Origin of the sequence: Peribacillus simplex, assembly GCF_900156045.1 — a bacterium.
GTDB classification, from domain to species: Bacteria; Bacillota; Bacilli; order Bacillales; family DSM-1321; genus Peribacillus; species Peribacillus simplex_D.
Genome location: NZ_FTMX01000009.1, coordinates 57,672 through 115,342, shown reverse-complemented (window position 1 = coordinate 115,342; position 57,671 = coordinate 57,672). Strand labels below are relative to the sequence as shown.

General features: G+C 36.8%; 56 protein-coding genes and 6 pseudogenes (1 of these 62 only partly in view). 20 read left to right on the top strand and 42 right to left on the bottom strand.

Annotated features, from left to right (window positions below; all coding sequences use genetic code 11):
* The first annotated feature begins 22 nt into the window (after positions 1-22).
* Positions 23-448: an SRPBCC family protein gene (locus BW986_RS24720; RefSeq protein ID WP_076371794.1), complete on the top strand. Its 426-nt coding sequence runs from the start codon at positions 23-25 to the stop codon at positions 446-448.
* A 401-nt stretch (positions 449-849) separates the two neighbouring features.
* Here BW986_RS24720 and BW986_RS31340 read toward each other — a convergent pair whose 3' ends face one another.
* The gene (locus BW986_RS31340) at positions 850-1,005 is read right to left on the bottom strand and encodes a transposase (protein WP_260320972.1); all 156 of its coding nucleotides are present in this window, start codon (positions 1,003-1,005) and stop codon (positions 850-852) included.
* A gap of 57 nt (positions 1,006-1,062) precedes the next feature.
* On the opposite strand from BW986_RS31340, the gene BW986_RS24710 reads away from it, so the two are divergent.
* The 5 genes from BW986_RS24710 to tatC all read left to right on the top strand — a co-directional run bounded on the left by BW986_RS24710 (position 1,063) and on the right by tatC (position 4,839).
* Complete coding sequence (locus BW986_RS24710) at positions 1,063-1,827, top strand: DeoR/GlpR family DNA-binding transcription regulator (RefSeq protein WP_076371790.1); 765 nt, start codon at positions 1,063-1,065, stop codon at positions 1,825-1,827.
* A 420-nt stretch (positions 1,828-2,247) separates the two neighbouring features.
* Positions 2,248-3,627, top strand: a complete 1,380-nt coding sequence (locus BW986_RS24705) for a metallophosphoesterase (protein ID WP_076371788.1) — start codon at positions 2,248-2,250, stop codon at positions 3,625-3,627.
* A gap of 53 nt (positions 3,628-3,680) precedes the next feature.
* Positions 3,681-3,830, top strand: a complete 150-nt coding sequence (locus BW986_RS30425) for a hypothetical protein (RefSeq protein ID WP_179086162.1) — start codon at positions 3,681-3,683, stop codon at positions 3,828-3,830.
* A gap of 18 nt (positions 3,831-3,848) precedes the next feature.
* Positions 3,849-4,028, top strand: a complete 180-nt coding sequence (locus BW986_RS24700; protein WP_076371786.1) for a twin-arginine translocase TatA/TatE family subunit — start codon at positions 3,849-3,851, stop codon at positions 4,026-4,028.
* A 64-nt stretch (positions 4,029-4,092) separates the two neighbouring features.
* Positions 4,093-4,839, top strand: a complete 747-nt coding sequence (gene tatC, locus BW986_RS24695; RefSeq protein WP_076371784.1) for a twin-arginine translocase subunit TatC — start codon at positions 4,093-4,095, stop codon at positions 4,837-4,839.
* Positions 4,840-5,228: 389 nt separating this feature from the next.
* Here the strand turns inward: tatC and BW986_RS31335 are convergent, their stop codons facing one another.
* The 8 genes and pseudogenes from BW986_RS31335 to BW986_RS30975 all read right to left on the bottom strand — a co-directional run.
* Positions 5,229-5,477, bottom strand: a complete 249-nt coding sequence (locus tag BW986_RS31335; protein WP_397223047.1) for a type 2 periplasmic-binding domain-containing protein — start codon at positions 5,475-5,477, stop codon at positions 5,229-5,231.
* A 27-nt stretch (positions 5,478-5,504) separates the two neighbouring features.
* Positions 5,505-5,639 (bottom strand): annotated as a pseudogene (locus BW986_RS31330) (transporter substrate-binding domain-containing protein); the annotation flags it as partial.
* A gap of 387 nt (positions 5,640-6,026) precedes the next feature.
* The gene (locus BW986_RS24685; protein ID WP_179086161.1) at positions 6,027-7,592 is read right to left on the bottom strand and encodes an ROK family protein; all 1,566 of its coding nucleotides are present in this window, start codon (positions 7,590-7,592) and stop codon (positions 6,027-6,029) included.
* The gene (locus BW986_RS24680; RefSeq protein ID WP_076371780.1) at positions 7,592-8,680 is read right to left on the bottom strand and encodes an S-methyl thiohydantoin desulfurase family protein; all 1,089 of its coding nucleotides are present in this window, start codon (positions 8,678-8,680) and stop codon (positions 7,592-7,594) included. The genes BW986_RS24685 and BW986_RS24680 overlap by 1 nt, the downstream gene beginning before the upstream one ends.
* Positions 8,677-10,011 (bottom strand): cytosine permease, encoded by a 1,335-nt coding sequence (locus tag BW986_RS24675; protein ID WP_076371778.1) that lies wholly within the window; start codon positions 10,009-10,011, stop codon positions 8,677-8,679. Before BW986_RS24675 ends, BW986_RS24680 begins: the two co-directional genes overlap by 4 nt.
* A gap of 12 nt (positions 10,012-10,023) precedes the next feature.
* Positions 10,024-10,665 (bottom strand): TetR/AcrR family transcriptional regulator, encoded by a 642-nt coding sequence (locus tag BW986_RS24670; RefSeq protein WP_076371776.1) that lies wholly within the window; start codon positions 10,663-10,665, stop codon positions 10,024-10,026.
* 555 nt (positions 10,666-11,220) lie between these two features.
* Positions 11,221-11,421 carry a hypothetical protein gene (locus BW986_RS30980; RefSeq protein WP_076371869.1) on the bottom strand — a complete coding sequence of 67 codons (201 nt, stop codon included), beginning with the start codon at positions 11,419-11,421 and terminating at the stop codon, positions 11,221-11,223.
* A 623-nt stretch (positions 11,422-12,044) separates the two neighbouring features.
* Positions 12,045-12,155: pseudogene (locus BW986_RS30975) on the bottom strand (M24 family metallopeptidase); the annotation flags it as partial.
* Between the two features lies 1 nt (position 12,156).
* On the opposite strand from BW986_RS30975, the pseudogene BW986_RS24660 reads away from it, so the two are divergent.
* Positions 12,157-12,375: pseudogene (locus BW986_RS24660) on the top strand (DDE-type integrase/transposase/recombinase); the annotation flags it as partial.
* A 91-nt stretch (positions 12,376-12,466) separates the two neighbouring features.
* Here the strand turns inward: BW986_RS24660 and BW986_RS24655 are convergent.
* From BW986_RS24655 to BW986_RS24645, 4 genes are all read right to left on the bottom strand, one after another.
* Positions 12,467-13,240, bottom strand: coding sequence for an IclR family transcriptional regulator (locus tag BW986_RS24655; RefSeq protein ID WP_076371774.1), 774 nt, complete (start codon positions 13,238-13,240; stop codon positions 12,467-12,469).
* Positions 13,241-13,523: 283 nt separating this feature from the next.
* Positions 13,524-13,811 carry a hypothetical protein gene (locus tag BW986_RS29395; RefSeq protein WP_081395778.1) on the bottom strand — a complete coding sequence of 96 codons (288 nt, stop codon included), beginning with the start codon at positions 13,809-13,811 and terminating at the stop codon, positions 13,524-13,526.
* 44 nt (positions 13,812-13,855) lie between these two features.
* The gene (locus tag BW986_RS29390; RefSeq protein ID WP_081395777.1) at positions 13,856-14,260 is read right to left on the bottom strand and encodes a riboflavin kinase; all 405 of its coding nucleotides are present in this window, start codon (positions 14,258-14,260) and stop codon (positions 13,856-13,858) included.
* Between the two features lie 156 nt (positions 14,261-14,416).
* Positions 14,417-15,487, bottom strand: a complete 1,071-nt coding sequence (locus tag BW986_RS24645) for an LLM class flavin-dependent oxidoreductase (RefSeq protein ID WP_076371772.1) — start codon at positions 15,485-15,487, stop codon at positions 14,417-14,419.
* 521 nt (positions 15,488-16,008) lie between these two features.
* On the opposite strand from BW986_RS24645, the gene BW986_RS24640 reads away from it, so the two are divergent.
* From BW986_RS24640 to BW986_RS30965, 4 genes and pseudogenes are all read left to right on the top strand, one after another.
* The gene (locus tag BW986_RS24640; protein ID WP_076371770.1) at positions 16,009-17,361 is read left to right on the top strand and encodes an MFS transporter; all 1,353 of its coding nucleotides are present in this window, start codon (positions 16,009-16,011) and stop codon (positions 17,359-17,361) included.
* A 109-nt stretch (positions 17,362-17,470) separates the two neighbouring features.
* Complete coding sequence (locus BW986_RS24635; RefSeq protein ID WP_076371768.1) at positions 17,471-17,977, top strand: flavin reductase family protein; 507 nt, start codon at positions 17,471-17,473, stop codon at positions 17,975-17,977.
* A 499-nt stretch (positions 17,978-18,476) separates the two neighbouring features.
* A pseudogene (locus tag BW986_RS30970) lies at positions 18,477-18,622 on the top strand (NADPH-dependent oxidoreductase); the annotation flags it as partial.
* Positions 18,623-18,727: 105 nt separating this feature from the next.
* Positions 18,728-18,841, top strand: a pseudogene (locus BW986_RS30965) (IS6 family transposase); the annotation flags it as partial.
* Positions 18,842-19,204: 363 nt separating this feature from the next.
* On the opposite strand, the gene BW986_RS24615 reads toward BW986_RS30965, so the two are convergent.
* From BW986_RS24615 to BW986_RS24525, 19 genes are all read right to left on the bottom strand, one after another.
* The gene (locus BW986_RS24615; RefSeq protein ID WP_081395776.1) at positions 19,205-20,341 is read right to left on the bottom strand and encodes a Ger(x)C family spore germination protein; all 1,137 of its coding nucleotides are present in this window, start codon (positions 20,339-20,341) and stop codon (positions 19,205-19,207) included.
* Positions 20,338-21,444, bottom strand: a complete 1,107-nt coding sequence (locus tag BW986_RS24610; protein WP_076371766.1) for a GerAB/ArcD/ProY family transporter — start codon at positions 21,442-21,444, stop codon at positions 20,338-20,340. The genes BW986_RS24615 and BW986_RS24610 overlap by 4 nt, the downstream gene beginning before the upstream one ends.
* Positions 21,444-22,997 (bottom strand): spore germination protein, encoded by a 1,554-nt coding sequence (locus BW986_RS24605; protein WP_076371764.1) that lies wholly within the window; start codon positions 22,995-22,997, stop codon positions 21,444-21,446. The genes BW986_RS24610 and BW986_RS24605 overlap by 1 nt, the downstream gene beginning before the upstream one ends.
* 709 nt (positions 22,998-23,706) lie before the next feature.
* Positions 23,707-24,186: a hypothetical protein gene (locus BW986_RS24595; protein ID WP_076371760.1), complete on the bottom strand. Its 480-nt coding sequence runs from the start codon at positions 24,184-24,186 to the stop codon at positions 23,707-23,709.
* Between the two features lie 413 nt (positions 24,187-24,599).
* Positions 24,600-25,442 carry a conjugal transfer protein TrbL family protein gene (locus BW986_RS24590; protein WP_076371758.1) on the bottom strand — a complete coding sequence of 281 codons (843 nt, stop codon included), beginning with the start codon at positions 25,440-25,442 and terminating at the stop codon, positions 24,600-24,602.
* Positions 25,443-25,455: 13 nt separating this feature from the next.
* Positions 25,456-25,947 (bottom strand): hypothetical protein, encoded by a 492-nt coding sequence (locus tag BW986_RS24585; RefSeq protein WP_076371756.1) that lies wholly within the window; start codon positions 25,945-25,947, stop codon positions 25,456-25,458.
* Between the two features lies 1 nt (position 25,948).
* The gene (locus tag BW986_RS24580) at positions 25,949-27,538 is read right to left on the bottom strand and encodes a VirD4-like conjugal transfer protein, CD1115 family (protein WP_260320963.1); all 1,590 of its coding nucleotides are present in this window, start codon (positions 27,536-27,538) and stop codon (positions 25,949-25,951) included.
* Position 27,539: 1 nt separating this feature from the next.
* On the bottom strand, positions 27,540-27,974 hold the full coding sequence (locus BW986_RS24575) for a hypothetical protein (protein ID WP_076371754.1): 435 nt from the start codon (positions 27,972-27,974) through the stop codon (positions 27,540-27,542).
* Positions 27,975-28,036: 62 nt separating this feature from the next.
* Positions 28,037-28,633 carry a hypothetical protein gene (locus BW986_RS24570; protein WP_076371752.1) on the bottom strand — a complete coding sequence of 199 codons (597 nt, stop codon included), beginning with the start codon at positions 28,631-28,633 and terminating at the stop codon, positions 28,037-28,039.
* A 12-nt stretch (positions 28,634-28,645) separates the two neighbouring features.
* The gene (locus BW986_RS24565; RefSeq protein WP_081395775.1) at positions 28,646-29,698 is read right to left on the bottom strand and encodes a bifunctional lytic transglycosylase/C40 family peptidase; all 1,053 of its coding nucleotides are present in this window, start codon (positions 29,696-29,698) and stop codon (positions 28,646-28,648) included.
* Positions 29,699-31,051 (bottom strand): type VII secretion protein EssB/YukC, encoded by a 1,353-nt coding sequence (locus BW986_RS24560; RefSeq protein WP_076371750.1) that lies wholly within the window; start codon positions 31,049-31,051, stop codon positions 29,699-29,701.
* Between the two features lie 14 nt (positions 31,052-31,065).
* Positions 31,066-33,039 carry a VirB4 family type IV secretion system protein gene (locus tag BW986_RS24555; protein ID WP_076371748.1) on the bottom strand — a complete coding sequence of 658 codons (1,974 nt, stop codon included), beginning with the start codon at positions 33,037-33,039 and terminating at the stop codon, positions 31,066-31,068.
* A 24-nt stretch (positions 33,040-33,063) separates the two neighbouring features.
* Positions 33,064-33,723: a TrsD/TraD family conjugative transfer protein gene (trsD, locus tag BW986_RS24550; protein WP_076371746.1), complete on the bottom strand. Its 660-nt coding sequence runs from the start codon at positions 33,721-33,723 to the stop codon at positions 33,064-33,066.
* Positions 33,716-34,114, bottom strand: coding sequence for a hypothetical protein (locus BW986_RS24545; RefSeq protein WP_076371744.1), 399 nt, complete (start codon positions 34,112-34,114; stop codon positions 33,716-33,718). The genes trsD and BW986_RS24545 overlap by 8 nt, the downstream gene beginning before the upstream one ends.
* A 14-nt stretch (positions 34,115-34,128) precedes the next feature.
* Positions 34,129-34,458: a CagC family type IV secretion system protein gene (locus BW986_RS24540; protein WP_076371742.1), complete on the bottom strand. Its 330-nt coding sequence runs from the start codon at positions 34,456-34,458 to the stop codon at positions 34,129-34,131.
* Positions 34,459-34,469: 11 nt separating this feature from the next.
* Complete coding sequence (locus BW986_RS24535) at positions 34,470-35,591, bottom strand: hypothetical protein (protein ID WP_076371740.1); 1,122 nt, start codon at positions 35,589-35,591, stop codon at positions 34,470-34,472.
* A gap of 422 nt (positions 35,592-36,013) precedes the next feature.
* Positions 36,014-36,157: a hypothetical protein gene (locus BW986_RS30420; RefSeq protein ID WP_179086159.1), complete on the bottom strand. Its 144-nt coding sequence runs from the start codon at positions 36,155-36,157 to the stop codon at positions 36,014-36,016.
* Positions 36,158-36,594: 437 nt separating this feature from the next.
* Positions 36,595-37,068 carry a hypothetical protein gene (locus BW986_RS24530; protein WP_076371738.1) on the bottom strand — a complete coding sequence of 158 codons (474 nt, stop codon included), beginning with the start codon at positions 37,066-37,068 and terminating at the stop codon, positions 36,595-36,597.
* Between the two features lie 57 nt (positions 37,069-37,125).
* Positions 37,126-38,376 carry a ParM/StbA family protein gene (locus BW986_RS24525; RefSeq protein ID WP_076371736.1) on the bottom strand — a complete coding sequence of 417 codons (1,251 nt, stop codon included), beginning with the start codon at positions 38,374-38,376 and terminating at the stop codon, positions 37,126-37,128.
* Between the two features lie 715 nt (positions 38,377-39,091).
* On the opposite strand from BW986_RS24525, the gene BW986_RS24520 reads away from it, so the two are divergent.
* A complete protein-coding gene (locus tag BW986_RS24520; RefSeq protein ID WP_076371734.1) occupies positions 39,092-39,994 on the top strand; it encodes a hypothetical protein in 903 nt (300 codons plus the stop codon).
* 1,008 nt (positions 39,995-41,002) lie between these two features.
* On the opposite strand, the gene BW986_RS24515 is transcribed toward BW986_RS24520, so the two are convergent.
* Positions 41,003-42,124 (bottom strand): hypothetical protein, encoded by a 1,122-nt coding sequence (locus BW986_RS24515; RefSeq protein WP_076371733.1) that lies wholly within the window; start codon positions 42,122-42,124, stop codon positions 41,003-41,005.
* Positions 42,125-43,528: 1,404 nt separating this feature from the next.
* On the opposite strand from BW986_RS24515, the gene BW986_RS24510 reads away from it, so the two are divergent.
* Both BW986_RS24510 and BW986_RS24505 read left to right on the top strand, forming a co-directional pair.
* The gene (locus BW986_RS24510) at positions 43,529-44,014 is read left to right on the top strand and encodes a hypothetical protein (RefSeq protein WP_076371731.1); all 486 of its coding nucleotides are present in this window, start codon (positions 43,529-43,531) and stop codon (positions 44,012-44,014) included.
* Positions 44,014-45,669, top strand: coding sequence for a helix-turn-helix domain-containing protein (locus BW986_RS24505; protein WP_076371729.1), 1,656 nt, complete (start codon positions 44,014-44,016; stop codon positions 45,667-45,669). The genes BW986_RS24510 and BW986_RS24505 overlap by 1 nt, the downstream gene beginning before the upstream one ends.
* A 501-nt stretch (positions 45,670-46,170) precedes the next feature.
* Here the strand turns inward: BW986_RS24505 and BW986_RS24500 are convergent.
* From BW986_RS24500 to BW986_RS24480, 5 genes are all read right to left on the bottom strand, one after another.
* Positions 46,171-46,761, bottom strand: coding sequence for a hypothetical protein (locus BW986_RS24500; protein WP_076371727.1), 591 nt, complete (start codon positions 46,759-46,761; stop codon positions 46,171-46,173).
* The gene (locus BW986_RS24495) at positions 46,748-47,161 is read right to left on the bottom strand and encodes a hypothetical protein (protein ID WP_076371725.1); all 414 of its coding nucleotides are present in this window, start codon (positions 47,159-47,161) and stop codon (positions 46,748-46,750) included. The genes BW986_RS24500 and BW986_RS24495 overlap by 14 nt, the downstream gene beginning before the upstream one ends.
* Positions 47,162-47,399: 238 nt before the next feature.
* The gene (locus BW986_RS24490; protein WP_076371723.1) at positions 47,400-47,699 is read right to left on the bottom strand and encodes a hypothetical protein; all 300 of its coding nucleotides are present in this window, start codon (positions 47,697-47,699) and stop codon (positions 47,400-47,402) included.
* Positions 47,700-48,513: 814 nt separating this feature from the next.
* Positions 48,514-48,798, bottom strand: a complete 285-nt coding sequence (locus BW986_RS24485) for a DUF3847 domain-containing protein (RefSeq protein WP_076371721.1) — start codon at positions 48,796-48,798, stop codon at positions 48,514-48,516.
* Positions 48,791-49,069: a hypothetical protein gene (locus BW986_RS24480; protein ID WP_076371719.1), complete on the bottom strand. Its 279-nt coding sequence runs from the start codon at positions 49,067-49,069 to the stop codon at positions 48,791-48,793. Before BW986_RS24480 ends, BW986_RS24485 begins: the two co-directional genes overlap by 8 nt.
* A gap of 215 nt (positions 49,070-49,284) precedes the next feature.
* Here BW986_RS24480 and mobQ point away from each other — a divergent pair, with 215 nt between their 5' ends.
* The 5 genes and pseudogenes from mobQ (at position 49,285) to BW986_RS24460 (ending at position 53,531) form a co-directional block, all read left to right on the top strand.
* Entirely contained in the window at positions 49,285-50,484 is a 1,200-nt protein-coding gene (gene mobQ / locus BW986_RS24475; RefSeq protein ID WP_076371717.1) for a MobQ family relaxase, read from the top strand.
* An 87-nt stretch (positions 50,485-50,571) separates the two neighbouring features.
* A complete protein-coding gene (locus tag BW986_RS24470; protein ID WP_142244728.1) occupies positions 50,572-51,297 on the top strand; it encodes a hypothetical protein in 726 nt (241 codons plus the stop codon).
* Between the two features lie 1,147 nt (positions 51,298-52,444).
* Positions 52,445-52,723 (top strand): annotated as a pseudogene (locus tag BW986_RS31325) (hypothetical protein); the annotation flags it as partial.
* A 58-nt stretch (positions 52,724-52,781) separates the two neighbouring features.
* On the top strand, positions 52,782-52,961 hold the full coding sequence (locus tag BW986_RS24465; protein WP_076371713.1) for a hypothetical protein: 180 nt from the start codon (positions 52,782-52,784) through the stop codon (positions 52,959-52,961).
* A gap of 240 nt (positions 52,962-53,201) precedes the next feature.
* Positions 53,202-53,531, top strand: coding sequence for a YolD-like family protein (locus BW986_RS24460; protein WP_081395774.1), 330 nt, complete (start codon positions 53,202-53,204; stop codon positions 53,529-53,531).
* Between the two features lie 165 nt (positions 53,532-53,696).
* On the opposite strand, the gene BW986_RS24455 is transcribed toward BW986_RS24460, so the two are convergent.
* The 3 genes from BW986_RS24455 to BW986_RS24445 all read right to left on the bottom strand — a co-directional run bounded on the left by BW986_RS24455 (position 53,697) and on the right by BW986_RS24445 (position 55,804).
* On the bottom strand, positions 53,697-53,945 hold the full coding sequence (locus tag BW986_RS24455; protein WP_076371711.1) for a hypothetical protein: 249 nt from the start codon (positions 53,943-53,945) through the stop codon (positions 53,697-53,699).
* 6 nt (positions 53,946-53,951) lie between these two features.
* Positions 53,952-54,377, bottom strand: a complete 426-nt coding sequence (locus BW986_RS24450) for a hypothetical protein (RefSeq protein ID WP_142244727.1) — start codon at positions 54,375-54,377, stop codon at positions 53,952-53,954.
* 176 nt (positions 54,378-54,553) lie between these two features.
* On the bottom strand, positions 54,554-55,804 hold the full coding sequence (locus BW986_RS24445; RefSeq protein ID WP_076371707.1) for a helix-turn-helix domain-containing protein: 1,251 nt from the start codon (positions 55,802-55,804) through the stop codon (positions 54,554-54,556).
* Between the two features lie 148 nt (positions 55,805-55,952).
* Here BW986_RS24445 and BW986_RS24440 point away from each other — a divergent pair, with 148 nt between their 5' ends.
* Positions 55,953-56,711, top strand: coding sequence for an SDR family NAD(P)-dependent oxidoreductase (locus tag BW986_RS24440; protein ID WP_076371705.1), 759 nt, complete (start codon positions 55,953-55,955; stop codon positions 56,709-56,711).
* Between the two features lie 405 nt (positions 56,712-57,116).
* Here the strand turns inward: BW986_RS24440 and BW986_RS24435 are convergent, their stop codons facing one another.
* Positions 57,117-57,671, bottom strand: the 3' portion of a protein-coding gene (locus tag BW986_RS24435; protein ID WP_076371703.1) for a LysR family transcriptional regulator. Its footprint extends 342 nt past the window's final position; the window shows 555 of its 897 coding nt (coding positions 343-897); the start codon falls outside the window, past its right edge; its stop codon occupies positions 57,117-57,119.

Below are 57,671 nucleotides of genomic sequence, written 5' to 3'. Positions count from 1 at the left end.
ATTAATAAAGGAGAGAAATAAAATGCAAACATTTAAAAAAGCTACAGTAGAAACAACAATTCAAGCACCCATAGAAAAGGTGTGGAAGTATTGGACAGAGCCGGATCATATAACAAAATGGAACAATCCTTCAGATGATTGGTACACACCATTTGCCGAAAATGATCTAAGACCAGGTGGGAAATTCGTTTCAAGAATGGAAGCCAAAGATGGCAGTGCTGGTTTCGATTTTGGTGGAATCTATGATGAAGTAAATTTACATGAGGTTATTGCTTATACTATGGGTGATGGAAGAAAAGTAAAAATCACTTTTAAAGAACAAGAAAGAGAAATCGAAGTAATTGAAACTTTTGATGCTGAAACTACACATCCGATTGAGTTTCAAAAACAAGGATGGCAGGCGATTTTAAATAATTTCAAAAAATATGTTGAGCAAACAAACGATTAAAAAAAGTTGCTCCAGTTATTAATTTTATAAGTCATTAAAATCATTAGTGGCGTATCTGTAGATATAAAATAACCACAGATACCGCCATTTTTTATTTTTCCTTTATTGTACTAACCTGCCCCGTTAGTTCCATAAGACTTATTGTAGAGCTGACACAAACTGTGCTGAAATTTAATTAATCGAATCTGCTAATTCAACTAATAATTCAGGTGAAATAACGTTGGAAACTTCAGGGTGAACCCTAAAAAGATACTGCCAACCATTTTTCTCAAAGTAAAAATAATTAACCCTTTTTTTACTTTGTGCTGTCTTTATATATTTATTGGAATACCTTCTCCGATCGATTGTGGACCATTTTTCTAAATCTATCATATAATCTCCGAAGCGTTTTATATGCCTATTCAGATATGGACAAGCATAACAATATCATTTTTTGAAAATTTATAGCCTACTTTTGAAAGTTCCCATAAAATAAGTGTTATGTCACACACATTTTGAAATATTACTGCGTTGGTAACTAAGTCATTATATTTATTTCGTTTATATTGTGAATTTATGTGTATTTGTGTTATTTATAAATAATCAACACTTTATTGCAGAGGTAGGTGAAAATATTGTTAGCTCATGAGCGCTATGAAAAAATAGTAGACTTACTGCGAAAAAATAAATCGATAAAAGTGTCTTCTGTTACAAAACTATTTGGCGTTTCCACCGAGACAGTCCGCAGGGATCTAGAACATCTTGAAAAAGAGGGATATTTGCGACGTGTGCGGGGAGGAGCAGTATTGGACGATGTGAATAGTAACGAAATCAATTTCACATTGCGCGAAACAAAACATATTGAGGAAAAGAAGGAAATAGCAGAGATTGCCACACGCTATGTTATGGAAGGACAATCCATCGCACTGGATGTAAGTACAACGAATACGGAATTTGCCAAGGCTTTAAAAAAGAAGTTTCAGCGGCTTACCATATTAACCAATTCCTTAATTATTGCGAATGAACTAGCAGAAATGCCGTATTATACGATTTTGATGCCGGGGGGAGTGCTGCGGAATGAAGAGTTGTGCATCGTAGGTCAAATTGCGGAGGAGTTTTTCAAGGGATTTCATATCGATGCATTTTTTATGAGTATCAGCGGCATTTCGTTGACGGAAGGACTGACGGATTACGGATTAGGTGAATACCAGGTAAAAATGAAGATGCTAGAGATTTCTCGAAATTGTACTGTTTTAGCAGACAGCAGCAAATTTGATTTCGCCTCCTTATTAAAGGTTTGCCAGTTTGATCGGATTGACCGTATTATTTCCGACTCTAAACTGCCGGAAAAAATATTGAAGAAGTATGAAAAAGAAGGTATAGAGATCGTAAATAAATAGAATCATGCATGTTACGTTGAGGAAAAGTGAATGTTGGCTTTTCCTTTTTTATTTGGTTAAAGTTGTGAAAAGTATGATTATTGTGGGAATTTACGCTAAAACCAAAAAATATTCACTTTAAACTAACGTTTTCTTAACATTTTTTTTGTATATTTATGTTGAAAAGAGGTAATTTGTGATAAAAGTTGTCTTTTTGTGTGGATTAGGAATGACTTATGGTGGTGGACATCAAATCGAAACATTCACGAATCATTTAGCGGTTTATGTTAAAAACAAGTAAGGTACACGACGAGTAGAGTTAACTACTAAGAAACGGAATAAAAGGTGATTGAGCGGTGGCATCCATGATATGAATTCATCTATATTACCGATTTATTATTAGCAAAACAACTAAAAATACCTTAAGAGGAGTAGATATCAATGAAAGACGAGCAACTAAAACACGAATCAGAAAAATTGTCGAATACTATCTTTGAAAAAGGAATGGATCGACGCAGTTTTTTGGAAGGTACAACGAAGATTGCTGGGCTTACCCTTGGATTATCGCTAGTAAACTCACTAAATCTTGAGTCAGCTGGAGCAACATCGAAGCTTGGTTTGCATAAAAAACCCGATTTAGTGTTTCCAGTTATTAGTGATGTGCATATTTTGAAGAGTGGGACAACTGATCTGCAAAAGTGGGGTAGCGCATTGCATCAATTGAATGAATTAGTACCAAAACAAGATGCGCTCGTTGTTGTTGGTGATTTAACAGAGAATGGTTACATAGAAGAGTATGATCGATTTATGTCGATTTATGATATCAAAAAACAACCGAAGGCTGTATCTATGATTGCAATCGGAAATCATGACTATTGGAATGGTTTATCAATAATGGATTCTCAAAAACGATTTATTGAGAAAACGGGAATGGAGTCGATTTACTACCATAAGGTCGTCAAAGGTTATCATTTCATTGTTCTTGGTACGGAAGATGGTAAAACAGAGGGAACCTTTTCAGTGAAGCAAATTGAATGGTTGGGTGAACAATTAAAGTTAGCAAACACCGCTGATCCGAAAAAACCAATTTTTGTCTTCCATCACCAGCCTATCAAAGGAACCATTTATGGAAGCGAATGGGGCTTCTCTGCAAATAAAGATCTTTTTTACGATACTTTAAAAGAATATCCGCAAGTAATCACGTTTTCTGGTCATACACATTATCCATTAGATGATCCAAGAACAATCCACCAAAAGGATTTTACTACACTTGCAACTGCTTCTCTAAAAAATATGTGGGTTGAAGCTGGGTATATTCAAGGAGAATTACCTAAAGGAGCCGAAACGTTTAGCCAAGGTCTAATTGTAGAGGTTCATGGAGACAAAGTGCTCATTCATCGTCGTGATTTTACTCAAAATGATTGGGTAGGCGAACCATGGGAAATTGACTGTCGAGGTAAAAAGTATTCATATAAATATACAGAAATGAGAGATCAAGTAAAACCTCGTTTCCCGAAAGGGTCAAGCATTTCGATTGTTGATACCACTAGTACTGAGATGAATATCATGTTTAATCAGGCCAATGATAATTCGCAGGTACATTCTTATAAAGTAGTAGCGAAGAACAAACTAACAGGACAAATAGCAAAAGAGTTTCGTGCTTTCTCAGAATTTTACAAAGATCCAGTACCTAATCCATTCGTTCAGCCAGTTAAGGGATTACAGCCTGGTACAAGCTATAGTATCGAAGTATATGCAATTGATTCATTTGGGAATATAAGTGACACATTTTTGAAAATAGATGGAATCACGAAAGCATAGGCCGCTCTCTAATTTAGCTTTAAATTTAAGAAGATTGATAGGAGGACATTTTGATGGAAAACAAACCGTTAAATCGTCGTAGGTTTTTAACATATATGGGAATAGGTGCTGCTGCCACTTCTGGTCTGGGTATTTTAAGTGAGACAGCCATTGCCCAAATTGACAACCAATTTCGTGTTAAACCGAAGAAAAAAGGATTTTAATTTTAAGGAGGAAACACAATGTTGCAAAATATTGGGATACCTGGATTAATATTAATTTTAGTCATTGCCCTCATCATATTTGGACCATCTAAGTTGCCCGAAATTGGACGCGCTTTAGGAAGTACATTAAAAGAGTTTAAAAACTCTACGAAAGATTTAATTTCTTCAGACGAAAAAGAAAAGGCGCAATCCAAGTAATTTTGGAGAAGATGTAAGCAACAAGCTTGCATCTTCCTCTTGTTTTTAGGAAAGGAGAAGTTGTATGACTAATCAAGAAATGCTTTTGGTTGAGCACCTCGGAGAACTCAGGAAACGGTTAATCTATACTTTGGTAGCTTTTATCGTTTTCTTATTTGGCTCATTCATTTATGTACAGGAAATTTACTCATGGCTTATCCGTGATCTCAACCATAATTTAGCTGTATTGGGGCCAAGTGAAATCCTCTGGGTGTATTTTATGATTTCAGGAATGATCGCGATTGCTCTTACTATTCCGATTGCTGCCCATCAAACATGGTTATTTGTAAAACCGGGGCTTTCTGAAAAAGAACGAAAAACGACCCTATCGTACATTCCTGGATTATTTGTCCTCTTTATTACCGGCTTATCATTTGGTTATTTTGTTGTGTATCCAACCGTACTTTCCTTTTTACTATCCTTGTCTGAAGGACAATTTGAAACGATGTTCACATCTGAAAAATATTTTAAATTCATGATTAACTTGACACTGCCGTTTGGATTTTTATTCGAAATCCCGCTTGTCGTCATGTTCCTCACCTCTCTTGGTGTCATTAATCCTATGATTCTTTCAAAAGCGCGAAAGATATCTTACTTTTTGCTTATCGTTGTGTCTATTTTAATTACACCACCTGATTTGATATCCGATATTTTAGTTATCATACCGCTTTTAGTGTTGTACGAATGTAGTGTTACATTATCAAAAATCGTATACCGAAAAAAACTAAAAAAACAAGCGGATAATGTCATTGAAATGAAGAAAACGTCTTAATTAAGGAGGAAGAAGATGAATTGCAGAGTTTATCTAAACCTGTCAATCATAATTGACAGGTTTAGATACTTCTTTCACTCAAATCCAGCAGTTTACTTCCGATGTTTCTCATGGACTTCGTACTTCCTTAACGATTATACGAGTAATTTACGCTTCTGTTTTTATTTTTACAAAAAAACTACCCTAGAAACTGACACGGCAGTATTAAGGCTAGCTTTTTGGGAGCATCGCTACTTCTATTCCATCCACTTTTTGTAGAGGGCGTCAAATTTCCCCTGGAGTTTCATTTCATCCATCCACATTTCCAAGTAGCTTGCATAAATGAAATCACCTCTCCGAATCATATAACCTTTTTCACTGTTTGTGAAAGGCTTGTCAGTTTGAGCCGCTTACAGTCTGGGATCAGCTTTAGCAAACAGCATTGCTTCTACTGTGTCAGTGATCATAACATCATACGTACCTTCTGCAACAAGATGTGGGACATCAAGGTTATTTTCTACAACAGTTACGTTAGAATTGCTTAGATACTGACGGACAAATTCTTCGTTCGTTCCGCTTGAATTTACGCCGATGCGTACAGAAGGCTTGTTGATATCTTCAATGGTAAGATACTTGTCTTTAACTTCCTTGCGAATCAAAGGCACCTTACCAAATGAAAGGTAACCTTAGGATAAATAAGTACATTTTTGTCTGGCTGTGTTGCGAGTCACACCGCCCGCAGCGATATCAACTTTGTCCGCCCTCAGGTCTTTCATCATCGTGGGCCATGTGGTAGCGACAAATTCCACCTCCACACCAAGGTCTTTGCCAAGCCAGCAAGGATAAGCTGATCACTCCAGCCATAAGAGTTTTTTCCAATTGTTAAACATGTGGTTAATAACGATATAAAACTGAGATTAATTTCTATTTTTTTTGCTTTAAGCTAGGTATTAATTAATAATTCTTCGCTTAACTTTTGAATCAATATTATTTCTCCCTTTCAACTCCTTTTTAGAACTCTCCATTCTTCCTAACCACGCACTTTAACATCAAAATCAGGATAATTCGTTTTTAAGTGATCTTCTACTCAATTCAGTCGTTGTTTATGTGGTTCAGTACTTTTGTTTCTAGTAACACTACCAATCTTTCAATTTATAAAAATCGATAAGTTCCTTCTTAATTTTCTTAAAGATAAGACTGTGACTTTTTTAAGTGATATTCACACCAGAACCAACTAAGTCGCCGACTACTTTTACTTTAATTAGTAATGCATTTCCAGGTAAATACGAAAGTGGTATATCTTCCACAGAAACCACCGATATAGTGGCATTGTTTGCTCCCGCCTTTATTGCCTCCTCAGTAGCTAACTTTTTAGCATGATGGATAGCATCTTCACGGGAAATTCCTTCTAAACTATAAACCTTTTCAACTTCACCACTAATTTGACCAAGTGCAGCTCCAATTGCATTTGCGGCCTCAAAATGTTTTGGCCTAACGACCTCTGAAACCCCTTTCAAAGAATTCGAAACAATAATGCTCCCGCCACCTGATAAAATAAGTGGTACTTCTTTTGAGCTCGTTTTCATTTGATCAATTGCATCCTCTAACATATCTGTCATTTTTTTATATACATTATTACAAAACTCTATTGATAATTGGTCAACCTGCATTGCTTTATCCTCAAAAGCATGTCCTAAACGCGTCACAACATCTGAAGTAGTTAATACATCTCCACCGAAAAGAAGTGCTTTTCTGGTAATCTCATAGCCTACACTCTCCGGTCCAATCGTAAAATTTTCGTCTAATCCAAAAATGCGAGTTCCACCGCCCAGCCCAATTGATAAAATATCAGGCATTCTAAAATTAGTATTCACACCACCAATGGTTACAGCTAAAGAAGACTGTCTTGGAAATCCTCTTGTTAATACACCAAGATCACTTGTTGTTCCTCCAACATCAAGTACAATGGCATCCTTTAATCCTGATAAATGGGCTGAACCTCGAATAGAGTTTGTTGGACCGCACCCCATGGTCAGAATCGGATAACGAAGGGCATAAGCCGCATTCATTAATGTCCCATCATTTTGACTGAAAAACATTTCCGCTTTAATATCGAGATTACTTAATGCCTTAGAAAATCCATTAATAACCATTTGACCTGTTGTCATTAAGGCTGCATTTAAAATAGTGGCATTTTCACGTTCTAGTAAACCGATACTCCCAATTTCATTAGAAAGAGAAATTGGGATATTTCCAAGCTCTTCTTTTACCCAGTTCACAACATTTTCTTCTTGTTCTTTATTTACAGGAGCAAACACACCCGAAATAGCAATACTTTCTACACTCCCCTTTATTTCTGTGCAAAATTTCAACACTTCTTCTCTATTTATCTCAGAAATCAATCGTCCATCGAATTCATAGCCACCAGAAACAATAGTGGAAGCTCCTTCAATTTCTTCCCTTAAATCTTGTGGCCAATCTGTAAACGGAGGGATAGCTGTTGTAGCAGGTTTCCCAATTCGAATAACACCTACTTTATTTAGACGTTTACGCTCAACAATAGCATTCGTACAATGGGTTGTCCCAAGCATGGCATATCCAATATCACTAGGCTCTATTCTGCTTTCTTGTACCACTTTTGCGATGGCTTCAAAGATCCCACTTTCTACATCTTTTGTAGTTGGTACTTTAACCGCATGAATAACTTGTAAACGTTCGTCTAGTAAAGCTGCATCTGTATTAGTTCCTCCAACATCTACTCCTAAGCGATACATTATCTTCTCTCCTTCTGTAGAACTTCTACTGGTTGATAGTCAAAATCGTACCCAAAATAACGAGGTCCCGCTGTTTCAATTCCCTTTGGCGTTCTCCATTTATCATGGCAAGGAAATGCAACGACTACAACACGTGTACCATATTTCATTCTTTCTGTTGTAATAGGGAAACCCGTTTCAGCATCTAAAACAGCAATCAAATCTGGTGTAGAACATAATAAATGCTCGCCTTCTTTCGCTACTAAATGCTCGTTTTGAAAATAGATGGAAAATGTTTTCCCTTGGTCATTACGACTACCTTCCAACTTTGCACTACCTCTTGTAAAGCCTCCACTAAGCCTCCGTTCAATGTCTGCAATTTTGCCTTCAAACAAACAATATCCATTTAATTCCTCTAACATTTTATTGATTCCTATTTGTTCTTTCACTTGATTATCTAACAAATATTCACCTATTCGTTCAACCAAAGAAAGTGTATCAGGAATAACTGACGTCTTGACATCCTTTCCAAACAGACTATATTCACAAACGGATGAGCTTCCTCCCATTTCAATCGTGAGAGCACGTGCTAATCGTTCTGTCCACACTCCATCTTGAGGATACAGCACGACCGTGTTTCCTTTCTCATCAGCCATTGTAACAGGTGATGGGTCAAAACCGTCCAAATAGAAGGTGACCATTTGTGCTTCTGGAAACGCACGCCCCATCGCATCCGCATCTAACATTGGCAAACCTTTTTTAGCAGCAGCAATAATTGGAAATAAAGAGTTGATCCCCCCTACTTCAATTGGCATTACCACATCGACTTTTCTCCCCAGCACTTTTTCTAGCATTTCCAATGGTGCTGTCATTTCATGTTCTGACGGTATTTTTTCAATTGCGACAGTTGGGGCACCCATACCAGATACAGTTACTACCAATTGGTCATCCTCTAATTCATCTAATGAAATTAACTTAACAGGTCCATATTTTCTAATGGCTTCTTTCGCCATCAATTTCCCAATATAAGGATCTCCACCGCCGCCTGTTCCTAAAACGGCTGCACCTAATGCGATTTTTTCAACTGTCTGTTCATCTATATATCTCATTGTCCAAACTCCTCATTTTCTTTTTTGTCGATCGTTACTTGTTGAAACGAATCCTTTTGTTTCAATAGTTTTCCTAACACCGCTTGTACAATAAATCCACTTAAAACGCCATCAAGTGCAGAGACGCTTGTAAGGGAAAATAAAGCTAATCCTGACGGCTGTGCAGTTGTCAAATAAGTAATCAGCATTCCAACAACCCAGGCAATGATCGAACGCGTTACGACTGCCTTTGCCTCTAAATGTTGGTCATAGCGTTGGAACTCTGTTTTGACAAAAAAGTATTCAGCTACATAAATACCACCAATCGGTGCAATTATAATCGCCAAAATATTTAAAAATGAAATAAATTGATCATAAATACCGAGAACTGCCAGGATTGTTGAAATGATTCCTAAAATAATCGTTAACCATTCTTTCGGAATTTTCGTGAAAACTATCGAAAAACCTAGCGAAGAAGAGTATAAATTCGACGTATTCGTCGTCCATTGTGCGAGCGTTAATACGAGTATTCCTGGAATCGCCAGCCCAAGCGTGATAAAAATTTTCATCATATCATCAGTTCCCATTGCCTTTGACATTAAAATGGCAAGGATAATCATGAAGCTGTTTCCAATAAAAATTCCGAAAAATGTAGCAATGACTGCATCCTTTTTACTTTTTGCCCAACGAGAAATATCAGGCTGCACCGTTGCTCCAACAATGAAGATACTAATAACAAGCGAGATTGCACTGCCAAACGTAAATCCTCCTGCTTTTGGAATACTTACGGGTATTGAATAATTTTTCAACGTTAAATATAAGGTGAACAGCATTAATCCTAATAATAGTGGCACAGACCATACGCTTAATTTCTCAATAGCCCGGTACCCAAAAATAGCAGTCGTCATCATCAGTAAACCGCCAATTAAAGAAAGGAGTTTAACGTTGATGGATAAGTGAAAGGAGTCTTGTAAAACTGTGTGCGCATTGGTAGCAAAAAAGCCCACTTGTACCCCAAACCAACCAAGTAAAGATATTCCGAGGACAATAGAAAACACTTGAGCACCGTATTTTCCAAATACATACTTTGTAATCATTGCTGTAGAAAGATTGGTGGAAGATCCGACAATCGCACAAATCGTACATAATATAGAAAGAATGAGCGAACCGACACAAACCGATAAAATCGCTTGATTTACCGGCATCCCATTCGCTAATTCCGCGCCTAAAATCACCGCAGATAAGTCTACCCCGATAGCGACTAATACCGAAAACATCGAAAACCATGACCTTCGCAATTCCTTTGGTACAGCCTCACGTGCAAAATCTGAAGTAACTTTTTCCTCTTTCATGGACGCAGCCCCCTATTTATTGTCACAATTTGTTTTTTTACTTTCATTAAAGTAAACTGCTTTTTCATGATCGTTATAAATTCCATTCCAATAAATGCTCCAGGTTTGCTCTACCCGTCTTTTAAATTTGTCTTCCTGGTGCTGATAATAGAGCAATTCCAAAAAGATCCCGTCCATTAAACATAGAAAGGAGGCAATTAAATCATCAATAGGTTGATTTTTTAACACCCCCTGCCTAATTCCCTCCGAAAAGATACTTTCAAGCATCCCACCAAGAACCTCTTCCATCTCGCTAAACGTTTCTTTTACTTCATCGTTTAAAGTCGGAGGAAGGAAAAAGGTAAATTTCATATAGGCTGTCGTTTTCTCAGGTTGACTTAAATGATAATGACATATCGCTTCTAATATTTGATAGAGCTTTTCTTTTACCGTTCCATTTGTTAGATTGTCAATGGAACTTTTTATGTGACGGTGATTATCTTGCAACAGATCCTTATATACAGCCATAAATAAATCTTCTTTACTTTTATAAAAAGCATAAATGGACGGCGTTTTAATACCCACCTCTTTAGCAATGCTTGAAAGAGTTGCACGCTCATAGCCTTTCTCAGCTAATTGCTTGTAAGCAACCTCTTTAATTTTATTTTTCGTCATCAACATACCACCTAACTAATTTAGTTAGGTATAATAATACTAACTATTCTGATAAATTACAATATCTAAATTCTGAAAATTCTTTCAACCAACAAGTGAAGTTCAGTTAAAGGGCAAATATGAAAGATCGGCTGTCGGTCTGTTTCTTTTGAAAAAACATCCTTCATTATAATAGGCCTAGCTTTCGCTCTAGGAGCAATTCTCTCTTATCGATTAAATTATTTTTTTTAAAAATCACATCACCATTAGAGGAAGTTACATCAAAATAGACCCCTTGGGAGCCAAAGGGTCTATCGTCTTTCACTTTTATTGTTTATGTATGATTTTATTCAGCTAAAAAAAGTTATGTTCTCTAAGTCCTCTCCCGGTATCGGCCCCACCTACGCCAGATACTATGACGGCCACACATGCCATCCAACCCATTTTCATTATAACAGAAAGCGCTTACATTTCCAATGATTACTAGAAAATAAATTTCGAATCCCATATGATGATTGGACTTCTTATCCTTCGATTTAGTGTTGCATGGCTGTTCCTCTTAGTAGTTTCTCAGCTTCAAATACGTGATCCGTTATCCTGTAGGCATTCAAGTGAGATTCCTCTTTTTAATGCTGATTGTTCCATTAATCTAATTTCATGATACATGGCATCAGACAAGATTCCCTTTTCAATGTTCTTATTTATTTCAAAATAAAACCCCGCCAACAATTCTAACGGTAATTTATCGTATAGGGAACTTTTTCTTTCACCATAAATCACCTCCTAATTAGACCATACATAGAACTAGCATAAATTGAAAGAGTTTTTTTAAGAATGATCCACTACAGATTTCTTTTATTAGTCAAATAGAAGCCTTAAAATTTGTTCTAAATAAATTCTCTTATGAAGGGGACAGATCAAGAATCAGTGTATTTTGGCCGCAGTGCCAACCAACAATTGGGATTGCTTATTAATCTAATTTTTTGTAATTTGATAGAAATGAAGAAAAGAACGGAGCTTATTTTTTCTTATAAAACAATCTAAAAGTTAGTCTGTAATTTATAATGTAAAAGATTTAAGACTTTTATACACAGGAAGATTACACACCTTTTAAAATTTTAGTAAAACAGATACAAAAAATCGCACTGTTTTTTTAAATTTCTTATTTAACTAAAGGGTCAGGATATGGATCTGGTTCAAAAAGAAGTGGTGCTTTGTGTTTGTTTTATATAATAAAGTGATGTATTTCTTTAAGGAATAGTAATGATCTTCCACACTCGGGAGCGATGGTGGAAGATCACTGGTATGTAACAACTATATTTTAACCCCGTCTGAAAATGAGGATGGGGTTATGCGTGTTTGTGATTATTAAAATAAATAACCTTAAAATTTTTGTTAAATCATCGTATGATTTGCAAATTTTTAGGATATTTCGTCAATACTTCACAGCCCGTCTCAGTAATATATAGATCATCATCAATCCTGACGCCAGCAACATTGGGAACATATATACAACGAAAATATCTCAACAATATCGTGGAACAGGATCACCGTTTTATAAATAAGAGAGTTCGTTCCATGTTAGGAATGAAATCATTTCGTACAGCTACCTTGATTTTGAGAGGCATCGAAGCTATGCATATGATAAAAAAAGGGCAACTTCACCAAAAGGTGAACTCTGCCCAAAATGAGGTTGAAGTCATTCATAAGTTATTTAGGTTAGCTGCTTAATCTCAAGGTTAATAGGATATTGCTGTTCTATGGTTCTAGCGAATTATTTTTGCACCAGAACCCCTCACATTGTGTGTGGCCTTTTCATCCCTTATTTTATGAAAATACCGTTCCAACCTAAAAATTCAGAAATCATCGCTGATCTTTCTTTTAATATATTGACAGCTTTCGAATTTTCAGATGTATCTAATGAATTTTCAAGACCCACAATTGTGAGTGTGGCAACTAGCTTAGATGATCGATCAAAAATAGGAGAAGCTATTGCACTTATACCAGTAATTGTGGTGCCTTTGACATAGGCGTACTTATTTGCTTTGATAAAATCAATTGTACTTTGGAATTTTTCTAGTTCGATGGAAAATTTATTTAGTTCTTGATTGATTTTTTTTTCAGTCACCTTGTTTGGTAAGAATGCGGCAAATATTAGTCCAGCCGCACTTTGGGTTATACTGACCTGTGAGCCTACTTTGATACCTATATTCACAGGCCCGTTACTTTCTTCCCAACTAACAAAAAACGGGCCATTTTGCCCCCAAACAGCAAGTGCGACTGTTTCATTTAAGGCTTCTTTTAGATACATCAAATGTGGAGCAACAATTTCCGTAACCTTTAGTTTTTGTGAGGCTTTTAATCCTAGCCTGATAATTTCCGTTCCAAGTATATATTTCCCATCCTGATTCTTTTCCAACATTCCTGTTCTAACAAAACTGGTTAAGTAACGGTGCAACTTACTTTTTGAGGTGTTACATAATATCGCTATGTCCGTAATGGAAAGTGGCTTTCCTGCTTCGGCAATTTTTTTTAATATTTGCATACCTACTTCAATGGATTGTATCCCTTGACTTTTTGTTTCTTCCTCCAACATGATTAGTCGCCTTCTCTCTACTCGTCCTATTGAGTTAGGTTAATCTACAGACATACTCATATTTCATTGATGGTGAGCCTGAAAATTTTGCTAATCTCTCTAAAAAACAGTATATAACAAATATCAAGAGCTAGAGAAGGTAAATACATAAATCTTTCGTACTAGATGGTAAGCGAGGCTAAAGCGTTTAACTATTTTTTATGAAAACTAAACCCTTTGCCAAATGAAGCCTGTTTTAACCTCTTCATTGACAAACTCCATTTCTTTGCCATACTAACATTTTTTAAATTGCCTGATGATCGAATTGTGGCACATGTTGTGTCCAAAATAGATTCAGTTTTATCGTTAGTCCTCCGGGACCGAACTTTACTTTCTCATTTCCAGATATACAAAAGCTTTGACAAAAAGAAAGAACCACTTTTCGCCGTTTTACGATGTGGCTAACTCCTTGTTCATAAAACCAACGATCTATGGTATTGTAAACCCCTTTATTAATGTAATAGTGATCCTCACAAAACTTTGAAAACAGCAAATCCGGAAGATTTAATAGTTCTTCAGATTGAAACTTCATCCTAAAACACTCCTTCAACATGTCAACTAACAAGCTATTCATCCTTATTGAAGAAATCGCTTATTTGCTTGTTCAATATCAAGGTGTAACTGTTGGACCAACTGATCAATCGAGTTAAATGCCTGTTCTTCACGAATGAAAAATAAAATGTCTAACTTTAATTGTTCACCATAAATTTCTTGATTAAAATGCAGGATATGCACTTCGAAGGAAAGCACTTCCTTTTCATCTTTAAAAGTTGGCCTCATGCCAATGTTCATGACCCCGTTATAATTCGTATTCTCATGATGAACTTTAACCCCGTAAACCCCTTTTGGAAGGTAGGATTCAACTTCTGACTGGACATGAAGATTGGCTGTTGGAAATCCAATTGTTCTTCCAATTTGCCGTCCGCGGATTACCTCGCCCTTTAAAATGGTTTGTGTATAGCTGTCTAGTACTTGCATCATTTCACCTACAATCTTATAATTTAGATCATTTATGCCGTTTATAAATACACTAAAGTAGCTAACTAATGCAGCATTTTAGTCAGCTACTTTAAGGTATTCTCGCTACCTAGGAAAGAGAGAAAAACGTAGGTTTCAACGTTTTTCTCCTTTATAGAATTACTTAACTAAAGCTTCTTCTTGCTTAAAATGAGGCATAACACCCTTAGCAAACCGTTCCATAGCTTGCATGGTTTCTCTATGAGATAAACCTCCGAAATCGAAGTATAAAATCACTTCATCTAATCCCGTTTTTTCAATTTCCTTCAATTTCTCTGTCACATATTCCGCATCACCCACGATGATACTCTTATCACTTAAATCATCAGTAGTCATTGTCTTAAGACCCTCAACGATTTCTGCAAAATAACGAATATTTGGCGGAGCTGTAGATGGATCTTCAGGGAATGCAGGAACTAAACCAGTAAAGTATTTTAACATTCTTTGTTTAGTACGTTCTGCTTCTTCTTTCGTTTCTGTCACATTAATAAAGTAAGAGCAGCTTGCTTTTTTATCAGTAAATCCGTGTTGTTTAGAGAGATCATTGAACGTATTAATTGCGTTCTCCATCGTTCCGAAAACCATATTAGCTGCAAACGGAGCGAAGATAACATGTTCTCCCATTTCAGCTGCTTTTGTAATAGAAGGCCCACTGAAAGCGGCTACATAAATAGGTAGATGATCTTGAACCGGTTTAGGAGTTAATTCAATCTCTGGAAAAGAGAAATGATTCCCTTGATGAGAAAGAGTGCCCTGTTTCCAAGCTTTTTGAATAATATCTAGGCCTTCAAAAAATATTTCACGACTTTTATTAAAGTCAATCCCAAATACATCATACTCACGTTTATCATACCCACGACCTGCAGAGAAAATAGCTCTTCCATCACTTAACAAATCTAGTAAAGCATATTCCTCTGCCATGCGGATTGGATGGCTTGCAGGAAGCAATACAGTTGCAGGAGCTAATTTAATACGCTTTGTTTTTGCAGCAATATGCCCAAGAAACATGGAAGGAGAAGGTAAAACTCCTAAAGCACTGAAGTGATGTTCTGGAACCCAAACAGAGTTAAAACCTAGATCTTCTGCATAAATACATTGTTCTGCTAAATCTAAAATCATTTGATTAGGATCTTTTCTTGTATTCCCGTATTCGATTGGATTGTCAGTAAGAGTAAAGTAGCCGATTTTCATATTTTTCCACCTCATTTAAATTTGTTAACGATTGATGAACTATATTCACTAATCGTTACCTTGGTGATTAACATATCAGAATTTCTGTAAACTTGTAAAGCGCTTTCTGAATTTTTTGAAAAAAATATTTTTTTGTGAAATTCGTATTTACATATACAGGATTATTGATTAGTATTTACCTATGAAAACACAAATGGTAAATATAGTTTACTAATGGTGAACAAAAATACAAAAAAGGATTTGAATTTATTAGCCATCCTTTTTAAAGCTATTTGTTCACAACAGAAGTAACATTTGCTAATTCTATAACGATATTTTCTGGAATTCATAAAGTTAACTTTTTCCATGTTCCTAGCTTTGTTATTTACATCTATGAATGCGTAACGTAAATGGGGAAAAGATGACGGAAAGGAGTGATGTCAAAATTGTAAACGCTACCAATAAAGGGGGGGATATAATCAAATAAAGAGAATTGATAAAAGATTTGTACTTCTATTTAAGAGAGAAAATGGGGGATGAATATGAGTTCAGTAAATGTAGCAACAATAATTGATCAATCAAAATTTAATCGCTTTCATGGATTGGTATTATTTTGGTGTGCGTTTATAATCGTATTTGATGGTTACGACCTAGTGATTTACGGATCTGTCCTTCCATCAGTTATGAAGGAATGGTCTTTAACCCCTAACCAGGCTGGAACATTAGGAAGTACTGCCTTAATAGGCATGATGCTTGGAGCTCTTATCTTTGGTCCTTTGGCAGATAAAATAGGGAGAAAGAATGTTATTTTATTTTGTATTGCTCTTTTTAGTTTGTTCACTGGACTTATTGGCATATCGAATAGTTCAGTTGAGTTTGGTATCTATCGATTTATAGCGGGGCTTGGCCTGGGCGGTGTTATGCCAAATGCGATAGCCTTAATGACAGAATACTCACCAAAGTCACTCAAAAGTACATTAGTGTCTATTATGTTTAGTGGGTATTCAGTAGGTGGGATGCTGGCTGCGGGTCTAGCCATTCTTCTGTTGGGGCAATTTGGATGGAGATCGTTATTCTTTATAGGGGCACTTCCTCTATTATTACTTCCGTTAATGTATAAAACTTTACCGGAATCACCTAGATTTTTACTGATGAACAACGAATCAAATAAAATTGACCAGATCTTAACAAAAGTAAATCCTGCCTTTACTTACCGTGAAAATCAAATATTTGAACAGATGAAAACTGAAGAAACAGGAGCACCTGTTATTAAGTTGTTTAAAAGTGGACGCGCATTGAGTACGATTATGTTTTGGATTGCATTCTTTATGTGCTTATTAATGATTTATGGGCTCAATACTTGGCTGCCCAAATTAATGGATGGAGCTGGATTGTCTGTATCTGGATTAATGTTTTTACTTGTGTTAAATTTCGGTGCTATCTTCGGTGCTATTTTCGGTGGCCGACTAGCTGACAAATGGAACCCTAAGTCTGTCTTGCTGTTCTTTTTTATTTCAGCTGCTGTCTCTTTAACCCTACTTGGCTGGGTGAACAATATCATTCTATTATATATTCTTGTAGCGATTGCTGGAGCTTCTACAATTGGAACCCAAATTATTACTAACGCATATATTTCTCAATATTATCCGACAGAAATACGCTCAAGTGGTCTTGGATGGGCATTAGGAATTGGACGATTAGGAGCTATCGCAGGCCCGTTGATTGGTGGAGTTCTCCTTACAATGAATCTACCTTTTTATCAAAACTTCCTAGTCTTTGCGATTCCTGGAATCCTTGGAGCACTGGCTCTATTCTTTGTTCAAGAAAAATATTCTACGAATAAAGCCAGAGAAAGATATCTACAAGAAGAAAGTCTGACAAGTAATTTAAAATAGGCAAAACGTTCACGTTTGAACACATAAAAACATTATGAGATTCGCTGACATTTCTGAAATTCAGGTATCCATAAATGAGTATAAATCAAAAAATAAAGGAGAGTTTAATATGACCAATATGAAAAATCAAAAACTATTTAAAGAGGTACTGAGTAATTATCCGACAGGCGTTACAGTGATCACTACGACAGATAGTGAAGGTAAACCGGTTGGATTAACGGTAAATTCATTTGCTTCAGTATCCTTGGAGCCTCTTATGGTACTTTGGTGTATTGATCATAAAGTTTCAACAATTAAAACATTTACAGAAGGAGGAAAGTTTGCGGTTCATGTGTTAGCAGGAAATCAGCAGGAGTTATGCAAGACGTTTGCTAGTAAAAACGTAGATCGATTTAGTACGTGTACCTGGGATTTTTCAGATAACCAACTGCCGATTATCGAAGGTGCCTTCGCCGTTCTTGAATGTAAAACATTTCAAACTGTAGAAGCAGGGGATCATACCATCTTAATTGGAGAAGTGACAAATATTCAAATAGATGACAAGGATCCTATGTTATATCACCGCAGACATTTTGCATCGATTCCGACTGAATTTTACGAACTTAGCAAGAATTAATTTATAATAAATAATTGGACTATCAATCAGCTATTAGAGAAAACTCTAAATAAACAAGGTGAGTTACATCTTCTATTCCATCAAATTTACTAAATATTAATTTAGATATAAGACTGACTGTTCCAAAGGGTATTAACTATACCAGATACACAGATGATATCGTTCTTCGAATCATCCAAATAAGTTGGAAAAGGTAAGTCCAAAAGTTGAAAGCATAATTTCTAGTGAAGGGTACAAGGATTACAATTAAGCAGCCAGCTGCTGGTACGTGACCGGCGGCTGGTTGTTTAGTTATGCATTGAATACGAATATGGTTATAGCTGAAGCTAAGGAATTGTCCCTTAGCTTTTTAAATTCTTCTTAAAACCATTATATATGTGATTTACAAACTCGGCGAAAAGGCGTAAAAATTTACAGACTTTCCGAGCAGGCAAGCCCATTCCTTTATATGTGGGGTGAAAGCGAGGCTGAATTTGTCACGTCTTCGGATATGTTAAAACTAGTGGCTGACGTTCGTGTACATCCAACATATACAGATTTTGAAAACGGAAGTGTTTTAAACCAGCTGAATTACACCTTGATAATGTGAATCTTATGCTTGACCAAGTAATCACTTGGAGTGGAGCATTAAAAACTTTACGATAAAAACCATTACATTATAGGTAAATGAAAGAGGATAATCATTCCCCCCCCTTTTTTGTGTGTACTAGGCAGTAGAATTAAGTATTCAAAGTAATATAAGTTTCCACTTCAGCTACTTTCATACTGAGTGGCATAGAAGCCATGCTTATGATTAAAAAGAAGCAGATTCATCAAGGGGTGAAGTCTGCCCAAAATGAAGTGGAGTTCATACAGACTGTTTAGGATAATCACCTAATGGGTTATCTGAAATTGGACCTACAACCTAAGGTCTTAGCCCTTGCTCCGTTGAACAAAGGCTATTTTTTTTGACGAGTTTCTTCTATATTACAGTGACCGAGATTTATTTTTCAAGAATCCTACTACTTAGTGGTTGAAAAACCGCCTCAAGCATTTTGCTTGGATTGGGCAAATCTGGATAAAACAAAAGGAGAATAGCGAGCAACCACTCCATTGCTACCAGTATGACAAAGACTGATTTCTCCCTTTTCAGGTTCGGACTCATTCTTGGCCATTCATATAGAACCATGAGAGCTACTACTAGTGTTATTCCTATTAAAAAAAAACATGTCAAGTTTCTTCACCTCGTTATGGTGCGCTTCCCGCACCCGTTCTAAGAACATGGGCCTTGATATCAAATGTCACCTGAACCGTAGGAAATACCTCATTCCAATCACCTTTTACTTTATTCCATTTTCGGGGATATTTTTGTTCAAAGGCCTCTGAGAAGCCGAAAATATCTGCTTCCATTTCTTTTTGTACTTGATTAATCGTTGCTTTTATTCGCCCTTCAATCTCTTTTTCTAACGCTTTTTCTAGCACTTTGGTATTCTTAGGATTATCCAAATTCAAATTGCTTTCATTTTGAATAACATCGTTTTCCGTTACAATTTCAACCGTCATTTTCCACTTTCCATCCTTGATTTTCGGGATGAGTTCTGTGTTTGCTCGAATAACAGTCATAGCGATATACCCGTTTGTCTCTTCTGAATTAACCGTGATATTAGCCTCTTTAATCTCGTCTCTTAGCCAAAGCACACCCCTTGTCACTTCATCATTAATTGATCCCACCATTTTTTCCTTCTTAAAAACAGCGGTGCGATTGATATATGCAATCATTTGTAAAGGGTCTTGGCCCTCTTCTGGCGATATTCGTTCAATCATCGGAAGAGCTGCTGCATCTCCTTTCAACATTTGAAGTAACTCGATTAACGTAACGTTCACCATTACCTCTGATACAGCCAATTCCCGTAGCACTTCAGATGAGCTTTTTTCAAGGGGGGGCTGTAAAGCTAGCACATCCTTTGCGTCTCCCTTAGTGACAAACACATAAGATCTAAGCCGAGGTTTGGGATTTCGGATAAAGAAATCAATTTGGTCACGAATTCCTTCCTTCGCCAGTTTCTCACCAATCACAATCACTTCTGAATGACCCCAAAATATTTTTCGTGGAATCCTTTCTGTCAAATGCTCTAACGCATCTGCGATAGTGACTCCCTGCCCTGTTCTGATCATGGTTTGGCCTCCTCCGCTTCCCCCTCCGCCTTCGCTACCACTTTGCATTTGAGGAATGTATATTTCAGCAGTCACTTCTATTCGGTTATCTTCCTTTTGATCTAAACTGATTCCTCTTATAAGGGCGACATCGTTTAGCTCAACTCGATCCCAACAACCACTAAGCAGAAACAGACTTGTCAAACCGAGAACAAACAGGAACATTCTCATTTTTCCGGTTCCCCCTTTTCCTGATGCTTTCCATTTCGTAGATAAGCAACAAGGAGGAGAAACAGCGGGATAACCGTTTGGATGATTGGGTCTAAAATAATGGTGACAGTTTGAGCGTAGTGGATAAAGGATGGCAAATTTGGGTTTTTCCAAACTGCCCACAGGACCAGTAGAAACCCAACCGGGAAAACAATCGGTCGATAGTCTGAGAGGTTCAGCCATTGAGCGGTTCCTAATACCAATACATAATAAAACATAATAATTTTCGTAAACGCACCTGCAATCCAAATCGCCATGACAAGGGATTCGAGATGGGATAGGAAATCAGCAATACTAATATATGAAACAGCGGTCATTACCGGGGCACCAAAGCTGTCCGTAGCCTCCCCCAATACGAAAAGAGTGATAAGATTCGTTATCACCATCGTCAGCAAAACAGCAAATACCGATATCACTCCCCATTTCCTCCCTTTTTTTCGGTCCGCTAAAAAAGGAAAAAAAAAGGAGAGGATTAGAAATTGATTAAAAAAATTATTTGTGAAGATAGCTCCCTTAATCGAGGGTAAGATTCCGTTCCCTAAGATTGGAAACATGTGTTTCGCTTCTGCGTCCGGAAGAAGAAGAATCACGATGAAAATAAGAAGCAAAATAAAAATGGGCCCAATCATTTCCGCCAGTCTTCCAACTACTTCTAGTCCTCCTCGTACGGCGAAGGCACAAACCAATGTCATACTTCCAAGAACCACAATTTGTGGGGTTTGAGGAAGAAAGTAACCAATCAGAAACTCCCCATATGTCCAGATAATGTCGCTAGCCACTTGTAGATAAAAAAGCAAAATGACAACTCCGACAACTTTTCCTAGAACTGTTCCTAAAATATGACTACTGTATTGGATAATGGTCTCTTTCGGATAGAATTGGTTTAACCGATTCACTATCAACACTATCAGGAATCCGGTAATAGAAGCCCAAATGGGGGAAAGCCACAGATCACGTCCTGCATAATTAAACGTTGTGCTCGGTAAAAAAAGAATGCCCGTGGTGATGATAACAGGATACATCATCCATCCCATTTGTAAAGCGGATATTTTCCCTCTCTCCATCAGTCTGTTTCCCCTCCTTTCTTAGGATCTGGTTTTTGATAAGGCTCTTGTCGGTATTGGTTGTACTTTCCTGTTAAATGGGGACGTGTGTTTAATGCCCACCAAGGAGCTCGTACCAGCACATCTTTCATATCCTGTTCTTTCATCGGAGCCATAGGGGAAAGATAAGGAACACCAAAGGAACGCAAGGTGCATAAATGTGTAAGGATGACCAGAAGACCAAGCATCACTCCAAGTAAACCTAGTGTGCCGGCAAGAAGAATCATCGGAAAGCGTAACAGCCTTATGGAAGCTCCAAAATTATAGCGGGGAATGGTAAAGGAAGCAATTCCTGTAAGCGCGACCACCATGACCATCGGAGCTGAAACTAAACCAGCCTGAATGGCGGCTTGTCCAATCACCAACGCCCCTACAATACTGACGGCAGCACCAATCTGTTTAGGAAGCCTGACCCCTGCTTCACGCAGGGCTTCAAAGGTAATTTCCATAATCAATGCTTCTACAAGTGCAGGAAACGGAACAGCTTCTCGAGAAGCCGCCATACTAAGAATGAGTTTCGTTGGCACCATCTCCTGATGATAGCTTAAAACCGCGACATAGATGGAAGGAAGCAGAAGAGAAAGCACCACAAATAAATAACGTAACCAGCGGATAGCTGAACTCAGTACAAAACGTTGATAATAATCTTCACTAGATTGAAGGAATGAAAAGAGCGTAGTTGGCGCAATCAATGCAAAAGGGCTACCATCAACGAGAATGACGACACGACCCTCCAGCAAACTGGCAACAGAAGTATCTGGTCGTTCTGTGCTCATAATCTGAGGAAAAGGAGAAAAAGGAAAGTCCTCCATCATTTCTTCTATATAACCGGAGTCTAATATCCCATCGATCTCGATTCGCTGCATTCGGTTCATAACCTCTTCAATCAAAGTTTTATCTGCAATTCCTTCCATATAGGCAATTACCATTTGGGTTTGGGTGTAACGTCCTATTTTTACCGATTTCATTTTTAATTGAGGACTTCTGAGCCTTCTTCGCAGCAGGGATGTATTGACACCTAATGCTTCCGTAAACCCTTCACGCGGTCCTTTTACAACCGACTCTGAAGTGGGTTCCTCAATCGAACGCTTCTCCCACTGAGCCAGCCCTAGAGCCAATCCTCGACTTTCTCGTTCAACCAGCAGCACTGGATTGCCTATTGATATGTGTTCAATACAATCAGCAAACGTTCTCGCTTCTTTCACGTTTGAAACGGATACTTTTTCTTCCACCCATTCTGTAAGATTGCTTTGTTCTCCTTTGGTTTCCCGCATTAATGGGGAAAGCACATGTGTATCCATTTCTAGAACATTCGATAGTCCCTCAATATAGATTAACTCTGCTTTTATTAGACCTCCAATCAAAAATGGACGAAAAACCACATCCAAACAATCCTTATAAAGAGAACGAAGAACTTGAAGATTTTGATCCAAATCCGAAGTCAGCAGATCTTGCTGCTTCTCATTCTGCTGATCTTGATTTATTCTACTTTTTTTCAACTTCCTAAAAATCATTTAAATACCTCTTTTTCTCTATAAAAGACCCAAGGTTACAATTCATTTTCAGATCATGATTCCTATAACATTTTGGCCAAAATAAAAGGAACTTAAACGCTACAATTTGTCCTCTTCTCTTATACACGCTTATATTAAATACTAAGAAAAACACGGTTCTAATTTAGAAAATTATTTGTTTTTTGATGGGATGATGATGAACCGGCTTTCGTATCTATACATAGAAAAGGAGATTAAAACATTTAATAAACCGACCTATTGTTTTGGGATAAATGAGAGAGATTTTTATTACACTTTATTCAAAATAAGCAGAACTTATAAAGATTTGGATTTTTCTAGAGTGTGTATTAACTTTATCACTGTGGAGAATAACTATTTAGGTCTTAAGAACATTCTTTCAGATAAAGAATTTCCGTATACGATAGATTGGAAATTGCATGATAACATATACCAGGACATATTGAATCAACATGTAGCACTTTCGGAACAAAATTAAATCGATTTATCTATTACTGGAATGAGTAATATATTAGATCAGTTAAATGAAATGGGAATAAAAACTGTTCGGTTTTCCCCATCTATAGAAACGATACTTGAAAATTTTGAACATTCCATTAACGAAATTGAACATCAACAACTATTAGAAAATCGATAAACTCCCTTCCCCCTTATAAACTATTGTTAATCCAAAATCACCTCTTCATTTAGTTCATTTTTCAGCTTTTTTCGCCTGGATCATTTCTTTGATTTTCTCTCTAAATTTCTCATTCGTGAAAATATCTTGTGTGGTTGTTAAGTGTCGCTTAGCATGTCTGGAGAAGTTAGTCGCTGCCAACCACTGACCACAATATGGACATGGAAGCTGTGCGTCTACTTGCCATTGTGTCGTGACGAATCTATTTGTATTTGAATGACTTCTTTTTGAAACCTTATTGACTACCTTTGTATTCACATCGACTACATCATCATTCATTTTGTATTCGTCCGTGATTGCTAGTTCTCCAGATACCCTTTCATTCCCTGCCATTTCACGTTCTACCAGCAGACAAACCGCTTCACTGATAGATAAATTCAGTTCGTCACAGTAACCTTTGAAATCACCGTACAAGCTTTCTGGAATACGTGCGGTTAATACCTCGGTCTTTTCTCTTCTTCTCCGATTACGTGCGAATTGTTCCAAGTATGTCATCCCATTCCCTCCTAAATCCTCTTATTGATTTATTCGGTACACATCACCATACCTCCTTCAACTCATCTTGTATACAATTCGAATCACAATCAAATCACTTAGAAACATATTCAAATCACTTTGAATCACTCATTTTAAACACCTTGTATACTTGCATAGTTGATTGAAATATATATTCTATCGAGGTTAATTCTAAAATAATGTATAGGCAAACCTCACAAGAACAACAAGATACATTTGTCTCCTGGAATCTATCATGATCATTCTTTTTAACGCTCATACCGAGTAATTGTTTTGTTCAAATTCCTTATGTATTCCAGAACTAGAACGATGCCACGTTGAATAAAAGAATATGCAATTCAACACCTTTATTCTGAGTGCAAAATAAAAACGACAATTAAGTCGTCTTTTCTCTACCGTTTTAATAAAAATCTTCTAGCTGCTAGTTTGGTTGTCCCACCCATAGCCCCCATCATGCCTCTGCCCGAACCAGACGAATACCACATGTTTCTAAGAACGGAAGGACTCTTAATCAAAAGAATGCAGCATCCCATGAGTAATAGAAAATTAAGAAATGTAAGATTTTCATTGATTAATATACTTAAAGCTATTACGAATAAAAAGATTTTGGAAAGGATCGTGACGATCAGACTTAGTAATTCACGCCACCACACCCCTAAGTATTCATTATCATCCGCAATAACCGACACACAAGCAAGCGGACTTAATAGATATAGAAACATGACGTCCGCATGGAATATCGCTACTGAAAATAAGAATGCAATAAACGCTAATGCTAAGACAGCCAGCAAGATAAGGAGTGCAGCCCCCTGAAAATGAAGTGTTGAAAAGTTGTTCGGATCTAACATGGTTTCTATTTTCCCCTTACTAACCCTACTCCCACTTTTGATCATCCAGTTTCCCATATTATAAGCGACTTCTTCTAATAAAACCTTCTGAATGAAAGGCATAGCTGGAATCAGTAGGGCGCTTTTTAACGTATTTACAATAACTGGTCCGTATGCAACGGCATCTCCCGCTGCGTTCCTTGACATAACCTCAATGATTTTATATAAAATGATCGTTACAGCTATCGTTGAGGTTAGGGCAAGCAAAAAATTATTGACTGAAGAAAAAAACTGAATTTCTGCATTTTCCTTTAGTAAAAGATCATTACACATTAACAAAGCCCATTCAATAAAATCCTCCAGCATTCCCTGAATGGCTTCTACAATCTTTTCCTTAAAATCAAACAAAGTTAATCACCTCTTATTCAGGATCTTGAACGGTTACGATTTTCCAAACGCCTTCCCCCTTTTTCATGGTAATCAGTGTATGATCAATTTCTAAACGCTCCATATCAAAAACGAATTTCTTTTCTGTTTCATTAAAACTTACATTTTTAATTTTCGCTTCTTGACTAAATAGCAAGTTTGATTTTGTTTCTCCATTACTAAGATCCTCAGCTTTATTAATAGTCAAAACATAAAGTAACCTCTTTTGATCTTCTTTAGCTAAATCTTTTGAGATAGCAGCAATATTTTTTTCTTTTAACTTCTTCCAAGCGATTATATTTGCTTCATCCCTTGTTTTTGCCTCAGCCACCTTCTCTTGATCCTCAAATGAAGTTAACACACTTTTTATCACTTCTGTCGCCTTTTCTTGCTCAACCTTCGGATCAAAGCTTTCACCGGCTCCATTACAAGCAACCAGTAATATAAGTAAAATGAATGATGGTATAAACAAAGGTACTTTTTTCAACTTATGATCCCCCTTTTTTTGATGGAGTGGTACTAGAAGTAGTATTCTTTAGAGAAAAGAAGCTCATGGCCAGTTCTTCTTGTATTTCAGCCTCTTTTTCAGCTTTTTCGATCTGTTTCTCATGCAATTCAACGTCCGCCTTATCTACTGCTTCTTGCCGTTCCGTTGATTTAAAATACTCGTTATATGCCTCTCTTTTCCCTTCAAGCCAATCCAACACTTCTTGTGATGGTTTATTCTGATAATTTAATTGGCTTACACGTAATAAGCTCGTTACATTCGGAAATAAGATATATTGGTAAGCTTTTTTAACCTTTATTGGGTGTTTTCCAGTGATGATTACGATAGCGTCATCTTTATGCATCGTTAAAATTTCATCAACATTCATCAAGTTGCGTGCTGAATAGGAAAAGCTAGAGGAAGAAGACGAACTGGATGATTGTCCTTTTGATTTTGAAATTGATCCAGTTTCCATTTTTGCGGTGGTTTTTCCCATTAACTCTGAAAAGTATTTAGCGGTTGTTTCATTGACATTCCCTAAACAGATTTTTGTTCCACAGTTCCCTAAAATAGATTCTGCTTGTTCCCGGCCATACTTCTCTTGCAATTGAGTGATGCTTTGAACGATGGTAATTACGCCAATTCCGTAGCCCCGACAGGTGGCCAAGAATTTTTCATAGTCGGGAAACTTTCCTAAGTTCGGAAATTCATCCAAAATAAAAATCACTGGTTGAGGCAGCGTTGCTCCCTGTTGAGCTCCTACTTTATATAACTCCTGAAACATTTGGTTGAAAAATAAGTTAATTAACCCTTCCCATGTAGAATCCATAACGGGAATAATCACATATAAGGCCATTTTCCTTTTTCCCACATCGCCTATAAAGAAGTCGGAAAAGCTTGTAAATCGAGAGACCGAACTTGAAGTAAAATCACCTATCGTCGTAAGTAAAGAAATAATAATATTCGCTCGTGTTTTTTCCTGGGATTTTTTAAATCCTAACTCATAAGCCCTTCTAGCTGGATGTGATTTGTCCATTCTTAAAAACTGGCCATCTAGCTCGCTTGCTCCGTCATTACTTGCTTCTGGGTCAAATTCCTGTAAGAAATCTAACAAACCCGTCATGTTACGTCGTTCGGGCGGTAATTCATGAACGGCGTATAAGATAAGTGCTTTTAACAAACTAAATTGGGCATTGTACCAAAAATCTTTTCGTTTCGGGTCATTTTTGGAAGCGATAATGGCATTCGCTACCGTGGAAGCCTGTATTTCCTCTCTTACGTAATCAAAGGGATTATACCGATCTGAGCATCCCATTTCTGAAAAATTCACCACATGGACTTCATAGCCTTGTCTACGTTTGACTTCGGATGTTAGTTCATAGACCTCGCCTTTGGGATCCGTTACCACTAAGGAACATTCTTTTTCATGTAACACATTGGGCACCACATACCCTTGAGTTTTGGATGAACCAGGTCCCCCGACTACAAAGTGGTTTCGATTTGGAAGGTTTGAATCCGTTGGCTGCACAATCACTGAATGGTTTAAAACGCCTGCTATGATCCCATTATTCTTCATATAATCGGATGCCACGTCATTTCCCTCCTTTCGAATCTGGCATACTCGCATCAAGATCCTGCATAAGCTGTTTGATTGGTACCTCAACCGTCTCCCCATACGTAAATATTTCGTGCTTTTGAGCAAATCTACTTGAACCATGAACCCCATATTTATCTGCTAATTCATATTTACCCTTGCCGCCCTTCGTAAAAAAGACCATAAAGACGGATAATACGATGACAGCGCCACTACCAATGAAGAAAAGTGGATTCTTCTTTTCGATCATGCTGGTGGATGTTCCAATAGGGTTCATGAGGTTTTCTATGACAAAGTCCATAAATGGGGCACTGGATATGTTGGCTTTATGTGCCGCAAGAAACGGAAGGATCCCCGCTATGTTGATCACAATCAATTCAAACAGGGCTAATATAAAGGCCATTAACAACAGGCGTATTCCAATCACTTTCAAAAGGATCCACTCCTTTTTGATTACTTTCCATTACTGCAATCCTCGCGAAACATCCGATAGGCTCAATTCTCTTCAAAAGGTTCGAAGGACCCCATTAGCTCTAATTTATCAATGACCCTTTCCTCTCCATCCAATGCGATCGTGACCTCATACAGTTGATTTTTCCTTGGGAATGCACTCCCACCTATCGAGTATTGTGTTTCCATCATCACAAGCGCTTTTGCTTGGTCTTTTTCAACCGCACTTAGATAAACATGTAAAGACTTCACTTCATTTTTGAATTCAATTTCCATACTCCCCATTTCTCCTGAAGCTTTCAATTTTGACATGACGGACTCTGCTAACCGATCTTTGACCTGATCAAAACGTGCAGCATAATTTTTGTTATCGTAATTAAATAGTCCTCTAAAAGTTTCGTCTACAAAGCTCTTAACCTCTTCACTATGTTCAATTTCATAATAGGTTGCATTCCGTTGAAAGGTATTCAGTTCCTTGTCTTTTGCATTCACTTTACTTTTCAACTGAACCATCTGTTTTTGGGTTTCGATATTTTGACCTTCTGCTTGAGTCGTCATGGTCTTTTGACCAATATACATAAATCCTAAAATCATATTCGCTAGGATGGATAGTCCTAACAACGTAGTGAAAAATTTATTCATGGTGTTTTCCTCCTAATGGGACACTCTACCAAAACCAGCTACATGAGATTTCCAGTAAGGCGAATGTATGTCATGGATTCCAATACCCGAACCGTTAGAATCGAACATTTTGCCCTCTCCTATGTATATCCCGACATGTGTGATATATTTGTTGGTCTCATAAGTTCCAGTAAAATAGATAAAATCACCTGGCCTTGCTTCGGATGGCGGGATTTTCGACGACACATCATATTGCTCTTGGGCAGTCCGTGGTAGCTTTATCCCCACTTTAGCAAATATCCATTGTGTAAAACCCGAACAATCGAATCCCCTATGGGGATCTGAACCTCCCCATACATATGGCCAGCCTACATATTTATTCGCTTCTGTGATAATCGCATTAAATGCTTGTTCCCCCAATGGGGAAACATCTTCACTACCAACAGCAAGTCCCGTCGGCATTAGGTTTCCCATCACTTTCTCCACATACGTATAGTCTCCATAGCAGTAAGGTGCCCGCCAATCCGAACAACTCCATCCTTGTTTTTCAGTTTGTATCAATGAGAATTGTTGGGCTAATTCAATGGAATGCTTTTTTCCGTTTGAAGAAATAAAATTCAGGTAACCGGAACCGAAATTGTATGACTGAACAATAGCTGGGAAATCCACCCCGTGCTTTTGTCCATCCTCTAACACCGATTTAAAATGTTGAACCCCTAAATTCACGGACATTACCGGGTTTTGAATGGCGTTTGGCGGTAACCCGACAGATTCAGAACTTTGCATGATATCCAAGGTTTGTGAGTTCCCTACTTCCTGATACATGAGGGCTAGTAGAAAATCTGTGTATTCCGGTATTCCGTACTTCGTCGTATATTCTTGAAGCAGGCCCTTCCACTGTTCAATATGAGGTGGAACATTAGCCGTTCCAAAAGGCGAGTTTATATACCCCTTTGGCTCCTCTTGAGTTTGAGTTCTGAGTAACAAGCCCGCCATTAGTATTAAGGAGACTACGACACCTATCGTCATTTCCTTCCAGTACCGGAGGACAAAAGTGGTTCCCTTTACAGCAACTGTAGCGGCCACTTAATTAAAACCCGATTTCTTATCAAGTTTATCAAGTTCTGTTTTATAGGTTGTGAGCTCCTTATTCTTTGGATCAAGCTGTTCCTTAATGTCTTTTGGTTTCACGCCTTTCTTTTTCTTGAGATGCTTTATTTGTTGTTCTAATTGAGTCACTTGGTTTTGCAACTCTTTTTTCCTAATCATCACCGTTAAATCTTTGTTTTTTAACCGCTTATTGAGATCGTTGGCATCTGTCAGATCCCCATGTTCAGCAAAGGCTTTTCCGATTCGAAGTTGTTGGTCCTTATCTTTTGTAAAAGCCTGCATCGATAGCAACATGCTGTAATCATAGCTTACGATTTTCTTTTCGATGTCCAGATAGTCACTGTCGGCTACCAATCCTAATATTTCTTCCTTTCTATTCGCTTTATATAAGGCTTCCACACTAGGTTTTATCAAGGTATCGTCTGCCTCTATTGCCTGTTGATATTCACCTTTTTCAAAGTAAAGATTCGCAAACTCTTTTTTTGAACCACCCGTTTTTTTCAACAAGGAAAGGGCATCATCATATTTGTCTTCACTTAACAGCTTATAAAATGTAGATGTTTGTTCCGCTTTTTCAAGTTCTGTTGCATAGGCCGTTTCAGCTTCCTTGACTGCCATTTGTTGAAGAAAAAGAGCCAAAGTAAAGACTACAGCAGAGATTCCGATAGTCATGCCTGTCAGGATCCTCTTTTGCCTTTTGATTTTTTGTCTTTCCTCTTCTAATCCGAAAAAATGGAGCATTTCCTCCTCCTGAAGTTTATTCGCGATCAGCTCTTTCAAATCCTCAACGGAGCTAGCATTTTCAATCCGGAAGAAAAATTCATCTGTTTCCTTTTTAAGCAGGTTCTCTTTTTCCCGTCTATACTTTTCATAGGAAAAACGGGAAAACATGGATAGGGTTAGGATTTTGTATTGTTCTAGTTTTTCAATCTGGCCTTCAAAGGGCAACCATTGATTGCTTCTGTATAGAAACTTTAGTTTTTTCATATCTTTAAAGAAAATGTTTCTTGGATGAATCAGCACTTTTTGATTAAAAGTGTGTAAAGGATCCAATTCTAGCAATTGATTTAATAAAGCAAGCTGTAATACGGTTGAATAGGATTTTGCTAGTTGTAGAGGTTGATAGCCATCCTCCATTTCATAACCAAGAATCAAGCGATCGTTTTCCCTTTTTATATCTTTCAGTGTAAAGAAATAAGGATGTTCTTCCTTAAGTTCTGTAAGGTCCTCTACCCGTTCAGCCAACACCTTATTTGTCGCAATCTCTAAACGATAGAGCCCTTTTTTAAGGATGAATAATGTTCCGAGTTCAAATAATTGGATTTTCAAAGTTGTCTCCCCCTTTACAGAACAAAATTTCGAACTTCTTCTTTTTCAATGGGAGTCATTTCATTCCTTGCCTCATAATCAGGGATTTCATCCGGATCTAAACCATATTTTTCGAAGTACCGTTTTTTATTCCAAAGGCGTAGCTCTTCTTGAGTGAGCTCAACCCGTATAAATGCACGTTGAGACCCGTATACGATTAAGGCCTCTCCCTGACGCTTCGCTCTCAATAAAGATATCTCTTCATCAGAGAATGATAGATTGATTTTTTTAACCACATCTTCAACACCCTTATTGTCCAGTCCAAAAAATAGTTTGGTATGGCTATTTTCAATCATGGCTGCGCCTAGGTTATCCTCGGTATCCAGCACATCGATTATTTGTTGCGTGCCTGCGATAGCGCCGGCATTATACTTCCTAAATCGCTTATAAGCTTGATAAAAGAATCTCATCGAATCCGGGTTCTTTGATAAAAAATGGAATTCATCAATAAATAGGTACACCAATTCCTCGTTTGTTTTCGTCACTTCATCCCATAGGAAACCAAAGATATTAAAGTAACAGGCAGCCTGCACATCCACTTCATTCTGTAGCGATTTTAAATTAAAAGAGAATAGAGCGTTATTGATATTCACGTTCGTATGGCCATTAAATAACGAGTTAGATCCATGTACATAACTTTCCAGGATAAAATAAAAATCCTGTATTTTTTCATAACGTTCTACATCAATAGTCTTCAATGTACCTAAATCGTCATAGAAATCCTTGAGAATCGGGAAGTCCTTTGCCATTAAACTGGTAAAATCGCTCTCTTCGTTAATGGAGAAACGATTGTAAAGGTTGATCAGTGTCTTATCTAAAATACTAGATTCAACTTGGGATAAGTCAGCTTTCAAAACTTTGAAAAAGGCCTTAAGACGTTGAACCTTCTGTTTCACAAGGTCCCTGATGAATTCCGCATCATCCTTAAAGTCTTCGGTGTCCGTAACTTCTGTGGAGAATATCTCCAAAGGGTTGATTTTCGTTGAACTGTTACTACTGAGATGAACAACCTCACCTCCAAGGATTTTCACTATATGCGAGTACTCATTTTCTGGGTCAATGATATATATCTTGATCCCCATGGCGTAGCAGCGAAGAATCTTTTGAACCATAAAGGTAGATTTTCCAACACCTGATGTCCCAATGACCACCATATTTTGATTTAATGTACGTTGTGTATCCAAATAATCTATCGCCACCAACGAATTGGTTGTCTTATTGATCCCTTCCACCTGAGCCGTCGGGGATAAACAGCAAATCTCTGAATCATCGAACGGAAAGAAAGAAGAGGCCGCTTCACTGTTGCACATCTGATAGGTATAATCCTTTAATTGATTATCCCCTAAAGGCATAGCCGACCAGAATGCCATCGGTGTTGCGTAATGAGGGTTTAGAGCTTTCATCCTTAGTTTCGTTAAAATCCTCTGGACATTGTCTTCTAAGGTCTTCAGCTCTTCTAAGGATGCAGCTTGAATGAAGATGTATGTATACAGATACATAAAGGTAGAACGGTTGGATAGTACCTGATTTAGTTGATATTTTGCGCTTTCCAGTTCGGATTGCAGCCTGATGCGGGTGGCTGGATCTCTTGTTTTTAATAGTTCCGCCTCCTTATTTTTAATAGAGTCATTGTAATAGCTGATCATGCCTTCTGAATTGGACGGTTCGAGGTACTGGACGAAGGATATGTTTCCTTTTAACCGCTTCAGATCCGATAGCCAGTTCCCTTTTTGTTCTTTAGGATAAGCAACGACCGCCAGCACCTTAATAAAGTTGCCACCACTTTCGATATAATCCTTATTTTCCTTCCAGACGAAAGGATAAATGGAATTGAGTTCTTCGGTCTCTAACATCCCATGTAAAATGTCTTCGGGACTCTGTTTCACCTGTTCGTCCTGCTTATTTTCACGTTTTATCAAAGAAAATAAAGTAGCCAAAGAAAAAGGCATTTGACTTCCTCCTTTCCGAACCGGTTAGCCGTATAGTTTTGACATTTCAAAATCAAAGTACCTGTATAGCAACGATAACGTATTTTTCTCAGACAATTTTCGTATCGTGATATCGTATGATTCAAAAGTGGATCGCAGGGAGTTTGTCATTTCCTCCACCCTTTTTGTTAGAATGGTTTCAGCCCGTTCTAAATCTTGGAACGTACGTTTATTCATTTTCTCTCTAATGACAACAAAATGCTGTTTTGTCGACATTTCATCTTTCATCCTTATCTTTTGGAAGTGATCGATGTAAGATGTGATGAGGGTTCGCTTGTATTCATTACCTGTGTTATCCTTATTCTCTAGTTCATGCAAATAACGTTTTTTCCAACCTAAGTTATAGGAACGGAAATCCACTGGAACCGTCATCGAGATAGTTTGTAATTGATCATGGACTTGACTCATTAAGAATGAACCGTAATCTTCAAATAAACGATTCTGTTCATACTCCGCCAACAAATCAAGGTTGATACCACTCACCTGCAGAATGGTCGTAAGGTAACCATTTTTCAAAAGGACATAGTCCTTGTATATCCCTTCGATGATACTTATGTCTTGAATTGTCGATTTTCCTTTTTTTATAAGGGTTTCTACTTCATAGTCGAATTCTTCCCTATCCATTTTCTTATTGTGATTAACCACGGAAATCATCCCTTTTATTCGTATTCATAAAGAACATCTTCTGTCTATTGTGGTAATGGATCATTCGTTTTAAATAGCTACTATATGTGATATTGGGCCGGGAAGATATGGGACGTAAAACGGCAAAGGTTAAGGAGCCTAACAGCAAAAGGGCCATGAAGAAGCATTTAACCATCATAAATCCCAATGAATAAGGCGGGATGAACAAGATAATGGCGGAAATAAAGACCGCCGGGAATATAAATCTAAAGAAATTCATTAATGATAAGCCTTTAACAATGTTATAGGATCGATCGACATTATCAGGGAAAACAAATGTTTTCCCCTTGCGACTATCTTTTTCTCCAAGTAACTCTTTGAGAGCTTCTCTAAGTTCTTCTTTTGCCGTCATCTAGTTCACCTCAATTAAGCGAATAACGCGTACATCCACGGAACAATCCATACGATTGCGGCTGCTAACCCAACCCCTGCCAAAGCCATTCCTACTCCACGAAACATTTCGTTTTTGGTATGAGGATCATCCACGCCTGGCAATTTTTTAATGATGATCCAGATGGATACGCAGATGCCGACTGTAACCACTAGGCCCGTTAACAGTGTTTGAACTTGTTTCAGTCCCTCTTTGATTTTTGCTGATACATTGGCGGCTGCAGATGCTTGCTCTGGGGCGATATGTATGATTAAAAGAATTGCAGCAAACATCAGTAAGATTTGTAATTTTTTTAACGAAGTCATATGTTTCCTCCTTAGTCGTTTTCCAAAATTTCTTTGAATGGAAGATCGGTTTCTACCTCTTTTACCTGTCTTTCTTTCCGCTTTTCTAGTTGAATGTGATTATTTAGATTTCCCAACTGTTTCTCGGCCTCTTTCTCTGAGAAGTAAGGGGAAACTTTTTTCACTTTGCCATTGCCACTCAATTTCCCAATATACGAGCCAACTTGATTGGAAATCACCTCAAAATCATGTTGTTTCGCTTGGCTTTCTTTATTTATTTCCATGCCATAAAAGGCAAGGAAACCTTCTGCAATAGAACGACTATCCATGATCACTTCATCATACATTACTTCCATTCCGGGGTTATTTCTTACTCTTTCCATCCATTTTTCTGCTATGTCAGGCAACCAGACGTCTCGCCCTTTTTGATTCTCAACTAGTGATAGCCTGGTCCCTTGACCATCATTTGAAATATTTTGGATTGTAACGGTCTTTCCTAAAAGATCTGAAGGAATAAAGTACTCTTCTAAAGCCCTACGAAGAGATTGTTTTCTAAGTATAGGATCATTTTTAAGTTCCTCTTTTACAGTAAAGGTGCGTGCCTGTTCGATATTTTCATAAGTTATTAGGGTTTTATAAGATTTTGCTAAATTTAGCCGAAGTTGTTTATTGTCATGGAGGGAGAATGCTTTTCCATCATCCACAATGAAGAATGAGCGCATTCTAAACTTTTCAAATTGGGAGGTTCCGAGTGTATTTTGAAGCAAATCCTCTTTGGTTGGAAATACTGGTGTGACGATGTGCGCTTCCTTAGATTCCTGTTTATAGACCCCGAAGTACGCATCATTATTTTTCAGAATGGAGAAAACACTTTTCTCCTTATCGACTGGGAATGTTTCAATGCATTTGCCTTTTATTTCAAATAACTGAGGGTGATGTTCCTTTATCATGGCGTAATATAGCTCATACTCAGCCTCTGTCTTCTCTTCGGTCGACCAAGAAGTGGAATCTTGTTTCAAACTCTTCTTTTCCTGGTCCATGAGACTTGTCCTATTTAAACTTTTTTGTTTAGACTGTTCAATCATTTGTAGAATAGAGTCAGCAATCGTAAGCATGGAATCGTTGATCGATCTTTCAATCGAATCATTTCTCATAAGAAGATCATCTCCTTCCTGGATCGAAGTGATTTTACAGAATGAAACAACTTAGCGTATAAGGAAAAAGGATGCTACTGCAATTCCTTTGACGTCTCTCTTGCTTGTATTTTACCAGCGATATTCCTTTTATTGATTAAATCAGCCAAAAAAATACAAAAAATGAACCTATTGATGGGATGCGTAGTCATATAACCCTAACTTTTCCGGTTAGTATTCTAGAGACTTTAGTCTTGTTTATTATCCTTTTTACTAATCCTTGGTCTATTCTTTTCTGGCTAAATCAACCGTTTGATTTCAATTAAATTTTTTAAGTTCATAACGGAAAAAACCTTCTTTCTAAGAAGAAAGAAAACAAAAATACGCGGCTGTATTATTCCTTGAGAATAATACAGCCGCGTATTTTTATTGTTTTATTATCGTTATTGTTCCATCATCTTAACTTCGTCCATATGCTTTGGAACATATTCATTGAATTGATTAAATAAATATTTAAGGTAGGAGTTTAGTTCAAATCGATCTTCCTGAATAAAATTGACAAATGGGGTTTTATTTTCTTCTTCCATCTTTTCCTCCCCTTTACTTTATCTTTAATATCATCCAGAACCTTAAGGACACACCAATTTGAAGTTCATTACATTTTCTGTTTAGAAATAGTTTTTAATGAATCACCATTTTTATTAATGTAGTATTGGCCCTGCCTACACCAAGATAACATCGCCTGTTTTCATTATAAAAGAAAACGCTTACATTTTCCAATGCTACTGTAATACAAATTTTGACAAATACCTCGAAAATAAAATGTGCGTCCTGCTTTGAAAACTTTGTATAAAGACCCAGCCACTCGACAGAACCCCCTATATATAAAATTTCCAGTTAAAAAGGGCTTTTTCCATATGATTTGGGTGTTAAATCAACAAAAAAAGAGACTGATTCAAATTAGTCGTTATTCAACGACCTTGAATCAGCCTCTTACATATATCTGAGCTCTATTAAAAGTGTTTTATCCCTTTAAATTGGTCATCTTCCCCAACTTCAATAGTTTAGAAAGGGCCTCGTTTGATTGACCCTTACCTTCCTCAGCATCTTCTTCATGATTCACAGGCGCTTCAGATGGAACGATTGGTGAGGAAGCTGGCTTACTTTCCTGGGATACCGGCTGCGCCATTTGCTGGGCAAGCGTCGTCCCTTCGGGATTCCCTACAATTAAAGAAACGATATTATAAAGAATCCTTTGACCTTCCTCCGTTTTCAAAAGTGCTAATTGATCATTCGAAAAGGTGTCTAGTGGAAGGTAAATACCTTGTTCTTTATAAGATCCATTCCGAACCTTTAACCCATCTTCAATAAGCGCGCTAATAAGTTCATTTCTGCTTTTAAAGCTGTCTACCAACTCATTAAATTCATTAGCCCATTTTATCGAGGTTTTTGGGGTATATTGAATGCCCCTACCTGGAGTGATTTTTCTATTGGACAACGTTACCACCACCTTGTATCACAACTAAAAGAAGAAGCTGCTCCCACTCTTGAATTTTTATGCTTCAATTGATTGCTTTTCAATTTCAGCAATGATATTTTTCAAGAGATATGCCTTACTTGTAAAGAAACTGGCTTGATCGATATTTGGAGGAAATAGACAATCTTCTTCTTTAAGTTCCGCTAGGTATTGGTAGGCGAAGAGCAGCCCTCCCCCGACGATAATCATTTGCCCAACGTTGGTATCAACAAAATACCGGATGACTTTATCTTTCACTTCTTCGGCATATTGATTTGTATATTTCTCCACGATCCCTGTGATATCGGCTGTTTTGGACTGCCATGTCGCTTTAAAGACAGGAGAATATTTTGGTTTTTTGACCATTTTATCGATTTCTGGCTTGATGAACTTCCTCATGAATTCTTCGCGTGTAAACGAAATCTTAGGCGTTTTATTCACCCGTTCAAATCGAGCCCTTATGCTGTCGAATTCTTTTAGTTCAGCTGCTTCTTTCATGATTAAATCAATGTATTTATTTGTACCAATCAAATGGTTTGTAGATTTTGTTGAGTTTAAACCATTTTCATCATAAAGAGCTAAATCCAATGTTCCGGCTCCCAAATCAGCTATCGCAAACTCATCATGGATTTGTGATGAAAATTCAGTTTCCACCACTTCCCCGTCCACTAAATCAAAGGCTAATGCTAAGTAGCTCGTTACGCCCTCCACATTCAGCTGAACATTCGTAATGTTAATGGTTATGGTTTTGCCTTTATAAGGCCCTTTTATTGCCGTGATTTCATGCTCACCCATATATAAGTTGATTTTTTCGGAAGACGCCTGTTTGGCCTCTTCTATTGGAAGACCAAAACTCAATGGGACGTCTACTTTATTGCTCTTACCCGATTTCCAAGCAGCTAAGGCTAATCCCGCTAAAGTGGTTACAACATGTATTTCATTCCCTAATTTATCTCTTGCATCACTGCTGGTTTCCCTTAAATTATTTTTGTCATTCGTTGAAATTTGAGCATATTCCCCTACTGTATAATAGGCATTTGTTCGATTCTTTGGTAAGGCTTTACTTTTAATATGTAAATGAAGGATCATATCATCAGGAAAAGATTTATCTGCGCTTTCATCAGGCATATCTTCCGCAGTCGTTTCCGCGTTTTCCCCGATAATACTCGCGATATTTAATGAAACAACGTTCCCTTTCTGATCGATATACGTAATTTTATTAGAAATGTTCCCACTATCCACTCCTGCAATTAAATAATCCTCTTTAAATAAAAAATCAAGCTTTGTCATGGTCTTCCTCCTTCGGACTAATCTAGTTTAGTCTACTTACTATCCAATATATCGAGAATCCCTGTTAAAGTCAACGAAAAATTAGCGCTAATTTAACGTTATCGCCACTTTGACGCTGCCATCATACCGCTAAATTAGCGCCGCCTCATCACTTAACAAATATTTCTGAGTATCTCTGTCGTTTATTTGACGGTAATTTGACGTTATCGGTCTTTTGACTTCTTTTATCAACCGCTAATCACCTGTAATTTATCGCTAATCTATTGCGAATCATTGCTAATTATCGCCAAATTAACGTTATCGGTTGTTTAACGTTGTAAATAAAATGCACCTTACCCCCAATCTAATCTAGATTAGATTAGATTAGTTTAATTTAGTAAATAGTTATTCATTCTCAAATTAATGCCGATATTATCATTTTGTCGCTTGCATACTACCATCAGATCCATATTTTCAGTTATCTATCACAATAAAAGCAAAAAAAACTCATGTATTATCTAAACTAGATTAGACTAGACTATCGTTTTTTTTCATTCTAACTTAATCTAGATTAGATTAAAATCCATCAAATGCATTCATAATTTCTATTAAAGCAAACAAACCTAGTTGATTAGTCTTTATCTAGTAGGTAAACTATAGATAAAGATAAATTGACGCTTAGCGATAGGGAAATATAATAAGCTATAGTTAAACTAGCGTTAAGAGGAGGGTTATCGTGACAAACAGAGTCCAAGCAAACAAGGACTTCATTACAGAAGCACTTCGTGATGATGCTTTATTCACTTCATTGGTGCTTGATAAGGAATACAGTGCCAAACTTTTTAAAAAGGATATTCTAGAGTTGGATCCGAATGCCATGTATTCAACCACCGATTGTTCCGATAAAATCTTTAATATCGCTAATTCGACGTTAAGGTATTACGTTAGAATGCTAGAGGGATACTTAGAGATTTATGTAGAAGGTAGAAAGAAGCGATTGCCATTTCTTACTGTTTTTAAACTCCATATGACTTTATTGTCCATTGAGAGGGGAGAAACGATTTCTGATATTCAAGTTAAGTTATCGCTAAAATCGATTCCTCAACAAAATAGTGGAAAAGCAAAAGGGAGTAAATATAATGAGGATACCTTAGATCAATTATTCTCGGAATTTGATAGAAGGCAGAATGTCATGATGAGAACCTTCACGCTACAAAACACAATCAATCTAATTGAAGTGGAGCTGCTGAGAAGGAGAACCGGAATAGCTGATAGACAAAGACAAATTGAAGTTTTAGAAGAAAAGATTAAGAATCATCGGTTAAATCGAAAAATGGATAGACAAGCAGCTATTGTGTTACGAAAAAGTTTGGAGCAAAAGAAAAATACTGGTTTTTTCTCTTTCTTTTCAAAAAAGAGTACAGAAGATACTCTCAATATAGAATCGGACATACTAGTGGATGAAAGGGATATAAAAGCTGACCATATAGAAGTGGAATACATTGAAGAAATAGATACGATAAGGCAGAAGATCAGTCAGATGGAAGAAGAATCACTTGCTTTAGAAAAAAGATTAAAATCCGAAACAGCACTTCTAACAAATGAAAGGGAAGTACTGGAACAAACGATGGAGGATTAATAAATCTTATTTATTTTTAGTCTATGTTATCTTTTAAACGTAGGACGCTTGCTGGAAGATGGGTATTAACATTTCTTTTTGTAGATTCAAATGAGGAATAAATGTATTCTTTTGCTTTATGAAGAACAATGATGTCCATGTCTTCTCTAAGGGCTCTCTAAGCTCTGTAGCAGGGGAAAAGGGAACTAAGGTCCTTACCCCTTAGTTAAGTAGATTGAATGCAAGAATTAGATAGAAGTTAGACCACCGGCTTGGGTGGTCTTTTTTTACAAAATCTTTTCATTTTTAAGGTATGGCTTGCAAAATTTTGGGTGAAAATTGATTTAGTGAAAAGCTTTATAGAATGCTGCTCCTTTCACTAATGCTGAATTTTTCATAGTGGTCGTTTAAGTTTGCCCCAACTGATTGGATGGTTCTTCTGTTGATTGTATAAAACTTATAATAAATGAACTTTAATTTATCTAATGTGGCTGATTGTTTTTTTAATGATTGAAAGGCTCATTGTTTTACAGGAAGTAAATGATTCTTACTAATCTATTATTTTAAATTCTTTTTGAAGTGATTTATTTCGTAAATAAACAAATTTAATAAAAAGGCATATTTAATAAGAGAAAACAGATTTAATAAAAGAAACAGAAGTAATAGGCATTTTTCTATTGTTAGGTATATCCCTTGAGGGACAAGGGTTCTAGCCATTTCTAAGTGTTGTTTTAACAGAGTTTCCACTTTCCCACATATCGAATGTAAATGAAGTCACATATACACAGGGCTTTTTTTTAACTATTTACATATTCACAGGAGAGTATTTTTAATATCCACTATTTCACAAGGCTACATTCGGAATCTATTAAGTGTAAAAAAATAATCCTTCTCGAAAATTCTGCCAGAATTCGTGACAGAAGAGGGAAGGAAAGACTTTTGTTTGAAGGGAATGGGTCAATATATTTTTTGCGTCTATTCGAATAGCCCTGTGAATGTCTTATTTTTTCACAAGGCTGGGTTAAGTTATTAAATTACACCGTGTAGCTCTGGTGTTTGGCCGGTTTTAGTGTACTCTCTGATTTTGGCTTCATGGATTAATTCATAGGGAATCTTTTTTAAGGCACCAGGAAGATACTTTCTAAAGGCCATTCTGAAAAAGGCACCAATCGAGTAGAAATGGAAGGAACCTTTTCGTTGTTTTTCTGTATGTATATGAATTCCTATCTGATCCATTGTTTGTAAAAAGAAGGTTTTCGTGAATCGATCACGTATGGTGAAGCTTTCATCGTCCTCATCCATAAGGTAGTTCAGTTTATTCATTACTTCCTGCTTAAAGGAAATCATGACATCGATTTGGTCTCTTGGTTTAAATTTAATTTGATGTCCATCAAAGAAGTAGGTGAGCTCTTTTGATAGTTTCGCCATGAGTGAGTTGACATTGAATTCATCCGTGTTTTCCTCCACACATTCCGGCTTCAAGGAAAAGGTGGCTTTTTTTATCCATATTTGCTTGCCACGAATCTCTATCCCTGTGAATTCGATGGAAAAAAGAGCTTCTAAAACGCTTAAAGTTTTACGAACCCCTTTTGCATTTTTGTTTAGTTGAAGTTTAAGTGTCTTCATTGTCCGTTCTTGTTTTATTTTCTCCATTTCACCTGTCTTGCTGAAAGACAGACCAGTCCGGAACTGGTTAAGTAAGGATAAGAGAAGTTCGATCCCTTCCGGGTTCGAGGTACGTACGAATTCTGCTAAAATATTCGTTTCAAAAAGGGCGTGCGGTATGATTAGGTAGTTGAGAGATACCCCATTAAGTTCAGGTGTATTATACTTATCAACATCTTTTAACCTGATAACAGGTAACCCTTCGTGGATTTCCTCTTTTACAAAATGATGATCTTCTAAAAACTTTCTTCCTCCCCAAAGGGTAGAATAAGAGATTCCAAGTTTCTTTGCCCAGTAAGAAAGATTATATTCCTTAAGCATGCCTCGTTGGTTCTGTTCTACCTGTAATTGGTTTAACATGGTCATATATACGACATAGGCAGAGGCAGGAGGGCGCTCAAATGACTGATCACGAAGAAAATGGAATTCTTTTAAGATGGCGTGATGCATTTTAAAACCATCAATTCTTATTCTGGATTCTTTCATTTTAGGCCCTCCTCTCGTCTATTTTTCTAGTTTGAATTATAGCAGAATGGAAAAACAGGAAATGCTGTCCTTTATTAAGGGAATTTCAAAGTTGCACAACATGTGCTCATCCCTTGGGGGGCAAGGGGTTGAAAAAAACTCTAAAAATTTTTGTGTGAAAGGAAACGTCATTTTTTCACATCATTTGTGCATGTTGTGAAAGGAAACGTCATGAATGGATAGATAAGCACATTAGGAGAAACACTGATATATCAATGTTTTCATGAAATAGACCATCCAAAAATGGACCAGAATAAAAAAACTTGCACAGAAATGTGTGCAAGTTTGTGTGAGAGCAAACGTCATTTTTCTTCATTTTAGAACAAAAAGAGATAAATTCAGGCACTATTTTGTGTGGGATCTTCTTTTTTTCTGAAATTTTGTTGGTGATTTAGGGGTATAAAAGGTTGGTTGATGAAAATGTTTGGAAAAATCTCCGTGCAAAAAAGGGGAATTGTGCACATTGTGAAAGGAAACGTCAAAACAGAAAAAGTTGCACAGCTTATTATGGCTGAGTGAGAGATGCAAGAAAGAGCCGAGTTTATGGAGGTTGTTAATGGAAGATAAACTTGCATCCCCTTATCATTGTGCACATTGTGAGAGCAAACGTCCAATGAAGGAAAAGTTGCAATCTCATATAATGCTGTGCATATTGTGAAAGGAAACGTCATTCTCTAATCATTTAGGGAGGAGGGAATCACTGGTATATCCACAATCTAATGAAAAAAGTCATTTATAATTGAACTAAAATCGTAAAACTTGCACAATAACGTGTGAAAGGAAACGTCAATTCCCTTTTATTTGACCAGATGGAGATTCCTTATGCAAGGCTTTAGTTAAAGAACCTATATTTTAATAGAAGTTCTATAAACAGGATTGTGCACATTGTGAGAGGAAACGTCAAAGGGAAGATAAGTTGCAATTTTTATTAAGAGTGTCCAATCGGCTGCTTTTTATATTTATTTTTATCAGTTGCATTCCGAATGGTGAAGCATCGCAAACCTAACCTTCTCAGAGCCTTTCCGGCAGGAAGCCTAGAAGGCAGCCAATAGATAACGGGCACCAAACTTGATCCTTACGGACGCTAGCGCAATTTTAAAACTAAGTGCCCAACTTGCACAGGAACCATTGTTTATGCGTGTTTTTCGTTCTGCTTCAAATGGGTAAAAGCATCCACTTTGGTGAACAGATGCGCTTCGCAAGTTTAAAGGGGAAATATTGCAAGTGAGCAGAGAAGAAGTGTTTTGTGCACATTGTGAAAGCAAACGTCAAAATAAAAAAAGTTGCACGTTTAAACCGTGTGTTGACAAAAGCAACAATGCTCACTCATAATTACCATATTACAAGATTAGAAGGGGAACACAGATGGCTTTTTTAGTAGGAGTTAAAGAGGTGGGGGAAATTCTCGGATGGGATCGGAGAAAGGTCTCCACCTATCAGCTGCGTGGCGTGCTTCCTAAACCAGTGGTCCATTTATACAGTGGTCCCATATGGTTTCGAAAACAAATCGAATTTTTTAAAGACGGAAAAGAATTTGGTGTCAGGACTTATTATATAAAAGATGAGACGGTCTATGAATGTATGCGTAATCAACCTTTCAAAGATACAATCTATTCCCCTATGGACATTAAAGAACAGATGGGAAATTTTATCCTTTATCAGGAAAAGGACATTCAACAGTTGAAAAATGCCATCTTAGAAAAAAATCCGATCGTTCAGTTCCTTTCTTTTGAGTCCGTTAGCTTTCTGCACGATTTGGGTATTTTGGAAACCGTTGTTTTTCAAGATTACATCCAACAGTACTCATTTGAGGACATAGAGTCGACAAAAGAAGGGTGGATTAAAGAATAATGTTACAACCCCTGCAAACGAAATTTTTGAATGTCATGAAAACGATTTTCCCGGATTTTCCTCAACTCTTTGTCGAATGGAATATGGATATCAACCATCTTATGTCCGGTCAAGATGATTACCAGCCTAGCCAAACATTAAAAGCATTTTTTGTGATTTTGGATAGCTTGGTGAAAAATTATGGGTTGAAGTTCGAGGAAATGGAACAATGGGTTGATGATTACATAGAAGAAATTAGAGATTTTGTCCTTCCATACATACAGATTATAGGAGAAGAGAATTCAGCACATTCCCCCAAGTCAAACAACAGGGAAGTGATAAATGCCTTGTTGAATCAAAATTTTGCCGAGTCCGGTTCGGCCTTATTATTTCATAAATTAAGGGAGACCATCAGTAAAAATGAATTCGACATTGAGACGGATATTCCTACTGCGAGAATTGCGGAGAGGGCTTTAGAAGCGACGGCTCAAGTGAGGGCAGAAAATGATTATCTGATGATGAAATCCAATGTAGCCATCGAACAATGGAAAAACCTCACCTCTCAAGCCATCACGTCGATGGATGACTTAACCGCAGATATTTTTGATATTGTCTCGATTCTTTGGATGCAACAGGCTACTCATAAGGACCAAATGATCCATTTTCATACGGATGATGCTTTGAATCTAAGGAGATTGCAAGGTCGGAAAGAAGATTTAGACGGCTATCAAATGTCTTATCGAAAAAAAGAACGTGATGATATCATGAAAAGGTTGGCCGCTCTCACCACGATATGGATAAGAATTGAAAAAGAGAATTTGAGGTTCATAAATGAGGACCAGGGAGATTTTGAAGAAATTGGACAAGTCCAGTTTAATCCCTTGTTTTTGGTGGATAGCGTGACGGTAGCCTATCGGGGGGATAACCCGATCGGTATTTATGAATGCAGCATTCGTCCAGGGGAAATGCTCGCAAATTTCTTATACGGTTCCCAAAGGAGCAGTGGGCTGCTTGCATTAAAGACGCTAGAATATCATCCAATTAAGCAAAAGTACCATAAACGGTTATCCAGGTACCTGTCCTGGCAGTGGAGGATTCGCCAGAAGAGTGCAGATTATCTCAGGGCTTATCATATTGGGGGAGACAAAGGGCTTTTAAAAGTCATGGATTTGGACGTGAATCCGCGATACGGTTCAAGGATTAGAGAACAATTTGAGGAAATATTGGACACCCTGCAGCAGGATGGAATCATTAAAGGGTGGAGCTATAAGGAAAAAAACCTGGAGAAACAAATTGAGCAGGAGAGAAATTGGTTCGCAAATACTTGGTTGAGGGCACGTGTCCAAATCATCCCACCTACTGAAATCACGGGAATGGGAGATGACCAGGACTTATTATTGATCGAGGATCAGGACTATGACACAGAGAATTTTCTAACTATGTTGAAAGGGATGACGGACAGGGAAACTGGTGCAACCAAGGAGATGGTTGAAGAAAAGCAAGTGTCCCCCGAAACGATAAATAAGGAAAGAACGGATCGGGGATTAAGCATTTTTGAGGCGGCTAAGGAAATGGGGATCTCACATAGTACCTTGTCCAGGTATGAAAGGAATCTAATTAAACGTCCATATACAGTCAGTTTAGAAAAGATGAAAGAGTGGTTAAATGCAAAATAAGCATCTAAACGATGCTTATTTTTTTTGAAGGTTTTCTTACCCTATCATGAGGAGCATCATCATCTTAGTTTACTGACAATAGATCTTGCAGGGTGTATGAAGCATCTGTGATTTTGCATGTGGAGTAAAAGGCATCCGAATGGGTGAAATGTGAGTTCCAAGGGATGATTGTAAATGCTTTAAACAAGAAACAAAAGAACGTATATCGTTTATTGAACAAGCAAAAAAGATTGAGGACATTCAATTTTTTGTGATTGAAGCAGAGAGCAAGGACCACTGGTGAAGTGCTATGGGTGACTAAGTTTCCTTGCTGGAAATATACTATTCCCGTAAAAGGTTAATGTTACATATCAGCAACAAACTGTGATAAGAACAAGGGATGTTATTGGATAACGAAGGGGGCTAGTGCAGAACACCAAAATGCATAGGTTCATATTTTGAAATTTAGACTGAGATTAATGGACGTTCCCTTCAAAAGTTTTCCCTGGCCTTTCGTATATGCTATTCGGTTTCATCATCAAGCAGGCGCAGGATATTTTCAATGACACCCGCATGATCACCTTTTCGAAATTTATCAATAAAGTCTATATAAAGAAGCTCAAATACCTTTTCTAGAGTGTAGCCATGTTCTGGCTGAACTTCCTCCATATCGGCAAGCAAAATCTCTCCGCGTAAGGCGTATTTCCTTCTCATGCGTAAATTCAACGTTTTTATTTCTTGGTTCTTTTCTTTATGGATTAATTTAAAAGCAGATTCCCCATACTTTTCAAGTCTTGAATCTTTACCAGCATACCGATCCAATGAGGTGAGCAATCGGAATATGGCGTTTGAGTCTGGATTCTTTTTCGCAAACAGCAAAAAGTCATTATATAAAAGATTCATCAAATCGTTTTGTTCGAAATGCAGGTCTGATAGGTCTTGAATATCTTCACAGAAAACTTCTGCTCGTAAAAATAAATTCAAGGGGACGTCTATACTCAGTAAGATGGTTGATGATTTATTTACTCTGTGGAGTAGCTTTCCGATAAAGTTTGTTGATCCGATTAAAGATAATTCTTCATCTATAAGATTGGCTTGGCTATATTTCCCCATCGGTTACTCCCCCTAGTTGCCTTTTTTTGTATGCTTCTATAAATATCCGATGTGCTGCTTTTCGAACGCTGCATTTCCAACCGGCCGCATAATCCCCTATCCTTTGATACGTTTCGTGATCTACTTTGCAATGAACCGTGTAAGGCTGGTCTGTATAGGTGACGTCAGGGTATACGAGCACCTGTTCCAGGCCAAACAACAGTATCTCCGTCCCAAGGGCTGTTTTGGAGCCATTCCAGTATCGGCGGGATTCCCTTCTTAAAATCATGTCCATGGGTTCGTCCACGGGGATTTTAATGTCATGAAGCTTATCCGAACGAACTTTTCTTTTTTTTTGTGGTTCAATCGTTTTTTTATTAGAAGAAGAGAGAACCGGATTCAAATGTTTAACCTTTCCCATTTGGTTTTCCCCTTTCAGAATCGTCTTTTTCTTTGGGTTGGTTGGTCAGTTGGTTACATCGTTGCGCTCTGCCAAGAGTGGAGGGAGGTATATTTACTAGGGAATGTGGCAAGGCTTTTTTTAAGTGAGGTGATACGAAATGGGTAAAGATATTTCAAAAGAACTGGCTGAAAAGCTCGCCAATAAGGCATCCACGCTACATTACGTAAAGAGCACAAATGAATCTAAAAAGAAATAATTAGCCTAAAATAATCTTGATTCCACCCTGTTCAGTGAGTTTGTATGGGGCATGATTCTGTTTTGTAATATAGTTTTGATCTGTCCAGCAACCATCTTCATCCCGCCCCCAATCCGGGCAGGGGAGAGGGACGTCAGCAATTTTATATTTTTGAAGGATACTTTTATACTCGTTTGAATGTGCGGCAACAAATAAGGCCAAACGAATGATTTGATTACGATCCAGATCGGTCGCTTTAAACACATTCTCTATATAATTCTTATAAACGTCCGGGTATCTTACGGTAGGTCTATACACCATTTTCCTTCCTCCTTTTTAAATAGTATATGGACGTCTGCTGGTTAAAATGCCATTTGGTCAAATATGGCTTAGCGAAAAAATTCTGAGATTGATCAAGGAATAATTAACCTAGATTAGTCTGGTCTGGTTTTTTATAGAATCAAACTAGTCTAATCTAGTTTAGATTAGTTTGGTGTGGTTTAATTTAGTTCAGTTCATTTTATTAGTTGAATCCATGGAACTTCCAATGAATAGGGATAGTTAAAAAAGAATGAATATGTGTCTGTTTGTTTTACTGCAACGCTGTTAGATTAAGAAGGTAAGAGGGGGCATGTCCTACCCGAAGCAGAGTAAGCTACAGTCAATTCAAGATTTTGCATAGCCAGAATAGATCCCCTAAAAAAACAAAGTGCGTTTGCCACGCCATTAATATCGGTTGATAACGACTACCTGTAAGGTTAACTCTAAAACTGCTTCATTTAGTCACATTCTGGGTTATCGGTACCATAGAACGTTCTTTGTCTTCCTAAAATCGATGTAAAAAGGCAAACACATATTAGTCATGGCTAATATGTGTTTGCCTTTTTTTTGAAGCGAAACAATCTATTATCATGTTCAGTTTACTTGATCTAATTTTGATTTGTTCATTCATGATAATAAATTATTTTAAAGACGTAATAATACCATTAATGATAAGAACTAAATAATTCATACTAAGTGTAAAAAAACTAAAAGGATAAAAAAATGATACCTCTATCATGAAAATTGAAAGGAAGAAAATGGTGAAACTGTTCATGTGTGGTTAATGTATGGGGCGTTCAAGAATGGCTTTATCTTATAATTTTTCATGGACTTCTTCATCATCCAAACTTTTTAATTGTCGAATTACATATTCTTTATTTTTATTTTTAAAATTAGCTAATACTTTTAGTAAGTTTTCAGTGTCCTTGAGGGACATACTTTCTTCTTCTAAGTACTTTTCCAAAAGGGCTCCTTTTTGAATCAGTCTGCGCGTTCGTTCTTTTCTGGCTTCGTTTGAAACTTTATGTTCTAAAACCCTCTTTTTTTGCTCCAGGACCTTTATTCTGTTCTTCATTTTTTGTAATTCTTCATTAAGCATATGAACTACCCTTTTGTGGATTTTGTGAAAGAGTCTTCTCTTCCTCATCCTCCTCTTTTGAAGAAGAGGCTTCACTTAATGATTTCACTTGATGATTAAATGAATCAATTAATTCCTTTGCTTCCTTCACATCTTCCACTTCCCATGAATCCATTAGATATTTCCCAATCTCCCTATGAGTGTTGTTCAATATCCTTTTCTGTTTTTCCTTCAATCTTTTGATTTGCTCTTCAATACCTAAAATTTGTTCTTTCGTATTCTGTTTTACCAACACGAGCACCCCTTATGGATATTTTTCCTAATTGTAACACTTGTCCTAGAATATGGAAAGTGATAGAATGATCCCGAAGATAAGATTAAGGGCGCACTTATATACCACTATCGTGATATTGTGCTTTGGCTTCTCCTTCGGAGAAAGCAATTTCGTGAAGCGTCTGAAAAATTCGCTTCGCTCATGTTAGGAAAAGAAAGTGAGGTGCATGAACCGTGGCCATCTATCATTTCTCCAATCAGATTATCTCAAGAAAAAAGCAACAAAATGCCATTGCTGCAGCTGCATATCGTTCCGGTGAGAAATTAGTGGATGAAAGAACCAATGAGTCCAAGTTTTATAAAAGACAAGTGGAACCGATTACTCATATTCTTGCTCCTAGTCATGCACCTAAATGGGTATATGATCGCCAACAATTGTGGAATGAAGTGGAGAGAGTAGAAAGACAATGGAATGCTCAATTGGCCCGTGAAATAAATGTAGCCTTACCAAAGGAACTATCTCATGAGGAGCAAGAACAATTAGCCATTGAATTTTGCAATGATGTTTTTGTGAAGGATGGCATGGTTGCAGATTTAGCGATCCATAGGGATGATGAAGAAAATCCACACTTTCATGTCATGTTAACCATTCGGCCTTTTAATGAAGAGGGGACATGGGGAAATAAACAAGTGAAGGTTAAAGAAGTCATTAATGGAAAACAACAAATAAAAGCCATACATACAACGGATTGGAATACCAAAGAAAAGCTTGTTTACTGGAGAGAGCAGTGGGCGACTTATGCAAATCGATACTTTGAGAAAAATGGTTTTCCTGAAAGGATCACACATTTATCGAATAAGGATCAAGGGCTTGAAACACTCCCGACCATCCATGAAGGAGTTGTTGCAAGGCAGCTGCAGAATGAAGGAAAAGAATCGGAAAGAATTCGGATAAATATGGAGCGTAAAGAGTACAACAAAATCATCATCGAACTGTCAGAAGTGAAGAAAGATAAACAGATAAAAGAAAGAACAGAGAGGTTTATTCGCCGCTTCACTCCTTTAGAGAAAAAACAACTGCGTGAGTCAGCGAAATCCCTAGGACTTTTTGTCAATTTTGAAAACATTAACACCAGAAGGAGCCAGTTAGACAAATGGCATGCGAGACTGGAGTTTAGTCAGGATTCCGTTGATACATTTAAAAAAATGAACCGGATTGAAAGAGAAACGGACATGTTAGATCAAGCTGAAAATATTTTAGAAAAAGAGGCTTGTAGGTTTTTAGAAAAGTATTATCCGAATTTTAATATTGAGGATCTATCTAAAGAACAAAAAATTGGAGTGGTTGAAACGACGGTCACGCAGAATAAAAGGTTAAGTAGCCATGAAATTGAAAAAGTCATACTTGATTTAGAGAAAAAACAAATCGAATAGGACTTGTATGTCTTACTGAATAATAGACCACAGTTTGTTCTTTCCATACAAAAAGAAATAAACCGTGCAGAAAAGCAGTTCGAGAATTTGCGTTTGAAAAATGGGGTTAATTTTGCTGATGAATCAACCATCAAAAATGCTTCTGAAAAAGGGTTACATAAAATGCAGTTTTTATTAAAACAAAAAGAGGATTTGAACAAATCATTGGACCTGTTGGGACTGCTTTATGACCACCGACTTCAAGCTATGTATCCCAATTGGGATGGACGTAATTATTTATCGATTGAACAAAAGGAATTCTTTGTCATGGCAGAAGAGTACTATGGGAAAAACATTACGCCTGAGGATTTTTCAAACCCACCAAGAAAATACTCTAAAGATGAACAAATCGAAATTATTTCCTCTTTTTATCAAATTAGTAACAGTCATAATGATTCATATAAACGAAATCAATCTATTGAGCTCTTAAATAAGAAGTATCCAGAATTCCAAACAGATAATCAATCTTATAAACATATGTTCTATTATGAGTGCATGCGATATTCTGATGAAATTGGCCAAGAACGAATGAATCAACTTCAAAGTGCATTTAATGTCCAGCACGTTGGTAAAGAAGAGGACTCCCAACTTGAGCGTTCCGCCACTATCGGTCCGAAATCGAATCATAATTCCAGTTTTTTGTCTTTTGATGCTTCTGGTTTCTTTTCTATTCTTGAGAGTGCAATCCATGAAGCTGATCGAAAATGGAGAGAAGATGAACTTGAACAGAAGAATAAAAACAAGAGGAAAAGACAAAAGGGTATGGAACGCTAGTATTGCGGGTATTTGGATGTTGAACACATTCTAGCGTTCTTGTCGAAGACTTGCTATCTCAACCTTTTCGTAGGTGAACAATGAAGCAGATGCATTAATTGAAAAGATTGATAAGTAGGTGGATCCACTAACTTGATTCATTTTTGGGGTCCTCTACCGATTTGGAAGCTACAACACATGGATCCAATGATTATGTAAGAAACTATATGTTTTGGAAGATAGAAATATGAGTCCTATAGCCATAGGAGGCTTTAATTGTTCATCCTTTGTGCTCGCGGTTAAGAAAGTAGGGTTAGAATAAGGCCTATTATCTTCTACCAGATCGAAAACCTAGCTTGCAGCTGGAAAAGGTGCACAACAATAAATGGATATTAAAAGGGGGGAAATCATTATTGACCATTAAGATGAAAGGATATTGACATATTAGATGACTGAAAAAAATTGATTTTAAAGAGCTGATTTCCCATTTATTTCTTAGATTGGGGTTATATCAAAATGTTGAAAGTACCCGAGCTATTATCGGGAAAAATATTATAGATTTAATTTTATTTTATTTATTTTAAAATAAACCTCATTAGAATATATATAATAATCTTCATCCATAAATAGTAAATACTAATTTATTCTTATGTAGCAAGAGTTGTTTGAGATTCTCACAAAAATGTTGATTAAAAATATAAAGTTTAATAAACTCGTTACTGAAAAGAAAACACTAAAAAAACCTTTGGAATCGCCAATTCCAAAGGTTTTACCCTAAAAGGATAACTGTAGATAAGAAGGCAGGTAAAGCAACTTTCACTAAATTGTTTGCAGCATAATCAATAGCCCTTACTCGTACTGTGTAGGGGCTTTTTTTGTTGAAGCCATAAATGGGCTAGCTCAAGAATATTAACGAATTCTTCAAGATTAGATATCATTAGTGTAATCGTTGAGGATTAATAAAAGCCCTTACTCGTATTGAGTAGGGCTTTTTTTGTGAAGCTCTCTTAAAGGTGTTGTTGAATTTCCAAATGAACTAAAGGGGCAGGTTAGTGAAAAAAGAATACTTGGAAAAAATGTACGATTAATATCCATAAATTGTCCCTATCAATATAAATTCGTTATGCATTTACTAATATTGAATCATTATTAAATGAGGTGAAGGATATTGAAAAATTGTAAATGTAATTGCTGTAGTCCCGCACATGTAAGATCAAAGGTTCGTTTTACACTTGATTGCGATAGTCCAGAGGTTACCATATATCAAGCTTTAAATTTAGATTGTTTACCAACTGTCACTGTTACTGTCTCATTAGATGAGGCTGAGCGACCCTGTACATTGGTTATGAGTTTTTTTGTAGGAACTGGGCAAATTATGCAAAATGTAGTTGCTGGAAATAATGGAGTATTCGCTGATAGAGTAGTTACATTTGGTAATATAAGTAGAATTTCGATTCAATGCGGTGGTAATGGTGCAGATGGTTGCAGTGGAGAAATTACTTTAGATGCAAGCTTTTGTGTATTATGTAAGTGCAACAACGATGACCAAGACGGAAGCAGTGATGAATGTTGTGATACTCATCAACATCACAACCATTATCACGACGAAAGCAGTGATGAATGAAGTGATACTTATCAACATCACAACCATTATCACGACGATGAAAGCAATAGTTAACATTTGAATAGTTTGATTACTGTTTCTTACCATAAATGAAACTGTCTTATTATTTTAGAGGGGGGATTTATTGCAGTAATGGGTGCGTTAGTTTCATAGGGCATAAAGGAAGACTACACTAAGTGGTCTCTTTTATTTGTAAAAAATCAACATTTCTCTAGCCCGAACTTATATGGAAAAGGAATTTTTTTATCTTTTATAAGAACGTTCGTTCGTATATAATAGATGTAAAGGAGGAATCTTTCTGATGAGTACAATTCGTGATAGAGGGCTCGTTAAATGGCAAGCAGCATTAATTATGCCAGAACATAAAGCTTTAAATAATAAAATTGGTGAGGTCGATTATTTTCTAAATAAAAAACCTATCCTTGATGAATACCAGGTTGAAGAGATTGAAAACAATATTCATTATGCAATGGAATATCATTTACCGATAAGATTTAGCTTACTTAACGAGGGAAATCCACAAGAATTGCATGGTTATGTGTGTACATTCATCCTGTCACGAAAGATTTACGAATTCAGAAGAATGATAGTTCCTTTGAGTATATTCAGTTTAATGAGATTATTGATGTGATTGTAGAGGATTAAAAAAAGCCCATCTCCTATTGAATAGGGGCTTTTTTATTTGAGTTATGCTAAATAAAGAACCGTGTGAATAAAAGGAACCTTTTCGTGGTATAGTATTAATAACCTACTGTTAAAAGCACTATTGTATGCCCCTTACCAAAAGTGTAAGGGGTTATTTATATGGCTTAACCTTCTTAACTAACTCCGTAATATCAATACCCTCGTTATAGATTACCCCATCTATTCTAAAATCATCACTGACAGCAAACTTGTTTTTAATCTGTTGAATCCACTCGTATGCAGCAATGGCTGCAGTCCAGTCTGGGTCCTTTTTAAAGTCTGAATTTAGAACAGAGAAGCTTCCACTTTGTAAAAACTTCGTTCCTTTTGAATGTAAGTACACCTTGATATTTATGTTCATTCTTACCTACCTCAGAGAAGGATCATAACAGCTTTCACCAATGATCATATTCTCATCTTTCCTTGTATAAGTGAATTTCGCTATATTTTGACCTTCTAAATGATAAGGTGCTTCCCAGAAAATCGTCACCTCACTGATATTGTCCTCTTTGGCAAGATTGGCTGCTAAATCCTCACTATACATCTCAAGTAAGTTCTTAGTCCTCTTTTCGTTGTTCATAGCATCAAATTTCAAATATGGTAAAACTATATAACTCCCATCATTTAGACCTAAGTTTTCGTTAACTTCTATATCACTAACAGTCGTTTGGCTATAGTTCTTATCTATAATGCTGTTAATTGTTTCTTCGATTTCGTCTTCCCGGCTTTCTCCGGTCTGTGTCTTTTTGCATTGCAATGCCACAATACGTGATGACTTTCTTATTTGGATCAAGCGGCCCATCATTTTTTAATAATTTCACATAGCATTAAAATAATGTAGCTGTCTATGACGGTTCAATGACTGAATGAGCAAAAGATCCATTATTACCACTAGAAATTAAATGAAAATGTGTTAAGAATGCTGGTATCCATTTTTGATCTGTTGCTCAAATTTTCATTGATGGATAATTATGTCGATTTATGATCGGAAAAATGATCATTTTTAAACTGCTTGGGGGTTAAACCTGTGTATTTTTTAAAGATTTTTATAAAATAACTTTGGTCGTTGAAATTTAGCCATGTGCCGATGTCTGAAATCGAATAATTTGTTAAAAGTAAGAGCTTTTTTGCTTCGTCAACTCGTTGCCGTTGAATATATTCACTTATTGGTTTACCGACCTCTTTTTTAAAAAGTGATGATAAGTAATTTGGGCTTAGATGACACATTTTTGCAAGGTGGTCAAGTGTGATATCGTCATAAAGATGGTCATAAATATAATGTTGACAGGCTGTAATTGTGGCAGAATATTTTTCTTCATTTAATTGGTGCACACGATTGGTAAAATCCATTATAGCTTCTTCTGTTAATTTCAATATTACTTTTAAGCTTCCTAATTCCTCGAGCTGTTGAATATAGAAATCGCTTAAGGTAAAGGCCGTTTCATCATTTAATCCACCTTCAATGGCCGCTCTGCAAACGAGAGCAATTCCAGTTATCATTAAATTCTTTTCACTTCTTAGGCGATTTCGTTTCGACAATAATCCTAATTCCGCCTCACCAACAATAGAGTAATCGAAGATATCCTTTAATTTATCTATACGTCCGTTTTTTACATAATCAAGCAAAACCCGTTCATATGAAAGATTGGAATGAAAAATGAAATTCCTTCTCCCTTTTGAAAGCTCAAGATCCGGATTCTCTAATTCAATCATATCAAGGGTCAACACTTCATTGTTTTGGATGACCATCGTTTTATCAAGCTTTTTATGGTACATCAAATAATAAACTAATAGACTAATCGTTAGGAATTGTTGACTATCAATAATGGGAATGGAATGATAGTATTCAATGAGTTTCCTTTTATTAAGGTTTCCTTTAAAAGCATCTATAATCTTGCTAATCATTTCATCAGATATTTCTGACTCAAGGGTAGGGCCTAAAATAATGGTACCTAAAAATAGATTCGTTTTTTTTAGATTGACAAAGAAAAAGTTCAAATTTGAATTAGAGAAGAATATAGGAAAATCCTTTGGATTATCTTCATAAGTATACACACTTATCTGCTCTTTAAACGGGCTGTAATAAGGATGATCCCGTAAGTCTCTACTTGAAAATTCGTATTCAATCTCACCAAATTGATTGACATAATAAACAGGTATTTTATGAACTTTATATATAAGTTCACATATATATTGTAAATCTTGTATGGCAATTTCCATCTATTCTATAACCTCCATTCAAAATTTTTTTAATTCGGTCCATTTTTAAGGTTAATAAATACTATTATTCGTAGGATAATACAATAAATATTTTTAAACAAGCAATAAAATGAATCGTGTAAGAGGGATAAGCAGGGAGGAATTAAACATGGAATTATCAAATAAAATTGCTGTCATAACTGGTGCAGGAAGTGGAATCGGAAGAGCAAGCAGTTTGAAACTTGCTAGTAACGGTGCAACTGTTGTATTAGTCGACTTCAATCAGGAAACAGGAGAAGAAACGTTAAAACTTGTGAAAGAACAAGGTGGAGAAGGCATCTTCGTCCAGGCCGATGTCTCGAAAACTGAAGATGTGCAAAATTATGTAAATAAAGCTGTCGAAACATATGGACATATTGATATATTTTTCAACAATGCAGGTGTTATCCAAAAGTTCGCACCTTTCACTTCAGTAGAAGAATACGAGTTTGACCGCATTATGTCTATCAATGTAAAAGGGGTTTTCCTTGGAATGAAATATGTGTTAGAAGTGATGGAGGAGCAAGGAAGTGGCTCTATTATTAATACTGCTTCTACTGCAGGGGTTCGTCCTGAACACAGTGTAGCTGTATATTCTGCAAGCAAACATGCGGTTGTAGGCTTAACCAAGGGTGCTGCATTAGAATATGCGAAAAAAGGAATTCGTATAAATGCACTTTGTCCTGGCGGTGTGAAAACAGCATTAACAACAAGTGTTGAAGCTCAGTTTGCAAAAGGTGGATACGTTCCAGAAGAGGTTTCCAATATGAGAATGGGTCGTTATGCTGATCCGAAAGAACTCGCTGAAATGGTTGCTTACTTAGCATCAGATAAAGCAAGCTATATGACCGGTTCAATTGTTCTTGTAGATGGCGGGCTAACTTTATAGTCAATAAAAACATCGAGTAGGGTTCTTCCCATTTAATAATTAGGGGCAGTCATGACTGTCCCTAATTTATTTTTTTAAACCTGACTCAATTATTCATATGTGCTGTTAAAAGGTTAGCAAATTTTTGAGCGGTTTTTGATAAATAATGATGCTTCACTTAATTAACCCAGTTGATGCAGTTAGCTCTGTATCTTTAAATTTGTAAGCTTGGATATTGTAGTTTTAATGTTCTTTTTAGCTGGATAAATGAAACAACTGCTATTACTTTGTTTTAAAGAATCAAAATTCTCCTTTCCATAAGTTCCTTAGCTCCTAGCATCGGAAAAACGACAACAATTGAAAGGTTGCTGTTTATGTATTCACCATGAAACTTATGAAAGGCAGCCTTTTAATCGGATACTATTTTTAAATATTTGTTTTGAAGTACTGGATAAACTTCTTAGCATTTAAAGATAAAGGTTTTTTTGTTGAATGTATCCAACCATAGGATACATGTGTGTATTCATAATTGATAATTTCTATAGATACAATTTCACCTTCACCGGTTAAAACATAGGGGTTCTGTCTCCATGGAAAATCAGTTGTGAGAGCAATCGCCAAATCATCTTTTACTGCTTTTACAATCAGATCAAGACTATTTGATAATAGTAAAATTTTCATAGGCCCAAATTTCTCAGCATAATGATGAGTGAACCATTTTATCAACTCACCGTTATAAAGAACCAGAGTTTGATTCTGCAAATCTTGAGCAGTAATAGTTTTATTAAATGCTAATGGGGAATTTTTATTAACAAGTACTTTAATGATTCCATTAAATAATATCTCATACTTGATATCATCCCTAGAGTCTACTAAGTCACTGTAGATCGGAATAATCCCAATGTCAGTTTTATGATTAACAACATCATGAATAACACTCTGAGTTGGACTTTCGGTAATTTCAATATTTACGGATGGATA

Excerpts from the sequence above, each read along its gene's own strand:
- BW986_RS24675 (WP_076371778.1), bottom strand. The coding sequence starts at position 10,011 with ATGAAAGAGGAAAAAGTTACTTCAGATTTTGCACGTGAGGCTGTACCA.
- BW986_RS24655 (WP_076371774.1), bottom strand. The coding sequence starts at position 13,240 with ATGTTGGAGGAAGAAACAAAAAGTCAAGGGATACAATCCATTGAAGTA.
- BW986_RS24595 (WP_076371760.1), bottom strand. The coding sequence starts at position 24,186 with ATGACATACTTGGAACAATTCGCACGTAATCGGAGAAGAAGAGAAAAG.
- BW986_RS24555 (WP_076371748.1), bottom strand. The coding sequence starts at position 33,039 with ATGCCTTTTTCTTTGGCTACTTTATTTTCTTTGATAAAACGTGAAAAT.
- BW986_RS24525 (WP_076371736.1), bottom strand. The coding sequence starts at position 38,376 with ATGACAAAGCTTGATTTTTTATTTAAAGAGGATTATTTAATTGCAGGA.
- BW986_RS24570 (WP_076371752.1), bottom strand. The coding sequence starts at position 28,633 with ATGAATAAATTTTTCACTACGTTGTTAGGACTATCCATCCTAGCGAAT.
- BW986_RS24505 (WP_076371729.1), top strand. The coding sequence starts at position 44,014 with ATGTTACAACCCCTGCAAACGAAATTTTTGAATGTCATGAAAACGATT.
- BW986_RS24535 (WP_076371740.1), bottom strand. The coding sequence starts at position 35,591 with ATGAGAAATGATTCGATTGAAAGATCGATCAACGATTCCATGCTTACG.
- BW986_RS29390 (WP_081395777.1), bottom strand. The coding sequence starts at position 14,260 with ATGATGCAAGTACTAGACAGCTATACACAAACCATTTTAAAGGGCGAG.
- BW986_RS24545 (WP_076371744.1), bottom strand. The coding sequence starts at position 34,114 with ATGACGGCAAAAGAAGAACTTAGAGAAGCTCTCAAAGAGTTACTTGGA.
- BW986_RS24445 (WP_076371707.1), bottom strand. The coding sequence starts at position 55,804 with ATGGAAATTGCCATACAAGATTTACAATATATATGTGAACTTATATAT.
- BW986_RS30425 (WP_179086162.1), top strand. The coding sequence starts at position 3,681 with ATGGAAAACAAACCGTTAAATCGTCGTAGGTTTTTAACATATATGGGA.
- BW986_RS24615 (WP_081395776.1), bottom strand. The coding sequence starts at position 20,341 with ATGAGAATGTTCCTGTTTGTTCTCGGTTTGACAAGTCTGTTTCTGCTT.
- BW986_RS24485 (WP_076371721.1), bottom strand. The coding sequence starts at position 48,798 with ATGCTTAATGAAGAATTACAAAAAATGAAGAACAGAATAAAGGTCCTG.
- BW986_RS24700 (WP_076371786.1), top strand. The coding sequence starts at position 3,849 with ATGTTGCAAAATATTGGGATACCTGGATTAATATTAATTTTAGTCATT.
- BW986_RS24685 (WP_179086161.1), bottom strand. The coding sequence starts at position 7,592 with ATGTATCGCTTAGGAGTAGATGTTGGAGGAACTAATACAGATGCAGCT.
- BW986_RS24455 (WP_076371711.1), bottom strand. The coding sequence starts at position 53,945 with ATGAACATAAATATCAAGGTGTACTTACATTCAAAAGGAACGAAGTTT.
- BW986_RS24705 (WP_076371788.1), top strand. The coding sequence starts at position 2,248 with ATGAAAGACGAGCAACTAAAACACGAATCAGAAAAATTGTCGAATACT.
- BW986_RS24635 (WP_076371768.1), top strand. The coding sequence starts at position 17,471 with ATGACCAATATGAAAAATCAAAAACTATTTAAAGAGGTACTGAGTAAT.
- BW986_RS24540 (WP_076371742.1), bottom strand. The coding sequence starts at position 34,458 with ATGACTTCGTTAAAAAAATTACAAATCTTACTGATGTTTGCTGCAATT.
- BW986_RS24605 (WP_076371764.1), bottom strand. The coding sequence starts at position 22,997 with ATGATTTTTAGGAAGTTGAAAAAAAGTAGAATAAATCAAGATCAGCAG.
- BW986_RS24670 (WP_076371776.1), bottom strand. The coding sequence starts at position 10,665 with ATGACGAAAAATAAAATTAAAGAGGTTGCTTACAAGCAATTAGCTGAG.
- tatC (WP_076371784.1), top strand. The coding sequence starts at position 4,093 with ATGACTAATCAAGAAATGCTTTTGGTTGAGCACCTCGGAGAACTCAGG.
- BW986_RS24640 (WP_076371770.1), top strand. The coding sequence starts at position 16,009 with ATGAGTTCAGTAAATGTAGCAACAATAATTGATCAATCAAAATTTAAT.
- BW986_RS24440 (WP_076371705.1), top strand. The coding sequence starts at position 55,953 with ATGGAATTATCAAATAAAATTGCTGTCATAACTGGTGCAGGAAGTGGA.
- BW986_RS24645 (WP_076371772.1), bottom strand. The coding sequence starts at position 15,487 with ATGAAAATCGGCTACTTTACTCTTACTGACAATCCAATCGAATACGGG.
- BW986_RS24680 (WP_076371780.1), bottom strand. The coding sequence starts at position 8,680 with ATGAGATATATAGATGAACAGACAGTTGAAAAAATCGCATTAGGTGCA.
- BW986_RS24465 (WP_076371713.1), top strand. The coding sequence starts at position 52,782 with ATGCAAGCTTTTGTGTATTATGTAAGTGCAACAACGATGACCAAGACG.
- BW986_RS24490 (WP_076371723.1), bottom strand. The coding sequence starts at position 47,699 with ATGGTGTATAGACCTACCGTAAGATACCCGGACGTTTATAAGAATTAT.
- BW986_RS24515 (WP_076371733.1), bottom strand. The coding sequence starts at position 42,124 with ATGAAAGAATCCAGAATAAGAATTGATGGTTTTAAAATGCATCACGCC.
- BW986_RS24500 (WP_076371727.1), bottom strand. The coding sequence starts at position 46,761 with ATGGGGAAATATAGCCAAGCCAATCTTATAGATGAAGAATTATCTTTA.
- BW986_RS24610 (WP_076371766.1), bottom strand. The coding sequence starts at position 21,444 with ATGGAGAGAGGGAAAATATCCGCTTTACAAATGGGATGGATGATGTAT.
- BW986_RS29395 (WP_081395778.1), bottom strand. The coding sequence starts at position 13,811 with ATGAAGTTTCAATCTGAAGAACTATTAAATCTTCCGGATTTGCTGTTT.
- BW986_RS24720 (WP_076371794.1), top strand. The coding sequence starts at position 23 with ATGCAAACATTTAAAAAAGCTACAGTAGAAACAACAATTCAAGCACCC.
- BW986_RS30420 (WP_179086159.1), bottom strand. The coding sequence starts at position 36,157 with ATGGAAGAAGAAAATAAAACCCCATTTGTCAATTTTATTCAGGAAGAT.
- BW986_RS24495 (WP_076371725.1), bottom strand. The coding sequence starts at position 47,161 with ATGGGAAAGGTTAAACATTTGAATCCGGTTCTCTCTTCTTCTAATAAA.
- BW986_RS24510 (WP_076371731.1), top strand. The coding sequence starts at position 43,529 with ATGGCTTTTTTAGTAGGAGTTAAAGAGGTGGGGGAAATTCTCGGATGG.
- BW986_RS24460 (WP_081395774.1), top strand. The coding sequence starts at position 53,202 with ATGAGTACAATTCGTGATAGAGGGCTCGTTAAATGGCAAGCAGCATTA.